At 69.8% G+C, this 56,845-nt stretch carries 57 protein-coding genes (1 of these 57 cut by a window edge); 29 read left to right on the top strand and 28 right to left on the bottom strand.

Translation table 11 applies throughout. The annotated features are described in order from the left end of the window. From trxB to VFI59_00605, 8 genes are all read right to left on the bottom strand, one after another. Positions 1 to 885: the 5' portion of a thioredoxin-disulfide reductase gene (gene trxB, locus VFI59_00640; protein HET6712209.1), read on the bottom strand. The gene continues 54 nt to the left of window position 1, outside the view; the window shows 885 of its 939 coding nt (coding positions 1–885); its start codon is at positions 883 to 885; its stop codon lies beyond the left edge, outside the window. Positions 886 to 952: 67 nt separating this feature from the next. After that, the gene (locus VFI59_00635) at positions 953 to 1,741 is read right to left on the bottom strand and encodes a zf-HC2 domain-containing protein (GenBank protein ID HET6712208.1); all 789 of its coding nucleotides are present in this window, start codon (positions 1,739 to 1,741) and stop codon (positions 953 to 955) included. Then, positions 1,738 to 2,337 carry a sigma-70 family RNA polymerase sigma factor gene (locus VFI59_00630; protein ID HET6712207.1) on the bottom strand — a complete coding sequence of 200 codons (600 nt, stop codon included), beginning with the start codon at positions 2,335 to 2,337 and terminating at the stop codon, positions 1,738 to 1,740. The genes VFI59_00635 and VFI59_00630 overlap by 4 nt, the downstream gene beginning before the upstream one ends. 10 nt (positions 2,338 to 2,347) lie before the next feature. After that, the gene (locus VFI59_00625; protein ID HET6712206.1) at positions 2,348 to 2,770 is read right to left on the bottom strand and encodes a hypothetical protein; all 423 of its coding nucleotides are present in this window, start codon (positions 2,768 to 2,770) and stop codon (positions 2,348 to 2,350) included. Then, positions 2,767 to 4,401: a murein biosynthesis integral membrane protein MurJ gene (gene murJ / locus VFI59_00620; GenBank protein ID HET6712205.1), complete on the bottom strand. Its 1,635-nt coding sequence runs from the start codon at positions 4,399 to 4,401 to the stop codon at positions 2,767 to 2,769. The genes VFI59_00625 and murJ overlap by 4 nt, the downstream gene beginning before the upstream one ends. 17 nt (positions 4,402 to 4,418) lie before the next feature. After that, positions 4,419 to 6,476 carry a DUF6049 family protein gene (locus VFI59_00615; protein HET6712204.1) on the bottom strand — a complete coding sequence of 686 codons (2,058 nt, stop codon included), beginning with the start codon at positions 6,474 to 6,476 and terminating at the stop codon, positions 4,419 to 4,421. A gap of 53 nt (positions 6,477 to 6,529) precedes the next feature. Continuing rightward, positions 6,530 to 7,297: a sulfite exporter TauE/SafE family protein gene (locus VFI59_00610; protein ID HET6712203.1), complete on the bottom strand. Its 768-nt coding sequence runs from the start codon at positions 7,295 to 7,297 to the stop codon at positions 6,530 to 6,532. 13 nt (positions 7,298 to 7,310) lie between these two features. Then, positions 7,311 to 7,895 (bottom strand): NUDIX hydrolase, encoded by a 585-nt coding sequence (locus VFI59_00605; GenBank protein HET6712202.1) that lies wholly within the window; start codon positions 7,893 to 7,895, stop codon positions 7,311 to 7,313. A gap of 100 nt (positions 7,896 to 7,995) precedes the next feature. Between VFI59_00605 and VFI59_00600 the strand changes: the two genes are divergently transcribed. Genes VFI59_00600 through VFI59_00585 form a run of 4 tightly spaced genes read left to right on the top strand, consistent with a single transcriptional unit; the run spans position 7,996 to position 12,930 of the window. Then, entirely contained in the window at positions 7,996 to 9,099 is a 1,104-nt protein-coding gene (locus VFI59_00600) for a PilT/PilU family type 4a pilus ATPase (protein HET6712201.1), read from the top strand. Between the two features lie 57 nt (positions 9,100 to 9,156). Next, entirely contained in the window at positions 9,157 to 10,893 is a 1,737-nt protein-coding gene (locus tag VFI59_00595; GenBank protein ID HET6712200.1) for a SulP family inorganic anion transporter, read from the top strand. After that, complete coding sequence (locus tag VFI59_00590; GenBank protein HET6712199.1) at positions 10,877 to 12,247, top strand: diacylglycerol kinase family protein; 1,371 nt, start codon at positions 10,877 to 10,879, stop codon at positions 12,245 to 12,247. The genes VFI59_00595 and VFI59_00590 overlap by 17 nt, the downstream gene beginning before the upstream one ends. Next, positions 12,244 to 12,930, top strand: a complete 687-nt coding sequence (locus VFI59_00585; protein HET6712198.1) for a phosphatase PAP2 family protein — start codon at positions 12,244 to 12,246, stop codon at positions 12,928 to 12,930. Before VFI59_00590 ends, VFI59_00585 begins: the two co-directional genes overlap by 4 nt. A 199-nt stretch (positions 12,931 to 13,129) precedes the next feature. Here the strand turns inward: VFI59_00585 and VFI59_00580 are convergent, their stop codons facing one another. Then, positions 13,130 to 13,516: a hypothetical protein gene (locus tag VFI59_00580; GenBank protein ID HET6712197.1), complete on the bottom strand. Its 387-nt coding sequence runs from the start codon at positions 13,514 to 13,516 to the stop codon at positions 13,130 to 13,132. Between the two features lie 202 nt (positions 13,517 to 13,718). Here VFI59_00580 and VFI59_00575 point away from each other — a divergent pair, with 202 nt between their 5' ends. After that, a complete protein-coding gene (locus tag VFI59_00575) occupies positions 13,719 to 15,104 on the top strand; it encodes a CCA tRNA nucleotidyltransferase (protein ID HET6712196.1) in 1,386 nt (461 codons plus the stop codon). Positions 15,105 to 15,116: 12 nt separating this feature from the next. On the opposite strand, the gene VFI59_00570 is transcribed toward VFI59_00575, so the two are convergent. Together VFI59_00570 and VFI59_00565 are read right to left on the bottom strand one after the other, a co-directional pair. Continuing rightward, positions 15,117 to 15,752: a helix-turn-helix domain-containing protein gene (locus VFI59_00570; GenBank protein ID HET6712195.1), complete on the bottom strand. Its 636-nt coding sequence runs from the start codon at positions 15,750 to 15,752 to the stop codon at positions 15,117 to 15,119. After that, positions 15,752 to 16,444: an SDR family oxidoreductase gene (locus tag VFI59_00565; protein ID HET6712194.1), complete on the bottom strand. Its 693-nt coding sequence runs from the start codon at positions 16,442 to 16,444 to the stop codon at positions 15,752 to 15,754. The genes VFI59_00570 and VFI59_00565 overlap by 1 nt, the downstream gene beginning before the upstream one ends. Before the next feature lie 125 nt (positions 16,445 to 16,569). Between VFI59_00565 and VFI59_00560 the strand changes: the two genes are divergently transcribed. From VFI59_00560 to VFI59_00515, 10 genes are all read left to right on the top strand, one after another. Beyond that, positions 16,570 to 17,457: an NAD(P)-dependent oxidoreductase gene (locus VFI59_00560; GenBank protein HET6712193.1), complete on the top strand. Its 888-nt coding sequence runs from the start codon at positions 16,570 to 16,572 to the stop codon at positions 17,455 to 17,457. A gap of 14 nt (positions 17,458 to 17,471) precedes the next feature. Then, positions 17,472 to 18,371 carry a cupin domain-containing protein gene (locus VFI59_00555; GenBank protein HET6712192.1) on the top strand — a complete coding sequence of 300 codons (900 nt, stop codon included), beginning with the start codon at positions 17,472 to 17,474 and terminating at the stop codon, positions 18,369 to 18,371. A gap of 13 nt (positions 18,372 to 18,384) precedes the next feature. Then, positions 18,385 to 19,638, top strand: coding sequence for a Xaa-Pro peptidase family protein (locus VFI59_00550; GenBank protein ID HET6712191.1), 1,254 nt, complete (start codon positions 18,385 to 18,387; stop codon positions 19,636 to 19,638). 109 nt (positions 19,639 to 19,747) lie between these two features. Further along, entirely contained in the window at positions 19,748 to 20,701 is a 954-nt protein-coding gene (locus VFI59_00545) for a thiamine pyrophosphate-dependent dehydrogenase E1 component subunit alpha (protein HET6712190.1), read from the top strand. Next, entirely contained in the window at positions 20,689 to 21,678 is a 990-nt protein-coding gene (locus VFI59_00540) for an alpha-ketoacid dehydrogenase subunit beta (protein ID HET6712189.1), read from the top strand. The genes VFI59_00545 and VFI59_00540 overlap by 13 nt, the downstream gene beginning before the upstream one ends. Beyond that, positions 21,675 to 22,967 (top strand): amidohydrolase family protein, encoded by a 1,293-nt coding sequence (locus tag VFI59_00535; protein HET6712188.1) that lies wholly within the window; start codon positions 21,675 to 21,677, stop codon positions 22,965 to 22,967. Before VFI59_00540 ends, VFI59_00535 begins: the two co-directional genes overlap by 4 nt. Next, on the top strand, positions 22,964 to 24,043 hold the full coding sequence (locus VFI59_00530; GenBank protein ID HET6712187.1) for an ABC transporter permease: 1,080 nt from the start codon (positions 22,964 to 22,966) through the stop codon (positions 24,041 to 24,043). The genes VFI59_00535 and VFI59_00530 overlap by 4 nt, the downstream gene beginning before the upstream one ends. 86 nt (positions 24,044 to 24,129) lie before the next feature. Then, positions 24,130 to 25,410, top strand: coding sequence for a substrate-binding domain-containing protein (locus tag VFI59_00525; GenBank protein HET6712186.1), 1,281 nt, complete (start codon positions 24,130 to 24,132; stop codon positions 25,408 to 25,410). Beyond that, positions 25,407 to 27,023 (top strand): sugar ABC transporter ATP-binding protein, encoded by a 1,617-nt coding sequence (locus VFI59_00520; protein HET6712185.1) that lies wholly within the window; start codon positions 25,407 to 25,409, stop codon positions 27,021 to 27,023. The genes VFI59_00525 and VFI59_00520 overlap by 4 nt, the downstream gene beginning before the upstream one ends. Continuing rightward, positions 27,020 to 29,521, top strand: coding sequence for an amidohydrolase family protein (locus VFI59_00515; protein HET6712184.1), 2,502 nt, complete (start codon positions 27,020 to 27,022; stop codon positions 29,519 to 29,521). Before VFI59_00520 ends, VFI59_00515 begins: the two co-directional genes overlap by 4 nt. A gap of 13 nt (positions 29,522 to 29,534) precedes the next feature. On the opposite strand, the gene VFI59_00510 is transcribed toward VFI59_00515, so the two are convergent. Together VFI59_00510 and VFI59_00505 are read right to left on the bottom strand one after the other, a co-directional pair. Continuing rightward, on the bottom strand, positions 29,535 to 30,728 hold the full coding sequence (locus tag VFI59_00510) for a low temperature requirement protein A (GenBank protein ID HET6712183.1): 1,194 nt from the start codon (positions 30,726 to 30,728) through the stop codon (positions 29,535 to 29,537). Then, positions 30,721 to 31,182 (bottom strand): hypothetical protein, encoded by a 462-nt coding sequence (locus VFI59_00505; GenBank protein ID HET6712182.1) that lies wholly within the window; start codon positions 31,180 to 31,182, stop codon positions 30,721 to 30,723. Before VFI59_00505 ends, VFI59_00510 begins: the two co-directional genes overlap by 8 nt. A gap of 45 nt (positions 31,183 to 31,227) precedes the next feature. On the opposite strand from VFI59_00505, the gene VFI59_00500 reads away from it, so the two are divergent. Next, entirely contained in the window at positions 31,228 to 31,587 is a 360-nt protein-coding gene (locus VFI59_00500; GenBank protein HET6712181.1) for a hypothetical protein, read from the top strand. Here the strand turns inward: VFI59_00500 and VFI59_00495 are convergent. Then, positions 31,577 to 31,993 (bottom strand): DUF1232 domain-containing protein, encoded by a 417-nt coding sequence (locus VFI59_00495; protein ID HET6712180.1) that lies wholly within the window; start codon positions 31,991 to 31,993, stop codon positions 31,577 to 31,579. The two genes, VFI59_00500 and VFI59_00495, sit on opposite strands and share 11 nt — an antisense overlap. Positions 31,994 to 32,025: 32 nt before the next feature. Between VFI59_00495 and VFI59_00490 the strand changes: the two genes are divergently transcribed. Then, positions 32,026 to 34,452 carry an HAD-IC family P-type ATPase gene (locus VFI59_00490; GenBank protein HET6712179.1) on the top strand — a complete coding sequence of 809 codons (2,427 nt, stop codon included), beginning with the start codon at positions 32,026 to 32,028 and terminating at the stop codon, positions 34,450 to 34,452. Here VFI59_00490 and lepB read toward each other — a convergent pair. The 6 genes from lepB to VFI59_00460 are packed head-to-tail and all read right to left on the bottom strand — an operon-like array spanning position 34,449 to position 39,473. After that, positions 34,449 to 35,111 carry a signal peptidase I gene (gene lepB / locus VFI59_00485; protein ID HET6712178.1) on the bottom strand — a complete coding sequence of 221 codons (663 nt, stop codon included), beginning with the start codon at positions 35,109 to 35,111 and terminating at the stop codon, positions 34,449 to 34,451. The two genes, VFI59_00490 and lepB, sit on opposite strands and share 4 nt — an antisense overlap. Further along, a complete protein-coding gene (locus tag VFI59_00480; protein ID HET6712177.1) occupies positions 35,108 to 36,208 on the bottom strand; it encodes an ABC transporter ATP-binding protein in 1,101 nt (366 codons plus the stop codon). Before VFI59_00480 ends, lepB begins: the two co-directional genes overlap by 4 nt. 16 nt (positions 36,209 to 36,224) lie before the next feature. Beyond that, entirely contained in the window at positions 36,225 to 37,007 is a 783-nt protein-coding gene (locus tag VFI59_00475) for an ABC transporter permease (GenBank protein HET6712176.1), read from the bottom strand. 3 nt (positions 37,008 to 37,010) lie between these two features. Beyond that, the gene (gene modA, locus VFI59_00470; GenBank protein HET6712175.1) at positions 37,011 to 37,778 is read right to left on the bottom strand and encodes a molybdate ABC transporter substrate-binding protein; all 768 of its coding nucleotides are present in this window, start codon (positions 37,776 to 37,778) and stop codon (positions 37,011 to 37,013) included. Between the two features lie 50 nt (positions 37,779 to 37,828). Next, positions 37,829 to 38,221 carry a helix-turn-helix transcriptional regulator gene (locus tag VFI59_00465; protein ID HET6712174.1) on the bottom strand — a complete coding sequence of 131 codons (393 nt, stop codon included), beginning with the start codon at positions 38,219 to 38,221 and terminating at the stop codon, positions 37,829 to 37,831. Positions 38,222 to 38,231: 10 nt separating this feature from the next. After that, positions 38,232 to 39,473, bottom strand: coding sequence for an MFS transporter (locus VFI59_00460; GenBank protein HET6712173.1), 1,242 nt, complete (start codon positions 39,471 to 39,473; stop codon positions 38,232 to 38,234). A 40-nt stretch (positions 39,474 to 39,513) separates the two neighbouring features. Between VFI59_00460 and VFI59_00455 the strand changes: the two genes are divergently transcribed. After that, complete coding sequence (locus VFI59_00455; GenBank protein ID HET6712172.1) at positions 39,514 to 39,987, top strand: N-acetyltransferase; 474 nt, start codon at positions 39,514 to 39,516, stop codon at positions 39,985 to 39,987. Between the two features lie 56 nt (positions 39,988 to 40,043). Here VFI59_00455 and VFI59_00450 read toward each other — a convergent pair whose 3' ends face one another. The 3 genes from VFI59_00450 to sodN form a co-directional block, all read right to left on the bottom strand. Then, positions 40,044 to 40,709, bottom strand: a complete 666-nt coding sequence (locus tag VFI59_00450) for a LiaF domain-containing protein (GenBank protein ID HET6712171.1) — start codon at positions 40,707 to 40,709, stop codon at positions 40,044 to 40,046. A 296-nt stretch (positions 40,710 to 41,005) separates the two neighbouring features. Beyond that, positions 41,006 to 41,986, bottom strand: a complete 981-nt coding sequence (locus VFI59_00445) for a DUF933 domain-containing protein (GenBank protein HET6712170.1) — start codon at positions 41,984 to 41,986, stop codon at positions 41,006 to 41,008. Between the two features lie 318 nt (positions 41,987 to 42,304). Beyond that, complete coding sequence (gene sodN / locus VFI59_00440) at positions 42,305 to 42,697, bottom strand: superoxide dismutase, Ni (GenBank protein ID HET6712169.1); 393 nt, start codon at positions 42,695 to 42,697, stop codon at positions 42,305 to 42,307. Here sodN and VFI59_00435 point away from each other — a divergent pair. Continuing rightward, positions 42,609 to 43,196 (top strand): S26 family signal peptidase, encoded by a 588-nt coding sequence (locus VFI59_00435; protein ID HET6712168.1) that lies wholly within the window; start codon positions 42,609 to 42,611, stop codon positions 43,194 to 43,196. The two genes, sodN and VFI59_00435, sit on opposite strands and share 89 nt — an antisense overlap. Here the strand turns inward: VFI59_00435 and VFI59_00430 are convergent. Then, a complete protein-coding gene (locus VFI59_00430) occupies positions 43,189 to 44,730 on the bottom strand; it encodes a choice-of-anchor Q domain-containing protein (GenBank protein ID HET6712167.1) in 1,542 nt (513 codons plus the stop codon). The two genes, VFI59_00435 and VFI59_00430, sit on opposite strands and share 8 nt — an antisense overlap. An 87-nt stretch (positions 44,731 to 44,817) precedes the next feature. Between VFI59_00430 and VFI59_00425 the strand changes: the two genes are divergently transcribed. Continuing rightward, positions 44,818 to 45,615: a hypothetical protein gene (locus tag VFI59_00425; GenBank protein HET6712166.1), complete on the top strand. Its 798-nt coding sequence runs from the start codon at positions 44,818 to 44,820 to the stop codon at positions 45,613 to 45,615. Here VFI59_00425 and VFI59_00420 read toward each other — a convergent pair. Then, a complete protein-coding gene (locus VFI59_00420) occupies positions 45,612 to 47,201 on the bottom strand; it encodes an ABC-F family ATP-binding cassette domain-containing protein (protein ID HET6712165.1) in 1,590 nt (529 codons plus the stop codon). The two genes, VFI59_00425 and VFI59_00420, sit on opposite strands and share 4 nt — an antisense overlap. A gap of 335 nt (positions 47,202 to 47,536) precedes the next feature. On the opposite strand from VFI59_00420, the gene VFI59_00415 reads away from it, so the two are divergent. The 3 genes from VFI59_00415 (at position 47,537) to chrA (ending at position 49,916) form a co-directional block, all read left to right on the top strand. After that, on the top strand, positions 47,537 to 47,770 hold the full coding sequence (locus VFI59_00415) for a sulfurtransferase TusA family protein (GenBank protein HET6712164.1): 234 nt from the start codon (positions 47,537 to 47,539) through the stop codon (positions 47,768 to 47,770). A 1-nt stretch (position 47,771) separates the two neighbouring features. Then, positions 47,772 to 48,353, top strand: coding sequence for a DsrE/DsrF/DrsH-like family protein (locus VFI59_00410; GenBank protein ID HET6712163.1), 582 nt, complete (start codon positions 47,772 to 47,774; stop codon positions 48,351 to 48,353). Between the two features lie 195 nt (positions 48,354 to 48,548). Further along, positions 48,549 to 49,916 (top strand): chromate efflux transporter, encoded by a 1,368-nt coding sequence (chrA, locus tag VFI59_00405; protein HET6712162.1) that lies wholly within the window; start codon positions 48,549 to 48,551, stop codon positions 49,914 to 49,916. Here the strand turns inward: chrA and VFI59_00400 are convergent. Both VFI59_00400 and VFI59_00395 read right to left on the bottom strand, forming a co-directional pair. Further along, positions 49,902 to 50,648 carry a methyltransferase domain-containing protein gene (locus VFI59_00400; protein HET6712161.1) on the bottom strand — a complete coding sequence of 249 codons (747 nt, stop codon included), beginning with the start codon at positions 50,646 to 50,648 and terminating at the stop codon, positions 49,902 to 49,904. The genes chrA and VFI59_00400 overlap by 15 nt on opposite strands. A 24-nt stretch (positions 50,649 to 50,672) precedes the next feature. Next, entirely contained in the window at positions 50,673 to 51,143 is a 471-nt protein-coding gene (locus tag VFI59_00395; GenBank protein ID HET6712160.1) for a hypothetical protein, read from the bottom strand. Positions 51,144 to 51,273: 130 nt separating this feature from the next. Here VFI59_00395 and VFI59_00390 point away from each other — a divergent pair, with 130 nt between their 5' ends. Beyond that, positions 51,274 to 51,717, top strand: a complete 444-nt coding sequence (locus VFI59_00390; GenBank protein ID HET6712159.1) for a MarR family transcriptional regulator — start codon at positions 51,274 to 51,276, stop codon at positions 51,715 to 51,717. After that, on the top strand, positions 51,714 to 53,003 hold the full coding sequence (locus VFI59_00385) for an MFS transporter (GenBank protein HET6712158.1): 1,290 nt from the start codon (positions 51,714 to 51,716) through the stop codon (positions 53,001 to 53,003). Before VFI59_00390 ends, VFI59_00385 begins: the two co-directional genes overlap by 4 nt. 437 nt (positions 53,004 to 53,440) lie before the next feature. Here VFI59_00385 and VFI59_00380 read toward each other — a convergent pair whose 3' ends face one another. Continuing rightward, positions 53,441 to 54,919, bottom strand: a complete 1,479-nt coding sequence (locus VFI59_00380; GenBank protein ID HET6712157.1) for an MFS transporter — start codon at positions 54,917 to 54,919, stop codon at positions 53,441 to 53,443. A gap of 58 nt (positions 54,920 to 54,977) precedes the next feature. Here VFI59_00380 and VFI59_00375 point away from each other — a divergent pair, with 58 nt between their 5' ends. The 4 genes from VFI59_00375 to VFI59_00360 form a co-directional block, all read left to right on the top strand. Then, positions 54,978 to 55,487 (top strand): plastocyanin/azurin family copper-binding protein, encoded by a 510-nt coding sequence (locus VFI59_00375; protein HET6712156.1) that lies wholly within the window; start codon positions 54,978 to 54,980, stop codon positions 55,485 to 55,487. Next, complete coding sequence (locus VFI59_00370) at positions 55,484 to 55,612, top strand: hypothetical protein (GenBank protein ID HET6712155.1); 129 nt, start codon at positions 55,484 to 55,486, stop codon at positions 55,610 to 55,612. Before VFI59_00375 ends, VFI59_00370 begins: the two co-directional genes overlap by 4 nt. Positions 55,613 to 55,687: 75 nt before the next feature. Beyond that, positions 55,688 to 56,461 carry an LLM class F420-dependent oxidoreductase gene (locus tag VFI59_00365; protein HET6712154.1) on the top strand — a complete coding sequence of 258 codons (774 nt, stop codon included), beginning with the start codon at positions 55,688 to 55,690 and terminating at the stop codon, positions 56,459 to 56,461. A gap of 224 nt (positions 56,462 to 56,685) precedes the next feature. Continuing rightward, positions 56,686 to 56,845 (top strand): TadE/TadG family type IV pilus assembly protein (locus VFI59_00360; GenBank protein ID HET6712153.1); only part of this gene is annotated, 160 nt, incomplete at its 3' end.

Raw genomic sequence — 56,845 nt, 5'->3', positions numbered from 1 at the left:
CTTGCAGCCCTGTCCGGCGGCCGTGACCGCCTGCTTGTAGATCGTGTCGGTGACGTCGCCCGCGGCGAAGACGCCCGGCACGCTCGTGTGCGTGCGAGGTTCCTGCACCACGACATACCCGTTCTCGTCGAGGTCCAGCTGGCCCGCGAAGAGCGAGGTGTTGGGATCGTGGCCGATCGCCATGAACACGCCGTCGGTGGGCATCTCTCGTTCCTCGCCGGTGACCGTGTCGTGCAGGCGCACGCCGGTGACGGCGCCCTCACCCAGGATCTCGCTGACGGTGGCGTTCCAGATCACCTCGATCTTGGGGTTGGCGAGCGCACGCTCCTGCATGATCTTCGAGGCGCGGAACTCGTCGCGTCGGTGCACGATCGTCACCTTCGAGGCGAACTTCGTGAGGAACGTCGCCTCCTCCATCGCGGAGTCCCCGCCGCCCACGACCATGAGCTCGCGGTCACGGAAGAAGAACCCGTCGCAGGTAGCGCACGCGCTCACGCCACGCCCGCGAAGCGTCTCCTCACCGGGCACGTCGAGCCAGCGCGCGCTGGCTCCGGTCGACACGATCACGGTCTGCGTGCGCCAGGCCTGGTCGCCCGCCTTCACCGTGAACGGACGGCTCGACAGGTCGACCTCGGTGGCGTGCACGGGCAGGATCTCGGCGCCGAAACGGGCGGCCTGCTTCTCGAACCGTTCCATCAGCTCCGGACCCATCAGGCCGTCAGGGAAGCCCGGGTAGTTCTCGACATCGGTCGTCAGCATCAGCTGGCCGCCCGCGTCGAGGCCCTTGAGCACGAGCGGTTCGAGGTTCGCCCGAGCGGCGTACAGGGCCGCCGTGTAGCCGGCCGGCCCCGAGCCGATCACGATCACGTCGCGCGTCTCACTCATCGCCAGGAATCCTCCCACAGCCATGAACGCACGAGCATCCCGGCGCATGCCCGCATCCGCGAGGCCGTCAGAGGCGGGCCGACGTGAAGGTCAGGACCGAGCAATCCGCCGCGTCGGCGACCCAGATCGAGACCGCGTTCGCCGGTGTATCGGCACCCGGGCTCTCGATCACGTAGGCGATGAACGCCGGCGTGCCCTCGAACATGACCCGCTGCACCCGAACGATCTCGCCGGGGAAGCCCGGGAAGGCTTGCTCCAGGCACGCGACGGCGCGCGCCGTGCGGGCGGGTCCGGCCGTCCGGGCCTGGCCGGACAGCGCCGCCGGTGCCGACGCCACGGCCCCTGCCGCCTCCTGACCGGCGTCGGCCGCCACGCCCCGGCCCTGCGCGTAGGCGGCAGCGAACGCGGTCGCCGCCTCCTGCAGCGCGGGCTCATCGAGATCGGCGTCGAGGATCTCGAGGCGCCCGGGGCCGCCCGCGCCGTCACCGCCCGCCTCGGCCACGGCGTCGGCGGCGACGCCACCGCTGTTCGAGCCGCTCCCGAGCCGGGGGACGACGAGTGCGACGAGGGCCACGACCGCCGCCGCCGCGACCACCGGCGCGAGCTTCGACCAGGGCGCCCGCGAGGCGGCGGAGGGAGCCGTGAGCCGTTCGATCCGCTCGGGGGAGAACCGCGCGGCGAGGTCCGGACTCGCCGGTTCCGGCATCGCCCTGAGCACGGTACGGGCTGCGTCAGCCGCATCGACCTCGGCCCGGCACCGGTCGCAGGAGCGCAGGTGTTCGTCGACGACGACACGCTCGGCGGGGTCGAGGGTGCCGTCGACGAACGGGGCGAGCTGATCGAGAGGGTGTGTCACGGTTCCTGCTCCGACGTCCGTGGCGAGGCGATCGGTTCCCGAGAGCCCGGTTCGAGGCCGAGGACGGCCGCGAGGGCGAGGCGCCCGCGGTGCACGCGGGACTTCACGGTGCCGATCGGCACGTCGAGCACCTGCGCGATCTGGTCGTACGCCATGTCCTGGACGTCGGCCAACACGAGGGCGACTCGGAATTCCTCAGGGATCGACGCCAACGCCGACGCCGCGTCGCGGGCGCCGGCGACCTCGTCGGCATGATCGACGGTCGGCGGCCCGGGCTCGTGCTGCAGGTCGTCGTCGGCAGCGACGTGCAGCATCGGCCGGCGGCGCTTCCTGCGCAGCTCGTCGTAGCAGGCGTTCACCGCCACCCGGTGCAACCAGGTCGTGAACGCAGCGTCGCCCCGGAAGCCGTCGAGCTTGCGCAGGACGCTCAGGAACGTGTCCTGGGCCACGTCGGCAGCGGCGTCGGCATCGCCCAGCACGCGCAGGCAGAGGGAGTACACGCGGTGCTCGTGGCGGCGGACGAGGTCGGTGAAGGCGTCGGTCTCGCCCGCTCGGAAGCGTCGGACGAGCTCCTCGTCGCGCTCGACCTCGGTCACGGCCCGAACGCTACACACCCGACGGGCCGTTGGCCTCCGTCACGACGACCTGGGTGTACGCGGCGGTCGCACCGAGCCGTCCGGCGACCATCGTCTCCGCGGTCGCCCGTAGCCTGATGCCGACGCGGCCGGTGGTGTCGTCGACCACGCAGCCGGTCTTCCCGAGCTTCAGGCTCGAGTCCAGTGCCTCGATCGTGGCCGCCGCGGTCTCGCACGCCTTGATCGCGCTACGCCCTTGTGAACGGTACGCCGCGGCGCCATCGCTCGCGGCCTGGGTCGCGACCTCGGACAGGTGCAGCGTCGTGCGACCGATCGACACGGCGTCGACGACGGCGACCCCGAGCACCGCGAAGAGCAGCAGCCAGATCACCGCTGCCTTGCCGACCATGCCGGTTTCGGCGGTGCGATCGATGTTGTGCAACATGCCAGTCATCCGCGGAACCTCCTGCGTACCGCGCCGATCACTTCATCGACCTCTTCAACGCCCAACATGAGGGCCGCGAGCAGATACACGCCGACGCCCGCGGCGACCGCCGATCCGACCTGTACGAGCCGCCAGATCACCATCTGCGTGTCGACCACCGCGCCCACGCCGGCCGCGACGAGCCACGCGATGGCCGCCGTGACCGCGGCCGCTGGCACCGCGCGTGCGACCGTGCTGGCGACGCGCCCGCCGTCGAGCGAGCCGAGCTTCGGGCGGAGGAGCGCGAGCCCCACGGTGGTCGCGAACACGTACGACAGCGCGTGTCCCAGCGCGAGGGCGGGCACGTCCCATCCCACCGCGCGCACGAGCGCGACATCGACGGCCACGGTGACGATCGCCGCGCCGATGTTGACGATCGCCGGCGTCCGGCTGTCCTGCGTCGCGTAGAAGGTGCGCGTGATCAGCTGGAACGCCGAGAAGATCGGCAGCCCGACCGCGAAGCCCTGCAACGTGCGGGCGATCAAGGGGACGTCGGCCTCCCGCACCCACCCGTACTCGAGCAGCAGCGAGACGATCGGCTGCGCGAGCGCGATGAACGCGAACGACGCCGGCACGATCACCACGATCGTGTCACGCAGCCCCAGCGAGAATCGGTCGCGGACGCCGTCGATGTCGTGGTCGGTCCATCGCTCGGCCATCGCGGGCAGCAGCGCGGTGAAGATCGAGACGGCGAAGATGGAGTGCGGCAGCAGGAAGATGATGAACGCCGTGGCGTAGATCTGGTAACAGGCGTCGCAGATGCCTCCCGCGAGGATGATGATCACGACGTAGGCGAGCTGGTTCGCCCCGACGTAGACGATGACCCAACCGGAGAGCCTTACGATGCGCCGGATGCCCGGATGGCCCCACCCACCGGTCAAACGCCATCGGAAGCCGGTCCCGCGCAGCGACGGCCACAGGGCCACGGTCATCGCGACGACGCCGAGGGTGGTGCCGGCGCCGAGCACTGTCTTCTCGAGCCATGTGATGTCGCCGACCGAGGGCGCGGCCCCGGCGCGGAGCATGGCGTAGGCCGCGAACGTCGCGATCGCGACGAGGTTGTTGAGGATCGGCGCGAACATCGGGGCGGCGAACCGGCGTTCGGTGTTGAGCAGCCCGGAGGCGATCGCCCCGATGCCGTAGAAGACGATCTGCGGCATGAACCAACGGAGCAGGAACACCCCCAGCTCGATCTGCGCCTCGCGGTCGGCGGCGTCGGACGCTACGAGGTACAGGCGCATGATCTGGGGCGCGAACACGATGCCGACGATCGCGACGCCGGATAGCAGCACCAACGCCAGTGTGAGGACGCGTCTCCCAAGGTCGAAGGCGGCTTCGCGCCCGTTCCGCCGCTGGTGGTCGACGAACACCGGCACGAACACCGAGGTCAGGATGCCCCCGAGGATCAGCTCGTAGACGATGTTGGGCGTAGTGTTGGCCTGCGTGTAGACGTTGCCGAGCGGGGCGATCGTGACGCCGAGGGCCGCCGTCTGCGCCGCGATGCGGACGTACCCGGTCAGGCGCGACAGGGTCGTGCCGACCGTCATGAGCGCGGTGTTCCGCACGTAGGCGCCGGTGGTATCGGGAGGGATGCCCTCCACCGGTTCGGGATCGGGGGTCAGGGCTTCGGTCGTCGGACCAACCTCCTCGACCAGAGCAGCAGCAGCAGCACCCCGGCGCCGATCGTGATCCACAACGCCACGCTGTTCACGGCCGTCGTGCGCACCGCGAGGTTCTGGTCCTCCCCGAGGTCGCGGCCCGACGGCGCCCGGGTCTTCACCCGGATCGTCTGCGGCCCTCCGGCCTTGGCGATCACGTCGAACGTGACGATCTCGTCGGGGCCCTCGATCGTCACGGTCTGCTGGGACCCGTCGGGGAACTCGAACGAGGCGGAGCGAAGCACGACCTGCACGGTGAGCGGGGTGGCGCCGGGGTCGCCCATACGCAGCGGGATGGAGCCTTCCCGCGAGGTCAGCAGGAACTCCTGCTGCACGTCGGGCAGCACGCTTCGAAAGATCGAGCCGGTGACGGCGTTGACCTGGTCGTACCAGCCGCGTCCCGCAAGGGTGTCGGAGATGTACTCACCTGCCTCGGCGTACAACAGGTTGCGGTCGAGCCGTGCCGGCTGCGGGCTCGGGCCGGCGAGCATCGAGCGATACGCGGCCACGTTTCGGCGCTGATCTCGGATCGCATCGACGTAGTCGCGTGGGAACCGTGCGATCGACGGGACGATCGCCGCGCCTTCCAGCGTCGGGTTGACGTCCGCGGCCAAGCTCGCCGCCGGTGTGCGCCGCAGGAAGGGGGCCTCGGAGAGGCGGCGGACGAGCGGCGCCCAGATCGCGGGGGGCAGTGCGGCAGGCATCTGCACGGCGACCCCGCGCACGGTCTGGCTCCCGTCGGGCTGGAGTCCGGGGACCGGTTGCTCGCGCCAGATCGTCGCCAGCTCTCCGAGCACCGCCTGGGCGGCCCGCACCGGGTCGTCGAGCAGGACCGGGTCGCCCAGCAGACCCTGCACGCCCGGGTCGGGCAGCACGAGCGCCAGGTTCGATCCGTCGGCCGTCGTCACGGCGGCAGTGGGCAGCGGCGCGAAGTCGTTGGGCTGGGGGGGCCGCTGCACCGTGTCGGCTTGCACGAGCACGGTGGTGGATCCGCGATCGGCGAGCCACTGCAGGCTGGGCTCGTCGAGTGCTCCCTCCGGCGGCCGCGCCGTGACGGCGGACGGTTCCTCACCCAGGTGCTCAGCGACGATCGCCTCACCCAGCGCCTGTTGTCGAGCGAGATCGGGCGCGAGCCCACCCGATGCGAGCGACGGGAGCAGTGGTGCGGCGAACGGGGTGGTGACGAGTTGCACGTCCGCCTCGCCGACGAGGTCGGCGAGGCGGGCCAGCAGCGTCGCGGCGTTCGTGGCCGGCGGCTGGTCGGGTCGCACGACCTCGCCCGATGCCCGTTCGTACCCGTCGGCCATCCGGGCCAGCTGGTCGATCACCGTCGGCACGACGACGAGCTCCACTGACACGCCGCCGTCGGTCGATCCGATGGCGGCGGAGAGGGTGTCGACCTGCTGCGCGAGCCCTCCTTCGGGTGCGATCGCGGCCTCGAACGCAGGATCGGCCAGCCGCCCCTGAGGGTCGAACGCGATCGGGGCATCGAACTCCGCCCACCACGTGAGCCCGATCGGCACCTCCGGCTCACGAACGAGGTGCACCAGTGGCGTGTCGAGGGCGGCGACCTGTGTGCCGCCGCTCCGAAGGTCGACCCGGGCCGGATACACGAGCGAGTCGACGTCGCTCACGCCGTCGATCTCGCTGAGATCGACGGAGACCGTGAACTCGCGGGTCTCGCCGGGCTTCAGCTCGCCCTCCTGCGCGAACGTATCGACGTAGACCAGGGTGCCGACGGGCCCGTCCACCAGCGAGGACTCGTACTCCACCCGGGATCTGATCGCCGGACCGATGATGAACCCGACCAGGAGATCACCGAACGGTTCCTCACCGAGGTTCCTGGCACGGAAGGCGATCGTGACCTCGGGCTTCTCGAGCGTGGTGAAGGGCGTTTGGGCCTTCAGGGTCAGGGCCACGGCTGGCTCCTGGGCGACGGAGGGTATCGGCGTGAGGAGCAGGAAGGCGGCGGCGAGCGCGAGCGGCAGGAGCGCGCCGAGCGCGCGGAGGATCCTCATGGCGGCTCCTCATCGTAGCCCCGCGGGGTGGGGGCCCTCGGAACCTTCCGATGTCAGCGCGCGAGTACCTCCAACGCCTCGGCCACGCCGTACGCGAGGGCCACGACCAGCAGGAAGCTTCCGACGAGGATCCGCAGCGTGTGCTCGTGGGTGCCGAGCGCCACCTTCGCGCCGAGCAACGCACCGGGCACCGCGCCGATCGACGCGACCACGACCAGCGTCCAGTCGATGTGGCCGAGCAACGCGTGCGTGATCGTGCCCGGGATCACCAGCGCCACGATCGCGAGTAGCGAGGTGCCGAGCGCACGCTTGAGCGGCATCCCGAGCCAGCCCGCGAGCAGCGGCACGATCACGAGCCCCCCGCCGATGCCGAGCAGGCCGCTCACGAATCCCGCGAACAGGCCGATGCCGATGAACATCGAAGGCGTTGCCCTGAATGACGGCCCGCGTCGGTCCCGTGGACCCCGCAGGATCGCCACCGACTGGTAGGCGAGGAGGGCCGCCGTGATCACGAGCAGCAGGTGGGTGTCGACGAACTTCGTGAGCAGGGCTCCGAAGACGGACGCGAGCACGCCCGGGCCGATCATCCAGGCGGCCGCTCGCTCGTCGAGCTCGCCGGCACGGCGATAGGTGAGGGCGCCGGTGAGCGCGGTCGGAAGGATCACCGGCAGCGGGGTCGCGAGCGCCACGATGGGTGCGGCGCCGAGCAGCACCTGCAGGCCCGGCGTCATCACGATGCCGCCGCCGACGCCGAAGAGGCCGGAGAGCACCCCCGAGACGAACCCGATCGCGATGCCGATCGCGACCTCGAAGGGGGTCACCGCGCCGCGTCCATCATCGCAGCAGGTCGGCCGCCCGGCCGAGCACCTCGCGCTCTCCTCGGTAGGCAGCACGCTTCAGCGCACGGTCGAGGGGGAACCAGCGGACCTCCTCCATCTCGTCGTCGCGATCGTCGGGGTCGCCTCCGGTGCAGCGCATCAGGAAGAAGTGCACCGTCTTGCGGATGCGGGTACCCCCCCAGACGTAGAAGTAGCGGGTGTCACCGAGCGATGCCTCGATCTCGGCGGTGTAGCCCGTCTCCTCGAGGACCTCGCGCACCGCGGCATCCTCATGGGACTCCCCCGACTCGATCCCACCCTTCGCCAAACCCCACGCGAGGTCTCCCCGGCGGGTCCGGCGCGACGCGAGCACCACCTCGATGTCCTCGCCGTCGCGTCGGTACACGACCCCACCTGCCGAGACCTCACGCTGGACCGGCGACCTGGAGCGTCGCCCGCCGGACCGCTTCCTCTTCGACGACGTGCGCTTGGAGCGTTCGGCGACCGGCTGCGCCGACGACGACGCTGCGGTCGCGGCGGGCTTGCGCCGTCGCCGCCTCTTGGGCGCTGGTTCCCCCTCGGGAGTGGGCTCGTCGGTCACGCGAGAATCCTAGTCGTAGGGCTCATGTGCGCCCGGGTGAGGGCCGATGGAACCACGTGGCCCGCGACCGTCGTGGGCCGAACGGAGGCTGCCGTCGGCGATGGATGTCAACGAGCTGCTGCGCCATACGGTGGAGCGGGGTGCGAGTGACCTGCACCTCAAGGTCGGCAACGTGCCGTTCGTGCGCGTCGACGGCCAACTGATCCCCGGCGAGTTCGATGTGCTCACGGCGACCGACACGGAGGCCGCCGCCGCATCGCTGATGTCCGATCACAAGAAGCGCGAGTTCGCCGAGACGAGCGAGGCCGACCTCGGGTACACGCTGCCGGGGGTCGGGCGCTTCCGGGTGAACGTGTTCCGGCAGCGTGGCGTCGTCGGCCTCGCGATCAGGCGGGTGCGCAGCGAGGTGCCGACGTTCGAGGAGCTGCGGCTGCCTCGCGTCATGTCCAGCCTGGCCGACTCGCCTCGAGGGCTCGTGCTCGTCACCGGCCCGACCGGCACCGGCAAGACCACGACGATCGCGTCGATGATCGGGCACATCAACCGCAGCCGCAGAGCCCACATCGTCACGATCGAAGACCCGATCGAGGTGATGCACGACGACGTGCTCTCGATCGTGCAGCAACGCGAGATCGGCATCGACACCGATTCCTACGCCAACGCGCTACGCCACGTGATCCGCCAGGACCCCGACGTGATCTTTCTCGGCGAGATCCGCGACGGCGACTCGGCGATGTCGGCGATCCAGGCCGCCGAGACCGGACACCTGGTGATCTCCACCCTGCACACGATCGACTGCATGGAGACGATCAACCGCATCCTCGACCTGTTCCCGCCGCACCAGCAGAAGGAAGTGCGCACGTCGTTCGCGGGATCGCTCCGCGGCATCGTGTCGCAGCGACTGGTGGCCAAGGCCGACGGGAAGGGCCGCGTGCCCGCCGTCGAGGTGCTGATCAACACCGGACGGGTCTTCGACCGGATCGTGGATCCGGCCACCACCGACCAGATCGTGGACGTGATCGCCGAGGGCGACTTCTACGGGATGCAAACGTTCGATCAGTCACTCGTGCAGCTCACGAAGGAGGGGCTCGTGACCGAGGACGAGGCACGTCGCGCGGCCTCGAACCCGCACGATTTCGATCTCATGATGCGCGGGGTGCTCGACCGCCTGTCGGTCGCCGACGGAGAAGGCCTGCCCTTCTAGTCCTCTTCCACCGGAAGGGGTGATGGCGCCCGCCCCAGGCCGTGGCATGCTCCGGCGATGGATCGATCGACGGGTTCCGCGATCCCCGGGTTGGGAACGCTTCGCGGCTACCGGCGCGAGTGGCTTCCGAAGGACGTCCTCGCCGGGCTCGTGCTCACGGCGTTGCTGGTGCCGCAGGGCATGGCGTACGCGGAGCTCGCCGGCCTGCCCGCGATCACCGGGCTGTACACGTCGATCCTATGCCTGATCGGCTACGCGCTGTTCGGGCCATCGCGCATCCTCGTGCTGGGGCCGGACTCTTCGCTCGGCCCGATGATCGCCGCCACGATCGCGCCGTTGCTGGTGGCGAACGGCGACCCTGCGCGCGCGGTGGCGCTCGCGTCGATGCTCGCGCTGATCGTGGGCGCCGTGATGATCCTGGCGGGCGTCGCGAAGCTCGGCTTCGTGGCGGACCTGCTCTCGAAGCCGACCCAGATCGGCTACATGAACGGCCTCGCCCTCACGATCCTCGTCGGCCAGTTGCCCAAGCTGTTCGGTTTCTCGGTCGACGCCGACGGCCTGATCGACGAGGCGGTCGGCTTCGTCCAGGGGGTTGCCGACGGTGAGACCGTCGGTGCCGCGCTCGCGATCGGGGTCGTGAGCCTGCTGATCATCATCGTGCTGCAGCGGAGCCTGCCGAAGGTGCCAGCCGTGCTGATCGCCGTCGTGCTCGCGATCGTGGCCGTCGACCTGTTCGATCTGGTCGATCGCGGTGTCTCGGTCGTCGGACCGTTGCCCGGCGACTTCCCGCCGCTCACGATCCCGGACGTCTCGCTCTCCGACGTTCCGCTGCTGATCGGAGGCGCCCTCGGGATCGCGCTCGTTGCCTTGGCGGACACGATCTCGACCGCATCAGCGTTCGCGGCCCGGCAAGGGCAACACGTCCACGGAAACCAGGAGATGATCGGGATCGGCGTCTCCAACGTGGCGGCGGGCTTCTTCCAAGGGTTCCCGGTCAGCACCAGCGGTTCGCGGACGGCGGTGGCCGAGCAGGCGGGGGCGAAGTCGCAGGTAACGGGCGTGGTCGGCGCGCTCGCGATCCTGATGCTGCTGGTGGTGGCTCCCGACCTCTTGCAGAACCTGCCGCAGCCGACCCTGGCCGCGGTCGTGATCGCCGCCTCGCTCTCGCTGGCGGACATCCCGGCGACCGTGCGCCTGTGGAAGCAGCGGCGCACGGAGTTCTCGCTCTCGATCGCCGCATTCCTCGGTGTCGCGCTGCTCGGTGTGCTCCCGGGCATCGTGGTCGCGATCGCGCTCTCCATCTACAACGTGTTCCGCCGGTCCTGGTGGCCGTACCAGACCCGGCTCGGCAAGGTCGACGACATGCCTGGGTACCACGACGTGACGCGGTACCCGCACGGTCGGCAGCTCGCGGGGCTGGTCATGTACCGGTTCGACGCCCCGCTGTTCTTCGCGAACAGCCGCACGTTCCGTGAGGAGATCACGGAGCTCGCCACGAGCACGCCCGACCTGCGGTGGATCGTGGTGGCGGCCGAGCCCGTGACCGATGTCGACACGACGGCCGCCGACATGCTCGAAGACCTGGACGAATGGCTCAACGCCCGGAACATCTCGTTGGTGTTCGCCGAGATGAAGGATCCCGTCCGGGAGAAGGTGGAGCGGTACGAGCTGACGCACACGATCGACCCGCGGCACTTCTTCCCGACGCTCGAAGCTGCGGTCGAGGCGTACCAGGCCGAGTTCGGTGAACGGTGGCGGTCTCGGGAGGAGGTCTCGGATGTCGACGACGCATGACGTGGCAGCCACGCCGACGATGCTCGAGCGTCTGGCGGCCGCGACGGCCGTGGTCGCCCTCGTCCTCGCGATGGTGATCGTGGTGGCGCTCGCGCTCGAGAACCTCGGCGTCATCCTGGTCGCGAGCATCGGTCTCGCGATCGCCGTGGTCGGAGCCTGGTACTCGCTCTCGCACCGGGGAACCGTGCGAGTGGTCGCGCTCGTGCTGGTGGTGGCGGGCCTCGGGCTCGTGGTCGCGGCGATCTTCGGGAACGACGAGTTCAAGCCGTGGCCGTGGGTCGCCGTGGCTGCTGCTGCCGCGCTCTCGGCAGGGGCGGCCGGGTACGCGTTGCGTGCATCGAAGCGTGACGCCAGCGTCGAGGAGGCGCCGGCGGTGCCTACGCCGCGGCATCCGGTCCTGCTGATGAACCCGAAGTCAGGGGGCGGCAAGGCCGAGAAGTTCGAGCTGCAGCGGGAGTGTCGCGAACGTGGCATCGAGCCCATCGTGTTGCGGCACGGTGACGACCTGCTCGCGCTGGCGGAGGCCGCGGTCGCGCGGGGCGCCGACGTGATCGGCATGGCCGGGGGCGACGGATCGCAGGCACTCGTCGGCGCGGTGGCGAGCGCTCACGGCCTCCCGTTCGTGGTGGTCCCCGCCGGCACACGCAATCACTTCGCGCTCGACCTGGGCCTCGACCGCGACGACGTCGTTGGCGCGCTCGACGCCTACTTCGACGGCGCCGAGCGCTCGATCGACCTCGCGGAGGTGAACGGGCGGGTCTTCGTGAACAACGCCTCCCTCGGCCTCTACGCGAAGATCGTGCAGTCGCCCGAGTACCGCGACTCGAAGGTGCAGACGACTGCCGAGATGCTTCCCGATCTCATGGGACCAGACGCGAAGCCGCTCGAACTGCGCTTCACCGGTCCCGACGGGGAGGAGGTGCCGACGGCAGCGGTGATCCAGGTCTCGAACGATCCGTACGAGCTGCGCCACTCCCAAGGCCGCGGGACCCGCGAACGCATCGACCGAGGGGTGCTCGGCGTAGTCGCTGTGAATCTCTCGAGCGCGTCGGACGTGCAACGGTTCCTGTCGCTGCAGGCGATCGGTCAGCTCGATCGGTTCGAGGGGTGGCGTGAATGGACCACGGATCGGTTCGAGGTGCGTTCGGGCCGTCCGATCGAGATCGGCGTCGACGGTGAGGCTCTGGTGATGGATCCTCCGTTGGTGTTCACGACGAAACCGGGGGTCCTGCGTGTGCGCATCCCTCGACACGCGTCGGGATTGTCACCGGCCGCCGCGGCGGTGCGTGTGACGGAGAAGTCGACGATCCGCGAGCTGCTCCGGGTCGCTGCCGGGAAGCCGGTGGCGGCATGAGCGGGCGGTCCGGGGAGTCCTCCGGCGGCGAGCCCTTCGACGACGACGTCGTGCCCGTGCAGCCGCCGTCTGAGCGCCTCGCGGAGCGGCTGGAGGCCGGTCCCTCGGCGCCCGCCCCAGCTCTGGTCCGCGCCCTGCGTGAGCTCGCCGCGGTCGACAAGGCGGTGTACCGGGCGGTCGCGGCGACGCCGACACCGACGCTCGACGGCCCCCTCCGCACGTTCACGAGCGCGGCCGACCATTCGAAGCTCTGGATCGGCGCGGCGGCCGTGCTCTTCGCCGTCGGGGGCCGCAAGGGACGGCGTGCGGCGCTCACCGGCGTGGCCGCGATCGCCTGCACGTCGGCGATCGTGAACCTGCCGATGAAGCTCGCCGGACATCGCCGCCGCCCAGACGCCGACGCGGCGGGCGTGCCGCTCGCACGGCGCGTCGAGATGCCGACCTCGGCATCGTTCCCGTCGGGTCATTCCGCATCGGCGGCCGCCTTCGCCTCGTCGGTCTCCCAGGTGGTGCCGGCCCTCGGCCTGCCCCTCGGTGCGGCGGCCGCGGCGGTCGGCTACTCCCGCGTGCACTCGGGCGTGCACTACCCTGGCGACGTCGTCGCGGGCGCGCTCGTCGGGTCCTCGGTGGGCGGCCTCGTCGCCTGGGCCGGTCGCGTGCTCGCCGCGCGTCGGCGATACTGAGCCCCCGCCGGTCGTCTGCGGGAGAGGGAGGAGCCGATATGTCCGTGCACCGGTCCGGCCGCGTGGGTCCGCGGGTGGCCCTGGTGTCGGTGTGATCGTGGGCTCGCCGCCGCGACCGTCGGCGCGGTGATCTCTTCCGTCCGTTCGCGTCGCTGTCGGTCCGTCAACCTACTGGGTGTCCCGTCTAGTCCAATACGGACTAGTGCGTGAGATCCGGCCGGGCCGGCGCGCGTTCCCCGGCCGCGACCTGCGCCCGGACCTCCATCGGATGTCGACGATACCCGTAAGGGATCGCGAGCAGGAAGTACACGGGGATGAACAGCGGTCCCCACGCGCAGAACTGGCGGATGTGCCAGCGCTCGTGCGCGAGGAGTCGCCCGGTCACCGGCCGCGACGACAGGATCACGAAGCCCACGGTCATCGCGGTTCGGTTCAGCCGCGGCATCAGCCAGGTGAGTCCCCGCGGCGTTCGGTCGAAGATCAGCGCTCCGTCGCGAACCGTCGGCAGCTGGAACGTGAGCAGCCCGAGCACGAGGCCGATCAGCGTGTTCGGCGAGGTCCAGATGAATCCGAGCCAGGTGGGCATCGCCCGGTCACGGTAGCGCGGGGACGTGGCGCACGCGGGAGTCCTCGGCGGGCGGGCGACGGTGGGTGTCGGCGGTTCCGCGCCGGCATTCGTCAAGGACCTCCGTAGTTCCGCCAGCGAGAAGACGGAGGTCCCTGCCGAGCCGGCGCGCAAGCAGGAGCCAACCCGGCCGGCTCGACCCCCGGGGTAAGCTCGGGCCGACATGGCCGACCAGACCGCTTCCGGCGCCGTGCTCGACGTTCCCGCCATCGCCAAGGAGCTCGGCGTGCGGTTCGCCGATGCGGGGCACGAGCTCTTCCTCGTGGGCGGCAGCGTGCGCGACCTGGTCCTCGGCCGGCCTTCGCCCGACCTCGACTTCACCACCAGCGCGCACCCCGACGAGACGACCCGCATCCTGCGGGGCTGGGCGGAGCGCCGCTACCTGGTCGGCGTGAAGTTCGGCACGGTCGGCGTCCTCAAGGACGGCGAGCGGCTCGAGATCACGACGTTCCGCCAGGAGGTCTACGCGCCCGAGCACCGCAAGCCGACGGTGACGTTCGGCGACGACGTCGAGACCGACCTGTCCCGTCGAGACTTCACGATCAACGCGATGGCGGTGCGACTCCCCGACGGCGACCTCGTCGATCCGCACGGTGGCGTGCGCCACCTCGCGGCCAAGTTCCTCGACACGCCGCTCGAGCCGCAGCTGTCGTTCGGTGACGACCCCCTCCGCATGCTCCGCGCGGCCCGGTTCGTCTCCCAGCTCGACGTGGAGCCTGCCCCTCGTCTCCTGGCGGCGATCGTCGAGATGCGGGATCGCATGGAGATCGTCTCGGCCGAGCGCATCGGTGAGGAGCTCTCGAAGCTGCTGATGGGAGCGCATCCCTCGAAGGGCCTGGCTCTGCTCGTCTCCACGAAGCTCGCCGACACGTTCCTGCCCGAGCTCGCCGCGCTCGAGCTCGAGCAGGACCCAGTGCATCAGCACAAGGACGTGCTGCGCCACACGTACGCCGTCGTCGAGAACTGCGAAGCCGACGAGGTGCTGCGGCTCGCGGCCCTGCTGCATGACATCGGCAAGCCTGCCACCCGGCAGATCACCGCCGAGGGCGTGCAGTTCCACCACCACGAGGTGGTCGGCGCCCGCATGGCCGACAAGCGCCTTCGCGAGTTGCGCTATCCGAACCACGTCGCCGACGACGTGAGGAAGCTCGTCGAGATGCACCTACGCTTCCATGGGTACGGGGAGGGGTGGAGCGACGCCGCCGTACGGCGCTACGTGCGCGACGCCGGTTCGCTGCTCGACAAGTTGAACCAGCTGACCCGCGCCGACGTGACGACGCGCAACGAGCGGCGCGCCGCGAAGTTCCAGACACTGCAGGACGACCTCGAGGAACGCATCGCTCGCCTCGCCGAGCAGGAGAACCTCGACGCGCTGCGCCCGCCGCTCGACGGGAAGCAGGTGATGGATCGCCTCGGCCTCGAGCCGGGTCCCGTCGTGGGCCAGGCGCTCGACTTCCTGATGGAGCTGCGTCTCGAGCGGGGCCCGATCCCCGAGGACGAGGCTGAGGCGTTCCTCGACGATTGGGCGCGGCAGCGCGGGTTGCGCTGACGTCCCACGTGGTCACTCGTGGCCGTGGGCCTCGTCGCCGCGTCCCACCACGAACCAGATCGCCTCGACGGGCACGTCGCCCGAGTTGAACAGACGATGCGGGGTGGTCGAGTCGAAGGCGATCGAGTCCCCCGGATGCAGCCGGTGCTCGGAGAACCCGATCTGCACGCTCAACGTGCCGTTGATCACGTATCCGTACTCCCGGCCGTTGTGGCGGATCAGGGACCGGTCGGGGGTGGACGCGCCGCCCACCTCGTAGATCGCGATCAGGAAGTCGACGCCCTCTTGCTCGGCCGCGAGTTCCTCCCAGCGCACGCCGGAGTCGAGATCGATCGCCGGCCGTTCCCCGGGGTGTACGACCGGAGAGCGGTGAGCGGGATCGATCTCGCCGGAGCCGTCGGGTTCCCGGAAGTCTCCACCCCTGATCACCCGGTCGAGCGAGACGCCGAGCTCCGTGACGATCGAGTACAGCGTGCCGACCGACGGCCGGGACTGCCCGCTCTCCAGTTGCGAGATCAGGCTCGCGGAGAGACCGACCCGGCGCGCCAGCTCACGCTGGCTGAGGCCCGCCCGAACGCGTTCCTCCCGCAGGCGGTGGCCGATCGCGTCGAGCGCCTCGGGTTCGCTGTGGGCGGCGGTCTCGCGCATCACATCAGCATCCAACCGCCGTCGACGTAGAGGTTCACCCCGTTCACCGCCCGATTCTCGAGCAGGAACACGGTGGCGTCGACCACCTCGGCCATCGTCGAGAGGCGCCCCGTGGGGGTGCGGGCCACGACCGCGTCCAACGGCTTGCCCTGCCAGAACGGGCTGTCCCCGACGATGCCGGGATGGATCGCGTTGAACCGGATCGGCGCGAGCTCGATCGCGAGCGTGCGGATCAGGCTGCTGATGCCGCCGTTGACGGTCGTCACGGTGGTCGAGCCGGGGTAGGGACGATCCTTCGCCCGGCCTCCGAACAGCACCACCGCAGAGTCGTCGGCGAGCCGATCGAGCAGCACGTGGACCGTGGCGGTATAGCCGACGAGCTTCATCGTCGTGAGGTCGATCGCCTGCGCGATGTTGTACTCGCGCACCGGGTTGTTGTCGCGGGCGATCGCCGCCAGCACGAGCCTGGAGACCGGGCCCACGTCGGCCAGCGCCGCGTCGACCGATTCGGGCTTGCTGAGATCGAAGCCCAGTCCGGTGACGTGCTCGCCGATCTCGGCGGCGAGCGCGCTCGCTCGGTCGGTGTCGCGCCCGGTGACGATGACCCGTTCGCCTCGTTCGGCGTAGTGGGCAGCGATCTCGCGGCCGAGGCCGGCCGTGCCACCCACCACCAACACCAACCCGTCGGGCATCTCGATCGGCCTCCTTGGTCGACGGCAGGCCGACACTACTAGATACCACCGAACTGTGCAGCCGGGTTGAACGACACGCCGACTGCCTAGCGCGGACCCCGCGATGTGTGTAGTGTCGCTGAACGGTGGGGGCGAACGTCGGAACAGTCGCAGTGATCGGCACCGGGCGCATGGGCGCCGCGATGGCCACGACACTCAGCCGTGCCGGCTTCGACATGCGTGTGTGGAACCGTGATCGCTCGAAGGCCGGGCCTGTGGCTGACGCCATCGGCGCGACGGTCGCATCGTCGCCGGCCGAGGCGGCGAAGGCCGAGGTGGTCGTCACGAGCCTCGCAGACGACGCCGCCCTCGAGCGGGTCTTCCTCGGACCCGACGGCGTCGTCGAGGGCATCGGCGCAGGATCCGTCGCCGTCGACACGAGCACGGTCGATCCACGGACGATCGAGCAGGTAGGGGCAGCCGTCGACGCCACCGGCGCCGGGTTCCTCGACGGTCCCGTCTCCGGGAGCGTGAGCACGGTCGAGGCCGGCGCGCTCACGATCATGGTCGGAGGCGAGCCGGAGCTGCTCGATCGGGTCCGTCCGGTGCTCGACGCGCTCGCCTCCAGGGTGATCCACGTGGGCGGTCGGGGTGCGGGCGCCGCCACGAAGCTCGCGGTGAACGACCTGGTGCATGGCCTGAACGTGGCGCTCTCCGAGGCGCTCGTACTCGCCGAACGCGCCGGCGTCGACCGCGAGATCGCCTACGAGGTCTTTGCGAGCGGCGCGGCTGCCGCTCCGTTCGTGCAGTACAAGCGGGAGGCCTACGAGCATCCCGATACCGCCCCCGTCGCGTTCAGCCTCGATCTCGTCGCGAAGGATCTGGAGCTGATCACCGGGCTCGGCGAGCGCGTGGGTGCGCCGATGCGACAGGCGCTGACCTCGCTCGAGGTCGTGCGGAGCGCGATCGCCGCCGGTTACGGCGAACGCGACCTGAGCCAGATCGCTGTCTTCCTGCGAGAGGGCGAGGGCTGATGTCGGCACATATCGTGAGGACGACGGATGAGCTCGTGTACGCCACCCCTGCGGGGTTCGAAGGACGGAGCGAGGGCTATTCCGGTGATTCGATCGTCGACGAGCCGAGCGGCGGCGTGCAGATGGGGTTCCGCGTCGCGCGGCTCGAGGCGGGTGGCAACGTCGCGGCGCACGTCCACTCGTTCGAGGAGTCGATCTACGTGATCGAGGGCTCGCTCACGATCGACACGCGGGAGGGGAGCGTCGAGCTCGTGCCCGGGGACTACGGGCTGCTCCCCCTCGGCGTCACGCACGCGTTCCGTAACACGTCCGACGCGGTTGCGAGCTTCGCGGAGATGAAGGCCCCGCTGCCGCGGGAGCGGTTCCGCTTCGACACGCGCTTCCCGTCGGGGCAACTCGCGGCCGGACCGGCGCGCAGGATCGACGTGCGTGATCCGCGCACCCGCTCGTACGGACACATCGACGCCGAGTCGATGGACCCGGCGATGCAGACGCAGGATCGGCTCGCCGTCAGCGCGAGCATGCGGACCGCCTTGCTCGTGTACAGCGGCATCACCGTGAAGATGATGGTCGACTCCGACCTCGGCGCTGACCTCTCGACGATGTTCATGGTGCAGTACGAGCCCGACGGTTTCGCGGGTCCCCACGACCATCCGCTCGAGGAGGCGTACTTGATCCTCGACGGCGAGGTCGACGGTGTCTTCGATGGCGAGACCTACCACCTCGCTCCCGGTGATGTCGCGTGGGCCGGGGTCGGGTGCGTGCACGAGTTCCGCAACGCCGGCGATGGCCGCGTCCGCTGGCTCGAGACCCAGGCCCCGCAGCCCCCGGGCCGCCACTCATACCGATTCGCTCGTGACTGGTCCTACCTCGACCAGGCGTTCGCCGACGAGGCTTCCGCTCGCACACCATGAGGAGGAGCACGCGATGGACGAGTTCCCCGTAGCGACCAGCCCGGCACCGGGGGTCATGGGAGTCGACTGGGAGATGCGGGTCGACTTCGAACGCCTTCGCCGGTACCGCCTCGACCGCGTGCACCGGATGTTGGAGGAGTTCGATCTCGGCGCGGTCCTGCTGTTCGAGACGTCCAACATCCGGTACGCGACCGCGACCCAGATCGGCTACTGGGCGTTCAACAAGGGGGAACGGTGGGCGCTCGTCACGCGCGAGGGCCGGCCCAAGATCTGGGACTTCGGCTCCGCCGCGAAGGCTCACCGCCTGCAGCTCCCGCACATGTACGACACGGAGAATTCCGTGGGGGGAAACACCGGGCTGCAGGGCGCGATCGGTCCCGAGACGGGCCTGCATGCGCGCGCGGTGCGCGAGATCAAGGCGGCCCTCGAGGAGGCCGGCGTCGCGAACGACAAGCTCGGCGTCGACCTCGCCGAGACCGCCGTGCTCCTCGCGCTGCAGGAGGGCGGGCTGCGGGTCGTCGACGGCCAACAGGCGATGATGCGCGCCCGTGAGATCAAGAGCCCCGACGAGATCGTGCTGCTGACGCAGGCGTGCGCGATGGTCGACGGCGTCTACCAGGACATCTTCGAGATGCTGAAGCCTGGCGTGCGGGAGTCCGACGTCGTTGGACTCGTCCACGCTCGCCTGTTCGAGATGGGCTCGGAGTTCGTCGAGGCGGTCAACTCGATCGCGGGGGAACGCTGCAGCCCGCATCCGCACGTGTTCAGTGACCGCATCATCCGGCCGGGCGACCAGGCGTACTTCGACATCATCCATGTCTTCAACGGGTACCGGACCTGCTACTACCGCACGTTCGTCGTCGGCCGCGCGACGCAGGCCCAGCGCGACGCCTTCAAGCGCTCGCGCGAGTGGATGGACTCCGCGGTCGACCTCGTGCGACCCGGCACCACGACCGATCAGATCGCGAAGGTCTGGCCGCGCGCCGAGGAGTTCGGCTTCACGGACGAGATGGACGCCTTCGGCCTGCAGTTCGGCCACGGCGTGGGCGTCGGCCTGCATGAACGCCCGATCATCAGCCGGCTGAACTCGCTCGAGACGCCGGTGGAGATCCAGGAGGGCATGCTCTTCGCCCTCGAAACGTACGCCCCTGCCGCCGACGGACGGTCCGCCGCGCGTATAGAGGAAGAGGTCGTCGTGACCGCCGACGGGTGCAAGGTCATCACCCTGTTCCCCTGCGAGGAGCTGATGGTCGCCAATGAGTACTGAGACCCACATCGATGACCGGTACGACTACGCCCTGCGGGAGCCTCGCCTCCCCGCGCCGATCGACCACTCGCTCGCCGAGGCGCCGATCGATCTCGACGTACGTATCGGCATGTACCGCACGCTGCACGAGCTGCGCGGGTTCGGCAAGCGGGCCCACGACCTGTTCCTGCAGAACCTCGTGAAGGGCACGACCCACCTCTCGCTGGGTCAGGAGGCGGTCGCCACCGGCTTCGGCGCGGCGCTACAGCCCGACGACTACACGTTCGCTTCGTATCGGGGCCATGCGCACTCGCTCGCGCGCGGCATGGATCCGGGCGCTGCGATGGCCGAGCTGCTCGGCCGGGAGAACGGCATCCTCGGCGGCAAGGGCGGCTCGATGCATCTCACCGACGCATCGAAAGGCATGATGGGCTCCTACGCGATCATCGGAGCGCACCTGTGCACCGCGAACGGCGCCGCCTGGTCGGCACTGATGCGCGGCACCGACCAGGTGGCGGTGGCGTTCTTCGGCGACGGCACCACGAACATCGGCGCGTTCCACGAGGCCCTCAACATGGCCAAGGTCTGGAGCCTGCCGACGGTCTTCGTCTGCGAGAACAACCTCTATATGGAGTACACGCCGATCGACGTCGTCACCGCGGTCGAACATCCCGCGGCGGGCCGGGCCGCGGCCTACGGCCTCGAGGAGATCATGATCGACGGCAACGATCCCGACGCCGTGCACCTCGCCGCCCGCGACGCGGTCGAACGGGCTCGTTCGGGCGGTGGCCCCTCGCTGATCGAGGCGATCACGTACCGGTCGGGCGGCCATTCGCGGGCCGATCCGGGGAAGTACCGCCCGCCGGAAGAGGTCGGCGCCTGGGCCGAGCGCGATCCGATCCCGCTCTACCACGCACGCCTGCTCTCGCTCGGCGTGGAGGAGGAGCGACTCGAATCGATCCAGGAAGAGGTGGCCCAGGCGATCGACGTCGCCACCGAGTTCGCGAAGGCCGGCGCCGAGCCCGACGAGGGGTCGCTCTTGACCGAGGTCTACGCCGACGGAGGGTCGCGATGGCGGAACTGACGTACCGCGAGGCCGTCGCTTACGGCATCGCCCAGGAGATGCGGCGCGACTCGAGCCTCGTGATACTGGGCGAGGACATCGCGGCCGCCGGCGGGGTCTTCAAGACCACGGTCGGGCTGCTCGACGAGTTCGGTCCCGACCGGGTCCGCGACACGCCGATCTCGGAGCAGGCGATCCTGGGCGCGGCGATGGGGGCGGCGATGACCGGCGTACCCGTGATCGCCGAGATCATGTTCAGCGACTTCCTGGCGGTCTGCTGGGATATCGTCGCGAACGAGATCGCGAAGAGCCGGTACATGACGAACGGCCAGGTGAGCTTCCCGCTCGTGATCCGGACAGCGAACGGCGGCGGCGTCCGCTTCGGCGCGCAGCACTCCCAGAGTGTGGAGAACTGGGCGATGATGATCCCGGGCCTCAAGGTCGTCGCGCCGTCGACCCCCGAGGACGTCGTCGGGCTCATGGCAGCCTCGATCAGGGATCCCGATCCGGTCGTTTTCTTCGAGCACAAGGCCCTCATGGGCACGAAGGCCGAGATCCCAGACGGCGAGATCGTCGCGGAGCTCGGCACGGCGAAGGTCCTGCGCGAGGGCACCGACGTCACGATCGCGGCGCTCGCGTCGATGGTCCCGCGCACGCTCGACGCCGCCGAACGGCTGCAGCAGGACGGCATCTCGGCAGACGTGATCGACGTGCGCACGCTCGTGCCGCTCGACACGCGCACCCTGCTCTCGTCGGTCGAGAAGACCGGCCGGTTCTTCACCGTCGAGGAGAACCCCCGGCTGTGCGGTTGGGGTGCCGAGCTCGTATCGATCGTCGCTGAGGAAGGCTTCTGGAACCTCGATGGCCCGAGTATCCGCATCACGACGCCACACATCCCGCTGCCTGCGGCGGCCTCGCTCGAGGATCTCGCGTTGCCGTCGGTCGACCGGATCTACGAGACGGTCTGCAAGTCCGTCGAGAGCGGAGGCGGTGCGTGAGCGGAAGGCTCCACCTCCGCGGTGGCTGTGTCCTCACGCTGGGTGCCAAGTCGTCCAACCTCGTCGAGGGTGACGTCGTGGTCGATGACGGCATCGTGACCGACGTCGGCCGCGGGCTGCACGCCCGCGATGCCGAGGTGGTCGATACGACCGACGCGATCGTGATGCCGGGATTCGTCGATGCCCATCGACACTCGTGGACATCGCTCTTCCGCAACCTCGGCGAGCGTGGCGGGAACACGCGGAAGCTCACGGCCGACGTGCGCCACCATTACTCGCCCGACGACGTCTACGCCGCCGCGCTCGTCGGCCTGTTGGGCGCGGCGGAAGCGGGCATCACGACGGTCGTGGACTGGTGCGACCTCCCGCTCGACGATGCGTCGGGCGACGCGCTGCTGCGCGCCCATGCGGACTCCGGGATGCGCACGGTGGTCGTGCCCGCCTCGCTCGAGCCCCCGACCCGTGAGCTCTTCACCCGTCTGCTCGAGGGGGCGGGACCCACGACCACGGTCGCCTTCGGCTCCGGGCAGATCGACCTCGATCGCATCAAGAGCGAGTGGTCGCTCGCCCGCGAGCTGGGCCTGCGCATCCATGCGCACGTTGGGGCCGACGCGCCGGGCTGTGGGTGGGTCGCCGCGCTCGCCGAGCGAGGACTCCTCCGCGATGACGTCACGCTCGTGCACCATACGGCGCTCGACGAGACCGACATCGCCGCGATCGCGGCGTCGGGAGCGTCGGTCGTGGTCACGCCGTCGAGCGAGATGGCCACCGGGCACGGCGCGCCGCCGATCCAGGAGCTCATGGACCGTGACCTCCGGCCCGGGCTGGGGATCGATCTCGAGCGCGTGGCCCCGGGCGACATGTTCGCCCAGATGCGCGAGACGATCTCGCTGCAGCACGCGACGGTCTTCGACCGCAAGCTCATGGGCAAGGGATCGCTTCCGCGCCTGATGAGCACGCGCGACGTGATCCGCTCTGCGACCCTCGAAGGCGCGCGCGCGACCGGCCTGGCCGGTGTGACGGGCTCCCTCGAGCCCGGTATGCAGGCCGACCTGATCGTGCTTCGGACCGACCGCCCGAACATCTGGCCGATCAACGACCCGATCGGCGCGGTCGTGTGGGGCATGGACACGTCGAACATCGACCGCGTGCTCGTCGGCGGACGGACGGTCCTGCGCGGCGGCGACCTCGAGGCCGACGTCGCGGCTGCGGGCACGATCGCGACCGAGGCGCGCGAGCGCGTCGCGGTGGCCGCGGGCATGGCTCTGAACACGGGGGTCGAACGATGAGCACCACCGCCGTGACCCGCCGAGCCCCTTCCTCGGCCGTTACGTCGTTCGTCGTCGCGTCGCGATACATGCCCGTGTACATCGCGATCCTGCTGCTGATCGTCGTCGCGGCGATCTGGGCGCCAGCGACCCTGCGCGCGCCGTCGTTGCGAGCGATCGCGCCGTTCGGCACGTTCCTCGCGATCGCCGCGCTCGGCCAGATGCTCGTGATCATGACGGGCGGCATCGACCTCAGTGTGCCGGGCACCGTCACCCTTGCGGCGGTACTCGTGGTCGGGGTCGGCGACGCGTCCGACGAGCGCATCTGGACGGCGATCGGCGCCGCTCTGCTCGCCGCAGCTCTCGTCGGTCTCGTGAACGGCATCCTGATCGGAGGCCTGGGGCTCAACGCGCTGATCGTCACGCTCGCCGTGGGCCAGATCGTGAGCGGCCTCGCCTTCCGCTACTACACGGGTGTCGCGATCCAGACGCCGGTGCCTTCGGGACTCTCGGAGTGGACGTCGACGCGGTTCCTCGGCGTGACGCGGACGTTCTGGGTCGGCGTTGTGCTCACCGCGGCACTGATCGTGATCTTCCGGTTCACCACGCCGGGTCGGCGGTTCCAGGTCGTCGGCGCGAACCCCGTGGCGAGTTGGATCGCCGGCTTGCGCGTGAACCTCAACCAGGTGGCCGCGTACGTGATCGCGGCGATGTTCTACGCGGCAGCCGCGATCTTGCTCGCCGCGTTCCTCAAGACGCCCAGCACCAGTCTCGGTGTGCCGTACCTGCTCGGACCGATCGCGGCGGTCGTGATCGGCGGCGCATCACTGACCGGAGGATTGGCGAGCCCGCTCTCGACATGGGCGGGCGCGTTCTTCCTCGCGGGCCTCAACCAGATGATGCGCGTGATGGGGCTGTCCACCGCCCTGCAGTTCGTCGTCTTCGGGCTCGTGATCGTCGGCGGCATGCTGGTGTCGGGCGACCGGATCATCCGCGGGGTCGAGCAGGTACTCCGTGAGCGGAGACATCCGGATGTGCCGGCGGCGCTGAGCGCCGGCACGACGGGCGAGAGAACGGATGAAGGGGGTAGCGAATGAGGGAGGGGGGACCGCTCCAACGGGCGGCACCCGAGCCGAGCTCGGGTCAAGGAGACAGCGGCCAAGGAGGGAGGGGGAGGAGGCGTATGCAACGGTTCAGGTTCGTCGGTGTCGTCCTCGCGTTCACGCTGCTGGTCGCGGCGTGCAGCGACGACGGCGGCGACGCGCAAGGCAGCACCGACACCGCTACGGCCAGCGCGGCCGGGAGCGAGCTGTCGGAGTACGGGGAGAGCGTCGACGCCGATCCGGCGCTGGTGGAGAAGGCGCTGGGACCCGTCGAGGACGTGCCCGACGTCGTCCTCGCGTCGATCGCCCGTGCCGATCAGGATCTCGACCAGGCCACGATCGACACGGCGCTCGAGTGCTGGAACAACGTCGAGTGCGACACGGGCAGCGGCGGCGAGATGATCATGGGCGTCGCCGACGGCGGCCGTGGGAACGTGTGGCGTCAGGTCACGCACATGGAGGCGATCCTCCAGGCGCTCACGTACCCGGAGATCGGCACGATCGTCTCCCGTGACGCCCAGTGGGACGAGGACCCCGCGGTCGCTGAGGCGGACATCCGCTTCCTGATCCAGCGTGGGGTGGACTTCATCATCGGGTACCCCGACCAGGGCACGAACATCGCCGGCGCGATCCTCGAGGCCGAGGCCGCCGGTATCCCCTACATCCCGTATTCCGCGGGGTGGGTCGGACTCCCGGGTGACGAAGGTGCCCTGGTGCCCGGCGAGGACTACACAGCGATCGTGGGCGAGGACCTGTGCGCCCTTGGCGAGAGCTTCGCCGACGTCCTCAACACCGAGGTCGGCAACGGCAAGATCGGGATCATGGGCGGCACGCCCGGCAACGCGCTCTCGGCGGGCTGGCAGAGGTGCATGCAGCCCGCGTTGGACAGCGGGGTCAAGCCCGTCGGTCCTCCCGCGGACACTTACTGGGTGAACGACTTCGCCCTGCAGTCCGTACTCGGGTGGTTGTCGAAGGACCCCGACATCAAGGGGTATGCCTACGAGTACGCCGACGGCATGTACACCGCGCTCGACGCGTACGAGGAGCTCGACGTCCCCGTGAAGGACATCACGGTCGTGGTCCGTACCGACGAGCAGACGCTGTTCTGCGACTGGGTGGAACGCAACGAGCCGAGCTACAAGATCTTCTTCTCGGCCGGCGGCAACTTCCAGTCGCGGGTCGCCGTGACCGCGGCGATGCTGAAGCTCCAAGGCGCGGAGATCCCCGCCGAGATCGTGGTGCCGCACGTGATGCGTGAGGTCACCGCGGACAATTGCGATCCCGACCGGGTGACGCCCACGGTGTCGGGCACCAGCCTGGTGCCCGACGAGGTGCTCGCCCAGATGTACCCGGAGGGATGAACCACCGCCCTCTCGACGAACGGTCGACGGCCCCGGAGCTCGTGCTCGAGCTCCGGGGCGTCTCCCGTCAGTTCGGCGCCGTTCGGGCGCTGAGCGGTGTCAGCGTCGACTGCCGCGCCGGCGAGGTGCATGCGATCGTCGGCGAGAACGGTTCGGGCAAATCCACCCTCCTCGGGATCGCGAGCGGCGCCGTCGATCCCGACCGCGGCACGGTCACGATCGGCGGGAAGCGGCTGCGCCGGGACTCGCCCGCACAGGCGCGGGCGCTGGGGCTCGCGATGGCCTACCAGGACACCTCGCTGATCCTCGCGCAACCCGTCAAGAACAACCTCTACCTCTCCGCGCCGCCAGAGCAGCGCCCGCGCTTCTGGCGGCGCAAGAAGTGGGCTCGCTCGGTCCTCGCGGGCTTCGATCTCGACATCGAGCTGTTCCCCGATGCTCCGGCCGGCATGCTCACCCTGGCCGACCGTCAGCTCTTCGAGGTCGCGAAGGCACTCGTGACCGACCCGAAGGTGCTGCTCCTCGACGAGCCGACCACGGCGCTCGGCCCGCACGAGGTCGAGGCGCTGCATCGGACCCTCGCCGCCTGCCGCGAGCGGGGCGTGGGCGTCGTCTACGTGAGCCACCGCCTGCCCGAGGTCCTCGAGATCGCCGACCGCATCACGGTCCTGCGTGACGGCACGAACCAGGGGACCTTCGACGCCTCGACGACGAGCGAGCACGAGCTGGTCGATCTGATCGTCGGTCGCGCCTTCGAGGCCGCCTTCCCGCCGTCTGCGCCCGAGAGCGCCGTACGCAACGACGTATTGGTGGTCGACGGGCTGCAGGGTCAATCGTTCGGTCCCGTGAGCTTCACCCTCGAGAGCGGGGAGGTGGTCGGCGTCGCGGGCGCCGAAGGGAATGGGCAACCGCAGCTCTTCGACTGCCTCGCCGGACGCCAGCCGCCGCGCGCGGGCAGGGTCGTCTGCCACGACGACGAGCTGATGCTGATCTCGACGCACGAAGCCGTGCGCGCGGGCATCATGATGCTTCCCGGCGATCGCAAGCACGAAGCCTTGATGCCGGTACTCGGCGTGCGAGTGAACGCCACGCTCCAGTCGCTGAAGCGGTTCGGCGTGTTCGGGTTCCTGCGCCGCCGCAAGGAGCGAGCGACCGTGCAGGAGCTCGTCGACCGACTCGAGATCCGCACGCCCTCGCTGGAGCAGCCGGTCGGGTTCCTCTCCGGCGGCAACCAGCAGAAGGTCGCCGTCTCCCGAACGTTCCTCCGTGAGCCTGCCGTGATCCTCGCGTACGAGCCGACCCAGGGGGTGGATGTCGGCTCCCGCTTCGACATCTACGCGGCGCTGCGCTCGCGCAGCAACGCCGGCACCGCGATCCTCGTGAAGTCGAGCGACCCGATCGAGCTGAGCGGCCTCTGCGACCGGGTGCTCGTGATGTCGCGCGGCACGATCGTCGAGGAGATCCCGGGCGACGAGCTCGACGAGCTGCGCATCGTCGAGGCGATCGTCCGCGGCCCGGGCATGTCGCGCGCGGGACGGTCCCCGCTCGGCGTCGCGATGCCGAAGTCGTCCTCCGGTGACGGTGGCGGACACGCAGGCGGTGGCGCCGGGTGAGCACGCAGGCGGGCACGAGACCACCCGGTGGTCCGAGCTCCGGCGCCACGACCGTCGACACAGCGAGGATCGCGGTCCGCAAGGTGCTTCGCGACGCCCGAGACAAGAACAAGTGGCGCAAGATCGTCCGCTTCCGGCTCTGGATGCCGGTGGTGCTCCAGCTCCTTCTGATCGCCGCGGTCGCCGGGTACACGACCTCCCGGTTCGAGGGCTTCATCAATACCTCGAACGTCACGAACATCCTGATCCTCGCCGCGCCGCTCGCGATGGTCGCGATGGGACAGACGCACGCACTGCTCGTCGGATACCTCGACCTGTCGGTGGGAGCGATGGTCACGATCGGCGTCGTGGTCGCCTCGTTCCTGATCGGGCCCGACACGACCACGTCCCAGATCCTGCTCGGGGCCGGGGCGGTGTTCCTCTGCGCTCTCGCCGTGGGGGCGGTGAACGCCGTCCTCGTCGTCGGTCTGAAGATCCCATCGATCATCGCCACGCTCGCCACGCTCAGCATCCTCAACGGCATCTCGCTCACGTTGCGCGAGACGCCCGGGGGCATCATCAACCGCGACTTCACGGAGTGGCTGCGCACCGGCCTCGGCCCGATGCCGATCATCTTCGTCGTCTGCATCGTCGTGGCAGCGGTGCTCGACTACTGGCTCCACGCGACGGGTCAGGGCCTGCAGCTGCGAGCGACGGGTTTCGACGATGTCTCCGCCAAGCGCAACGGGGTCCGCACGAAGTGGGTCCGCGTGCGTGCGCTCCTGCTGTCGGCGATCTTCGCCACCGTCGCGGCGTTCTTCGTGATGACGCGGTCCGGCATCGGGAACGCGGCGATCGGCGACAGCTACGCCCTGAACAGCATCACCGCCGCGGTGCTGGGCGGCGCGGCGCTCTCGGGTGGGCGGGCGACGTTCCTCGGCGCACTCGTCGCGTCGGTGCTCCTCGCGCTCATCATCAGCGCCCTGCCGTTCCTCGGACTGAGTGCTGAACACGGCCTGATCATCATCGGCGTCCTCGTGCTGCTGGGCATCGTGCTCTTCCAGCTCGGCGACCTGAAGGAGCTCGTGAAGCGGAACTACAAACGCGCGCGCCGTCTCGCGATCGGGAGCCGGCCTCCGAAGCAGGCGGAGATCCCCGACCTGTATCCCTCAGGCGTGGACTTCCGCGTCACGCCGACCGGGACGAAGGTCATCGCGGGTGGCACCGTGCTGAGCCTCGATCCTCACGTGGGCGAGTTCGCGACCGCCGACGTGCTGATCGAGGGAGACCGCATCGTCGAGGTTCGCCCCGGCATCGGTCCGATCGCCGACGCCGAGGTGATCGACGCGACCGGCATGATCGTGATGCCCGGGTTCGTGGATACGCATCGGCACATCTGGGAGGGCCTGCTGCGCAACATCGGGACCGACGTCCCGCTCGAGGGGCGATCCAGCTACATCTCCTACGTGTTGCACAAGCTCGCGCCCGCGTACCGTCCCGAGGACTCGTACGTTGGCGACCTGCTCTCGGCGATGGGCGCGATCGATGCCGGCGTCACGACCCTTCTGGACTGGTCGCACATCCAAGGGTCGCCGGCGCACACCGACGCCGTGGTCCAGGCGCTCAAGGACTCGGGGCTGCGCGCGGTGTTCGCCTACGGGTTCCCCTGGTGGGGGAAGTGGGAGGAGCGGCAGCCGAGCTGGTTCGTGCGTGCGGCGAACGAGCACTTCGCGACGAAGGATCAGCTGCTCTCGCTCGCCCTCGCGGCCCCCGGCCCGGAGTTCACCGACTTCGAGGTCACCCGTGACCACTGGAAGCTCGCCCGGGAGACCGGGGCCCGCATCACGACGCACGTCGGCGTGGGTTCCTACGGGCGCGACGGGAAGGTCCAGGAGTTCGGGGAAGCGGGCCTGCTCGGACCAGACACCACCTACATCCACTGCACGACCCTGAACGACACCGAGCTCCAGATGATCGTCGACAGCGGCGGCACCGTCTCCCTCGCCTCCCCGGTGGAGATGATGATGGGCCATGGCATGCCGCCGATCCAGAAGTTCCTCGACCGGGGTCTGCGCCCGAGCCTGAGCGTCGACGTCGAGACCAACGTGCCGGGCGACATGTTCAACCAGATGCGCTCGGTGCTCGCGCTGCAGCGTGCGATCGCGACGGCTGAGGGCAGCACCGCGCTCACGACCAGGGAGGTGCTGGCCTGCGCCACGATCGAGGGAGCCAAGGCGAACGGGCTCGAGTCGATCACGGGCAGTTTGACCCCGGGGAAGTTCGCCGACGTGATCATGCTGCGCACCGACCGGATCAACGTGACCCCGCTCAACGACCCCGCCACGGCGGTCGTGGCCGGCATGGACACGGGCAACGTCGACACGGTGCTGATCGCCGGCCGGGTGATGAAGCGCCACGGCGAGTTGCTCCACGTCGACTGGCCTTCGCTGAAACGCCTATCTGCAGAATCGAGGGATCACGTGATCGCGAAGTCCGGCTTCAGATCCCCGAGCATCTGAGCTCGTCGTGCCGCTACGGCGTCGGTGGCACCCGATCGTCGTCGGGCCCGTGGTCGGCGGCCAGCCCCTTGCCGCCGTGCTCGGCGACGTCGAGCACGACGGACACGACTAGCACGACGAACGTCGTTCCGACCATCAAGGCGGGCGGCCAGCCCCGGCCGACCGCCGTCAGTACGAGCAGGGCGAGGATGGCGATCGCCCGCTGAGCCATGCCTCGGTCGCGGGCGCCGTGCTCGGCGAGGTGCACGGCACCGAGCGACACGAGGAATGCCGCCACTCCGCCGCAGAGCATCAGGCGCGTCGCGAGGGCGAGGCCGTGATCGCCCGCCGCTCCGGCTTCGATCGCGAGCTCGACACCGATCGCGGCCGCGGCGATGCCCGCGAAGCCGAACAGGTGTCCGTACCCCCAGAGGAAGGAATCGAGCATCCGATCGCGCGACAGCGAGGTGGAAGAGACGGTCTCGAAATAGCTCCACCAGATCGCGGAGGCGATCGCGAAGCCCAGGAGGGCCGAAGCGATCGCTCCTCCGTCGAGGCGCACGTCGCCGAGGCTCGCGGCGACGGCGATCACGCTCTCGCCGAGCACGATGATCGTGAACAGCCCGTAGCGCTCCGGTACGTGCCTGGCATCGAACGCCTGACCCTCGAACGCGCGCACCGCGAAGACGGGCGTCGCCATGAGCACCAGCAGCGCGAGCGCCCAGACCCAGTACCTCGTCGGCGCCTCCACGAGCATCGACGAGAGCATCACCAGCCCGCCGATCGCGTCGCCCGTCAGGTACGCGCGCGCGAATCCTCGGGCTTCGCCCGCGTGCGGCAGCACCCTCGCGAACATCAACACCAGGACCGCTTGCATGCCCGCGTACGCGAACACGAAGAGTCGGTCGTTGCCCTCGTAGACCCGCGGGATGCCGGCCGCGAGCACGATCACGATCAGCATCGCGGTCAGCATCCCGAGCCGGTGCACCAGATCGTCGTTGTCCCACGCGGTCGCGAACCATGTGAACTGCATCCACGCCCACCACACGGGCACGAACAACGCCGCGAAGTGCCAGAGCCCCCGCAGGGTCGGATCGGCGTGCAGCCCTTGGGCGAGGGCCGCTACCGCTGCCACGAAGCAGAGATCGAAGAAGAGCTCGAGCCAGGTGGCCGTGCGCTCCTCCTCGTCGAACTCCCGCATCGGCGCGGGACGGATCAGCTCAGGCATCTCGGTCGATGGGCAGGGTCGCGAGGTCGGCGAGCACGACTTCCCGGTCTTCGGCGTCGTCGATCGCGTCACAGATCGTCCGTGCCTCGGCAGCGTGCCAGAGGGCATCGTCGAGCTCACCCTGGAGGGTGTGCGCTCGTGCGATCGCCTCATGCCCCTCGGCCCGCACCCAATCGGCGAGTCGCTCCGTCTCGGCGCGCGACAGGCACCAGCGGGCGTGGTACATGGCCGGCTCGGCCCGACCGAGGACCGCATAGACGCGAGAGCAGAGCCAGTCGCCGACGGCCATGTTCTCGGCGGTGCCGGCCGCTTCCCAGTGCAGTCGCGACCCGTGGGCAGCGTGGATCATGCGCTCGTCCTGCTCACGTGTACGGTCGTCGGTCTCGAGCAGCGACCAGGTTTCGTTGAACAGGTCGACCGCCCACTCCCGTTCGTCAGCGTGTCCTTCGGGCATCGGCGCGAGCGTAGCTCGGCGTCGTCTAACGGAACAGGTGTCGGTGTGCAGATACTGACGACGTTCCGAGTCCGTGAGCGACCTCGTGACTTCCTGCCGTGCGATCTGGAGGAGGTCTTCGATGTCGAGGATGTGTCACCTTCCTTCCGACGGGCCTGGGTGATCAACCTGCGTGGGAGCGACGATCCCGCCAACGGGAACGGAGCCGCCGGTCCCTCCGACGCGGCGGGCTATCCCGCACATCACCGTGCCAGCGGGGTCGCCGGAGGCGTGCCGATCGGGATGTCGTTCATGGCCCGCGCCTGGCAGGAGTCGACGCTGCTCCGCTTCGCCTCCGCGCTCGAGCAGATCGCGAACGTCCGGCGGCCCCCGCGATTCGTCGAGCTTCCGTTCGTCAACCGTTGAGCGGCGGCATCTCGGATCGGCGGAGACCCGCCAGGCGCAGGGTCGTCCGCAGCAACCGGGGATCGCCCTGCCAGTGTTCCTGCACGACGTCGGGCCCGGCCCGCTTGATCAAGTGCCGCAACACCAGGCCGACCACGATCACGTCGTCGAGCGGACCGAGCAGCGGGATGAACTCGGGCACGAGGTCGATCGGCGAGAGCAGCCACACGAGCGCGGCGCCTACCAGCACCTTCGACCCGAACGGCACCCGATCGTCCCTCATGAGCCCGCGGCACAGTCGCACGAGGTCGGGGATCGCGCGTGCGAGCTGCTTCGCGGCGACCTTCCGCCCGAAGACCCAGAGCGCCGCGATCGCGACCACCCAGAGGAGGGCCACGACGGCGATCGCGATCAACAGGTTCCGCACCTTGGCAGCCTAGCCCGCTACGCTCGGCGGACATGGCCGCGACCACGACCGCCGAGGCGCCACACGTCGACCCCGAACGTGGGCTCTCGTCCGCAGAGGTCGCGGAGCGCGTCGCGCGCGGGGAAGTCAACGACGTGCCCGCCGCTCCCACGCGCACGGTCGCCCAGATCGTGCGGGCCAACGTCTTCACACGGTTCAACGCGATCCTCGGCGCGATGCTTGCGATCATCCTCGTGGTTGGGCCGCTGCAGGATGCCCTGTTCGGCATCGTGCTGATCGCGAACGCCGGCATCGGCATCGTGCAGGAGCTGCGCGCCAAGCGCACCCTCGATCGGCTCACGCTGCTCACCGCGCCGAAGGCCCGCGTGGTCCGCGACGGCGACCTGCACGAGGTCGCGGTCGGCGACGTGGTGCTCGACGACGTGCTCGACCTCGGCGCCGGTTCGGAGATCGTCGTCGACGGGGAGGTGCTCGCGAGCCGGGGTCTCGAGGTCGATGAGTCGCTGCTCACCGGTGAATCGGACGCCGTGGAGAAGTCGCCGGCCGACGAGGTGCTGAGCGGGTCCTTCGTCGCCGCGGGTGCGGGGCGGTACCGCGCCACCAAGGTCGGAGCCGAGGCCTACGCGGTGCAGCTGGCCGAGGACGCCCGCCGGTTCACCCTCACCCGGTCGGAGCTTCGTTCCGGCATCGACACGATCCTCACGTACGTGACATGGGCGATCGTGCCGACCGCCGCGCTGCTGTTCTTCAGTCAGATCCGGGCTCGAGGCGACTGGCGCGAGGCGATGTCGGGGGCGGTCGCCGGCACGGTCGCGATGGTGCCGGAAGGCCTCGTGCTCTTGACGTCGCTCGCGTTCGCCGTCGCCGTCGTGCGGCTCGCCCAGCGCAAGGTGCTCGTCCAGGAGCTCCCCGCCGTCGAGGGTCTCGCTCGCATCGACGTGCTCTGCATCGACAAGACCGGCACGCTCACTGAGGGGAAGCTCGCGGTACAAGAGGTCGAGCCGCTCGACGGCGACGAGACCGGCATCGAGACGGTGCTCGCTGCTCTGGCCGCTGCGGATCCCTCGCCCAACGCCACGACGAACGCGATCGCGGAGCGCTTCCCCGAGCCCTCGGGATGGCGGGCCACCGATGGAGTGCCGTTCTCGTCGTCGCGGAAGTGGAGCGCCTCGGCGTTCGAGGGGCAGGGTGCATGGTTCCTCGGCGCCCCCGACGTGATGCTGACGGCGGTCGACGGAGCCGACGAGCTGCGTGACCGCGTGCGGGTCATCGCCGACCAGGGTCACCGAGTGCTGCTCGTGGCCCACGCACAAGCGCTGACCGACGAGCGGCTTCCGGCCGACCTCGAGCCTGCGGGACTCGTCGTGCTCGGCGACCGACCGCGTCCCGACGCGGCCGACACGCTCCGCTACTTCCGGGAACAGGACGTGACCGTGAAGGTGATCTCCGGAGACGACCCCCGAACGGTCGGGGCGATCGCCGGCCAGCTCGGGCTCGAGGGCGCTGACGAGCCGATCGACGCCCGCGAGCTCCCCGAAGGCCAGGGCGATCTGGCCGAGGTGCTCGAGTCGCACTCGGTATTCGGCCGGGTCACGCCGCAGCAGAAGCGCTCGATGGTGCAGGCCCTGCAGTCCCGAGGGCATACGGTCGCGATGACCGGCGACGGCGTGAACGATGCCCTCGCGCTGAAGGACGCCGACATCGGCGTCGCGATGGGCTCGGGTAGCGACGCCACCCGGGCCGTGGCACAACTGGTGCTCCTCGACTCGACGTTCGACTCGCTGCCGCCGGTGGTCGCCGAGGGCCGTCGGGTGCTCGGGAACATCGAACGCACGAGCGGGCTCTACCTGAACAAGACCGTGTACGCGATGCTGATCTCCCTCGCGACTGGGGTGCTCGGGTTCGTCTTCCCGTTCCTGCCGCGGCACCTGACGCTGATCGGGGCCGTGACGATCGGCATCCCGTCGTTCTTCCTGGCGCTCGCGCCCAACACCGACCGGTTCCGCCCCGGGTTCGTGCGCCGGGTGCTGCGGTTCGCGATCCCGACCGGCACGCTCGCGTCGATCGCGACCCTGCTCGCCTACGGGCTCGCGCGCGAGGAGCCGGGCGTCACGCTGATGGAGGCGCAGACGACCGCGGTCATGGTGCTGACGTGGATCGGATTGCTGGTGCTGACGATCCTCTCGGCGCCGCTGACCAGGGCGAGGCTGGCCCTGATCTGGACGATGGCGGGGATGTTCATCGTCGCGCTCACGTGGGGGCCGACCGAGACGTTCTTCGCGCTCGATCCCCCGCCGCTGATGGTATGGCTCGCGGGGTTCGGTATCGCGGCGATCGTCTGGTCGTTCGCCCGCCTGTTCGTGCCGGGGGAGGCGCCCGTCGGTCCCCGGGCTCGCGACGTGCTGATCGCCGGCGGCACCACCGACGACTCGCGTGACAAGTCGTCTCGGCTGGACTAGATGAGGCTCAGGTCGCCCGGCGGCCAGATGATGACCTCGGCCTTGCCGATCACGTTGTCGATCGGGACCATGCCCAGCGAGAAGCGAGAGTCGAGCGAGTTTCCACGGTTGTCGCCCATCACGAAGAGCTTCCCCTCGGGCACCGTGTCCTTCTTGAAGTCGTCGGTGGGTTGGGTGAGGTACGGCTCGTCGATCGGCTCACCGTTGACGTAGACCTGGCCGTCCTTGCCCCACACCGTGTCACCGGGCGTGCCGATCACTCGCTTGATGAAGTCCTCGCTGTCGGGGCGCTGCACCCCGAGGCCCTCGAACATCCAGTGGAAGAACCCACCAACGAGCCCGCGATCGGGCACGCCGCTCGGATCGGGATCCTCGAAGACGATGATGTCGCCTCGGTCGGGCTCGCTGAAGTAGTAGGGGACCTTCAGCACCAGCACGCGGTCGCCCGGCACGAGCGTCGGCTCCATCGACCCCGAGGGGATGTAGAACGCCTGCACGAGGAACGTCTTGATCAGTAACGCCAGCACGAACGCCATCACGATGAGCCCCGGCAACTCGCCCAGGAACTGCGTGACGGGGTTGCGGTGCTTCTTCGGGGCGTGCTTCTGCGCGCCGTTCGGCTCGGGAGCCTCGAGTGACTCGCGTTCCGTCGTCTTCACCGACCAAGGGTACCGGTTGGGGGCTCCGCGGCATCGGCATCCTCGAACTGCAACGACACCTCAACGGCCTTGAAGCTCGCCCAGATCTCGTCACCGGTGCGCAGCCCCATGCGGGCGACCGACCCGCTGGTCACCTCGGCCGTCAGCGGAGGCCGAGTGTCGAGGCGCAGACGAGCCCGGTCCCCGTCGTCGGCGATCTCCTCGATCGTTCCCCGGAAGACGTTGCGGGCCGAGCCCTCCGGCTCACGCGCATGCAGGGAGACGTCGATCGGCTTCAGGCTGGCGATCGCCGGTGTGCCGGTGACCACCGCTTCCTCCGGCGAGACCGTGATCGCCCCGTCGCGCGTGCGCAGCGTCGCCGCGCCGTCGCCGAGGGGCTCCAGGGCGCCCACGAACAGGTTCACTCCGACGAGGTCGGCGGCGTAGTGCGATGAGGGAGCGGCCCGGATCTCGTCGGGCGTGCCCGTCTGCGTGATGCGCCCGGCCTCGAGCAACGCCACACGGTCGGCGAGGGTGAGCGCGTCGAGCGGTTCGTGCGCGATCAGCACCGTCGCGCCGCCGAAGGCTCGGGCGATCTCGCGGACGAGCGCCCGCAGGCCGGGCCGGGCCGAGACGTCGACGTTCGCGAACGGCTCGTCGAGCAGCAGCAGCCGCGGCTCGGGAACGAGTGCCCGAGCCAGGGCCACACGCTGTCGCTCGCCGCCGGAGAGCGAATCCGGCAGGGTCGCAGGTGCGACCGAGGGGGCCAGATCTTCGAGGAGTGCGGCCGCCCGCCGCCGCGCCTCCACCTTCGGGATCTTCCTCGCGCGGAGCGGGAACGCCACGTTCTCGAGCGCCGAGAGCTTCGGGAAGAGCAGATCGTCCTGGAAGCACACGCCGATCGGGCGTTGCTCCGGGGGCAGCCGGTCGACCCGCTCGCCGTCGACCACGATCGCCCCCTCGGCGAGCTCGAGCGTGCCGATCAGCGCATCGACCACGGTCGACTTGCCGGCCCCGTTCGGACCCAGCAGGGCCAGGGTCTCGCCGTCGGCGACGTCGAGGGCGACCGCGACCTCGAAGCCAGCCCGTCGCGCGGTGATGTCGGCATGCAATGTCACGCGGGCATCCCCATGGTCAGCGTGCCTGGGTGATGCGATCGCGCATCGCCACGAGCACGCCGATCGACAGCGCAACCAGGATGAGGGACAGGAAGATCGCTCCGCCTGGGTCGGTCAGGCGCGCTTCGTAGACGGCGAGCGGCAGCGTCTGGGTCCGCCCGGCGAGGTTGCCGGCGAACGTGATCGTGGCGCCGAACTCGCCCAGGGCGCGCGCCCACGCGAGCACCGCTCCAGCTGCGAGCTGCGGTCCGAGCATCGGCAGCACGACGCGCCGGATCGTGTATCGAGGCCTCGCCCCGAGCGCCGCCGCCGCGTGCTCGTACCGCCGGTCGATCGAGCGCAGGCCTGCCTCGGTCGCGAGCACGACGAGGGGCATCGAGACGAACGTGGTCGCCAGGATCGCTCCCCACGTCGTGAACGTGAGCTGCAGATCGAACGTCGAGTAGAGCCAGCGGCCCACGACCCCGCCCCTGCCCAGGGCCGCGAGGAGGCTGATGCCCCCGACGACCGGCGGCAGCACGACCGGCAACACGACGATCGCACGCAGCAGAGAGCGACCCGGCATCCGGGAACGAGCCAGGACCCAGGCGAGCGGCACCCCGAGCAGGAGGGAGAGCCCGGTCGCCGTGAGCGAGACGACGATCGACAGGCGCAGGGCCTCGCCGGCACCCGCGCCCTGCAGCGAGGTCGCGACGTCGTCCCAGGGTGCGCGAAGCAACAGCGCGACCAGGGGGAGCGTCACGAAGACCATGCCGACACCGGCGAAGATCCAGAGAGGAAGCGGCGTGCGCGTTCGCATCGATCAGGTGACGGGCATGAACCCGTACTCCTCGAGGGCTGCCTGCCCGTCGGGACCGGTCACGTAGACCACGAACGCCGAGGCGAGCTCGGTATCCGCGGCACCCGTGACGACCGCGATCGGGTAGGTCGCGATCACGTTCAGGTCGTCGGGGATCTCGACCGCGACGACTTCGTTTCCCGCGGCTACCGAGATGTCGGACCAGTACACGATGCCGGCCTCGCCCTCGCCGGACGCGATCTTCGCCACGACGCTCGCATTGTCCTCCTCGTTCGAGACGATGTTGGCTTCGGCCGCACCCCCGATGCCGGCGTCGGCGAGGGCCTCGCGTGCGTAGTCGCCGACCGGGACGCCCTCGGCGGCGAGCACGAGCTGAACGCCGTCGCTCCCGAGATCATCGATCGATGTGATCCCGGCAGGGTTCTCGGGCGGTGTGATGATCACGAGCCGGTTCCGCACGAAGTCCGTGCGATCGCTCACGCCGGGGTCATAGTCGACGGCGTCCATCCACGTGCCGCTGGCGCTGGCGAACACATCGGCCGTGCCCTCGCTCCGGATCTGAGCGGCGAGCGCATCGGAGGCGGCGAGGTTGAACACGACCGTCGTGCCTTCGTGCTCGGCCTCGAAGGCCGGTCCGATCTTCTCGGTGAACGCGTCCGTGAGCGACGAGGCCGCGAACACGGTCAGCTCGGTCGCCTCGTCGGTAGTACCGGTACGACCGCAGCCGGCGAGCAGCGGCAGGATGATAGCCAGCGAGAGTACGCGTCGCATCCGCGCACGATACCAGGTTCTGAACGACTGATAAGTAGTGAAAGCTGGCGTTACTCGTTCAGAAGATTGACCATGACGCTGGTCGCCTTCACCGTGGCGACCGCCTCCATGCCAGGCTCGAGTCCGAGCTGATCCGCGGCTTCCCGGGTGATGAAGGCGAGCACCCGGTGAGGCCCGGCCTGGATCTCCACGGTTGCCGCGAGCCGGTCGCGCTTCACTTCGGTGATCACGCCCGGGAAGCGGTTCCGGGCGCTCGCCGCGGCGATCGGTTCCTCGTGTCGGCGGTCGGCGAGCAGCCGCGCGACCTCCGATGTCGGCACCGTGCGCTGGCCTCCGGCCGTGCGCTCCATGCGGAGCTTGCCGTCGCGCTCCCACCGGCGCAGGGTCTCGACTCGGACCCCGAGCGCCCTGGCGGCCTCACCGATGCGATAGGCGTCGCTCATCGCCCGCAGGCTACCCCTCGACCGGCGCGGGCGTGCGAGTGCCGTCACGCGGCATCGTGAGGAACGCGATCGCGGCGGTGAGCATCCACGCGGCGAGCCAGAGGAACGCGACCGTGGGAGACGAAACGGTCCAGAGGATACCGGCGATCGCGCTCGCGGCGAGGTTCCCGGTGCTCTGCAGCGCGGCGAGCAATCCGAAGGCGCTGCCGCGGATCGACTCGGGCGCGTGCGCAGCCACCGCGGCATGCTCGGCGGTCTCGGCGGCTCCGATGCCGACGCCGGCAAGGACGAATCCCGCGGCGAGCATGGAGATGCTCGCGCCGGAGCCTGCGAACACCAGGTAGGCGGCGAGGAACGCGCCGGTGCCTCCCAGCAGCACGAGCCGCGTGCCTCGCCGGTCGCCGAGGTGCCCGGCGGGCAGGCTCGTGAGCGTCGCGGCGACGTTGTACGCCACGTAGAGCAGCACGGCGATGCTGGCTGCGCGGTCCTGCCCCCTGCCGGGTTCCAGCAGCTCGGTGGCTCGCAGGATCAGCAGGGTCGCCGCGCAGTTCCCGAACTCGAACGCACCCATGCCGGCGAACAGCCGTCCGAGTCCGCCTCGCAGCACCGGGCGCACCTGCAACCGGATCGGGCGCCGTTCCTGCGCGGTAGGCCTTCGAACGCGCCGTACAACCATGAGCATCGCGAGCGCTGCGAGCAACCCGGGGACGATCGAGACCACGATCGCCGAGCGCACGCCCATGACCGCGATCAACGGGATCGCCATGAGTGGGCCGACGATCGCGCCGAGGTTGTCGGCCATGCGCTCGAACCCGTAGGCACGACCGTACGCCTCGGCCGGCACAACGTCGGCGAGGATGGCGTTGCGGCTGGGGCCGCGGACGCCGCGCGCGGCCCAGGCGCCGGTCCGGAGCACGGCGACCTGCCACGGGGCGGTGGCCAGGCCGACGCCGCTCGAGAGGACCGCGGTCATCGCGTAGCCGCCGACCGCGACCTTCGCCCGGCGTTCCGGGTCGTCGGCGAGCGCCCCTCCGACGAGTTTCGCCACCCCGGCCGCTCCATCGGCGATGCCCTCGATCAGCCCCAATGCCGACGCAGGCGCCCCGAGCGTCACGGTGAGGAAGCTCGGCAGCAGCGACGTCGGGATCTCGTGCCCCACGTCGGAGAGGAAGCTCGCCAGCCCGATCGAGCGGACGCCCGGGTTGAACCAGGTCGAGGTGGCGGCGGTATCGGATCGCCGGTCGGTGTTCATGCGGCGAGTATGCAACCGACCGACCTGCCACACTCGGGACATGGCCGAGTCCTTCGTACCCGATGACTTCGAGGCGCCCTCCGGACTGTGGCACCCCGGGATGCGCCTGGAACCCCTCGGTCCCGAGCACAACGAGCGGGACTATGAGGCCTGGTCCTCGAGCATCGATCGCATCCGAGCCACCCCCGGGTTCCAAGAGAGCGACGCGGACGAAGACGGCGATGCACCATGGCCGCGCCCGATGTCGCTCGAGGAGAACCTGGGCGATCTGCAGCGCCACGCGGCCGACTTCGCGGCCAGGCGAGGCTTCACGTACTCCGTGCTCGACCCCGACACCGACGAGGTGATCGGCTGTGTCTACATCTACCCGTCGAAGGACGAGGATCACGACGCACGCGTCGAGTCGTGGGTCCGCGCATCCCGTGCAGAACTGGATACGGCGCTCTGGAACGCGGTCTCGGACTGGCTCGACTCCGATTGGCCGTTCTCGCGCGTCGACTACAGAGGTGGCTGAGCTTCGGCCTCCGCCCGCCGCCCGCCGCCCGGCCAGCCACGGTCACGACGAGAGCCTCATTGATCGATCGAGTTCTTGACGTCGACCCCCCCGAAGATCGCGGTCGCGTGCACGTTCAGCACCGGAGCGTCGGCAGGGAGCTCGGGCTCGCCTTTCGTCTTGTCCTCGAAGCCACCGAAGATCGGCGTTCCTTCGATCGCGACCCGCCATCCCTCTGGCACGACGACGTCGACGCCGCCGAACAGCGCGAGGGCATCGACCGACGCGTCGCGGTCGACGTGTGCCTGACGCAGGTCGAGCGTCGCGCCGCCGAAGACGGCTGACACGTCGGCGTGGTCGAAGTGCTCCGACCGATCCTTGATCTTCGTCGCTCCGAACATCACGAGCGAGTTCTCACCGTCTGCGGTCCGTTCCCGTCCCCGGCTCCACAGGCCCGAGAGCACGACGAGCCCGATCGCGACCAGGATCGCCGGCCCGAACAGGTCCTCGTCGGCCCAGCCCTGCTGACCCGCCAGGAGCAGGAGTCCGATCATGACGACGATCGACGGACCGAGCGAGATCCGGCGCTCGGCGACCATCCCGATCGCTCCCAGTCCGATCACCGCGATCGGCCACCAGTCGTCAATCAACTGGGTCGACTCGAGCGCCCCGGTCGCGTCGAGGATGCCGAGCACGCCGAGCGTCAGGAACACGACTCCGATCCAGATCCGAATGGGCTTCATGTGCGTCACCTCCCGGCTCGTTCCATCTCCAGTGTGCGCTCGATGGGGTGCAGGTCACGCGGGCCGTTCCGCCCGCTCTCGGGAGGTCTGCCGATCTGCAGGGTCGAGGATCTCGATCGGCTGGCGGGTGGGGGGTGCTCGATCGGGGTCCGCCCGGACCACGGGCCCCGCGGTTCCTGCTGTCCGAAGGGTTGCCCCGGTGCCACGCTTGAATGCGGAGGAGTGGAACGGGTCGGCATCACGAGCGAGCTGTCCGGCGTGGCGTGCGAGGGGTCAGGCATCGGGATGTTTGATCCTCAGACCGCGAAGCGCACGTGCAAAATGTCGCCTTCCTGCACCTCGTAGTCCTTGCCCTCGACGCGGATCCTGCCCGCAGCCTTCGCCGATTCCATGGAACCGGCGGCCACGAGCTCGCCGTAGCCGATCACCTCGGCCCGGATGAACCCACGCTCGAGGTCGGTGTGGATCACGCCCGACGCCTCGGGAGCCTTCGCGCCGCGCCGGACCTCCCACGCGCGGGTCTCGTCCTCACCGGTCGTGAGGAACGTGATGAGGTCGAGCGCTCGGTAGCAGGCCTCGATCACGGTCTCGAGCCCCGGTTGTGACACGCCGAACTCCTCGAGCAGCGCGCGGGCCTCGTCGGCGTCCATCTCGGCGGTCTCGGCCTCGATCGAGGCGTACACGCCGACCGCTCCGGCGACGGCGAGCTCCGGCGGCACCTCGAGACCCTCCTCGAGGTTCGCGACGACGACCTCGGGCTTCAGGGTCAGGGGCGCGATGCCCCGAAGGTGCACGGCGTCCTCGTCGGACACGCCGGCGTCGCGCAGCGGCGTCTCGGCCTCCAAAGCCTCCTTCGCTCGCTGCAACGCGTCGACCTCGAGACCGGGCTTCTGGCGCGCCTTCTTGACCGCCTTCTCGAGCGCGCTCTCGATCACGCCGAGGTCGGCGAGCAGCAGCGCCGCACGGACCGTCTCCAGCTCGTCGAGCGGCGCGGCGTCGGCCCCGAAGCAGCGGAGCACGACCGCGAGCGCGTCGACCTCGCGCAGCTTGGCGATGCCCTGGGCGCTCGACACACCGCCGGGGATGTCCACGAACCGCACCTGCGCCGCAACGGTCCTGGCCGATCGCTCCATCTCGGTGAGCACCTGCAGGCGAGCGTCGGGCACCGAGACGACGGCGACGTTGGCCTGTCCGCCGTGCGATCCGGCTCGGGTGAGGGCGGTGAACAGCGTGGACTTCCCACTGTACGCCACCCCGACCAGGCCCACGTCCCTCATCGGTCGGCGAGCCTAACAGGGGGCGTTCGCGGGTCCGTTCGGCCGGGGGCGCGGTTCGGCCCATCGGACCCTACGAACCGCCCTTGGTCCCATGCGCCGCAACGGGCCCGGGAGCCGATGGTACGAACGAGACCGGGCGGGGCGGGGTGCCGCCAGACCCACCTCGCTCCGCCAGGTCCGCTCCCGGGCTGCCCGCGGCCCGGGAGCTGGACGGGTGTGGTTCGACCAGGTCCGGCACCGAGTGTGCGCCGAGGGGGCGCATCGTCCGGTGGGCCGGGGATCCGACGGCCCCGGCCCACCGGCTCTCACCGTTCAGCGCTAGCTCTTGGTCTCCCAGAAGACCTTGCCGATCTCGTCGACCGCGTCGAGCAGCTGCTGGCCCTGCGCCGGGTCCTGCGACTTCTTCGAGTCGCCGGCGAGCTTCGTGGCCTGCCAGAACTTCTCGTGCAGCTCCGGGAACTTCTCGAGATGCTCGGGCTTGAAGTAGTCGGTCCACAGCACCCACAGGTGGTGCTTGACCAGGTCGGCGCGCTCCTCCTTGATCGAGACCGCACGCTCCTTGAAGACGTCGTCGTCGCTGCCTTGGTACTTCTCCTGGCACGCCTTGACCGACTCGGCCTCGATGCGGGCCTGCGCCGGGTCGTACACACCGCACGGCAGGTCGCAGTGTGCGTGGACGCGGCGGTGCGGCTTGAGGAATGCTTCCAACATGGATGGCCCTCCTTCTTCCGACGATGGAACCGGCGGTTCCGACGGAACGGTCTCCGGTTCCCGTTCGATCGAAACCTACCATCGCGGTCGGAAACGGGTGGCCGGGCTCGGCGCGACAGCCGTAGCGGCGGCGGGGGTGGCGTGGGCCTGTCTCCGCTGGAAGCCCTCACGGGTCGAGATCGAGGGTGGATCGATGGCGCCGACGCTCGCCCCTGGCGACTGGGCGATGGTCGCGAGCCCGTCGCGGTACGAGCGCGACGACGTCGTCGTGGTGGAGCATCCCGGCCGGCCCGGCTACGAGATGGTCAAGCGCATCGTGGGCATGCCCGGCGATCGCGTCGGCGACCGGACGCTCGCCGACGACGAGTACTGGGTCGTCGGCGACTACGAGCCGGCGTCGACGGACTCGCGCCAGTTCGGACCGGTGCGCGCCGACGAGCTGAAGGCGAAGGTGTTGCTCGTGTATTGGCCGCCCGACCGGCGGCGCCGGGTCAGGTAGCGGTCCGCCGGGCCGCCCCGGTCACGAGGATCTCGCAGCCTCTGGGGTCGCGGTCGCGCCGCTCGGCCTGGCACTGGTCGTCGCCGGGGCCCCCGACGAGCCGGTCGCGGCCGGCTCCGCCCCAGATCCAGTCGCCGCCGGATTCACCCTTCACGCGGTCGTTCCCCGTCTCGCCGTCGAACCGGTCTTCGCCCGGCCCCGCGATCAGCAGGTCGTTGCCAGGACCGCCGCACGCACGGTCCTTCCCGATCGAACCCTGGAACTCGTCGTCGCCACCCATGCCGAGGAAGACGTCGGGCCTGCGGCCACCGCTGAGCTCGTCCTCGTCGGGTGTGCCCACGATGTTCACGGACTTGCCGAGGCATCGCACGAGCTCGTAGGCCCCGGCATCGCACCGCCGGTCGCGCGGGGCGCCCCGCTGGTCGCGGCGCGAGCACTCGATCCCGCTCCCGATCGCCGGGCTCGACGGGCGGAGCGCCATCGTCGGGGTCGGCCCGCCGTTGGGCCCGAGCCGTCGCAGTTGCGGATCGTCGCCGGTGCGATCGGTCGGCGCCCGGAGGCCGCAGCTCGTCGCGAAGCCCGCGTTCCCACCGAGCGAGCCGAGGTCCCCCGAGCAGTCACGTCCGTCGGCCGCCGTGTTGTCCGAGACGATCGACGAGCGGACGGTCGCGTCGCCAGCCGCCGCCGACGGGCGCCGGATCCCGCCGCCGCGTGCGCCCTCGTTCTCCGCGATCGTCATGGAGGACAACTCGGCTGGTCCGTCGAGGTACAGCCCACCGCCGGATCCCGTCGCGGTGTTCCCCGCGATCGTCGAGGCCGCCATCTTCGTGAGCGACCCCGTTGCCGAGATCCCGCCTCCGTCGGTCGCGGTGTTGCCCGTCACCGACACCCCTTCGACCGAGAGGGCCCCCTCGCTGTGGATCGCTCCGCCGGTGCCGGCGGCGGCGTTCCCGATGAAGAGCGAATCAGTCGTCCTCAGCGATGTGCCGAGGCCGGTCCAGACCGCCCCGCCGTGCCCGCCTTGCGAGCCGGAGACCGTCACGCGGTTCAGCACGCCGGTTCCGCCCACCAGCTTGACCGCGGCTCCGTCGGTCGACGGATCGTGCGCCCCGAAGATCGTGAGCCCCTCCAGCACGTATCGCTTGCCAACGGTCGCCGTCCCGAGCGTGAAGGCTCGCTGCCCGAGCGACGACGCGTCGATGAAGACCCCGGTCTCGCCTCCACCCTCGATCGTGATCGCCGAGCGCAGATCGATGTCCCCTCGACCGACGCCGCCGCTCCCGGTCAACGTCAACGCGTAGAACCCGGGAGGCACCCGCACGGTGTCGCGTGGGGCGGCCGCTGCGATCGCATCCCGAAGTGAGCAGTGCTCGTCGCACACGCCGTCGAACCCGTCGAAGGTCGTATTCACTCGGAAGGTCTCGTCGTCCTCGTGCGCCGCCGAAGGCAGCGCCCCCGACGCGATGCACGCGACGCTCACCGCGACGACGAGCGCGAGGGGACCGAGACCTCCGACGGAGGTGCGCAGGTTCACGGCGCCGATGGTATCGAGCGGCCGTCCTCAAGACCGCGGACCTCCCCTACGATGCATGGGTAGCGCCCGCTTCGCGAGGAGCCTCCCTTGACCACGACGCTTCCCCCGGTGCCGCCTCGCCCCGACCTCCTGCCGGAGGCCTGGCCACCCTTCGAGCCGCTGCCGCCCCGCCGACGCTTCCCGGCCTGGATCGTCGGATCCGCGCTGATCACGATCGTGATGATGCTCGGCGGGCTGGCCACGTCGTTCGTGATCCGCTACGACCCGTCCGAACACACCGACGAGTACCGGTTCATCGCGCGCGACCTCGACGGAGATCCCGTCCGATGGAATCCGTGTGAGCCCGTACACTACGTGGTCAACGTCGCCGAGGCCCCCGTCGGGTCGCTCGACGACGTGCAGGAATCAGTGCGTCGGATCTCCGCGGCGACCGGCATCACGTTCTTCTACGACGGGCTGACCGACGAGGTGTTGGTACGCCGCCGCGACATGGTGCAGGCCGATCGCTACGGCGATCGATGGGCGCCGGTGCTCGTCACCTGGGTCGACCCCGACACGTCGTCGGTGTCGTTCGACAGCGACGGCGAGGTCGCGGCTGGTGTCGCGGCGCCGTTCACCCCGCGCGGAGCCGACGTGATCGTGAGCGGATGGATCGCGATCAACGCCGACGACCCGAACCCTCCCGGCTTCGGCTTCCCGGACGCTCAGGGACCGGTCGTGTTGCACGAGTGGGGGCACGTGATGGGCCTCGATCACGTCGACGAGCGCGGTCAGCTGATGCATCCGGCCGGGGGAGGGGTCGCCGGCCTCGGTCCGGGCGACCTCGAGGGTCTGAGTCGACTCGGTCGCTCGGAAGGCTGCCTGACCACCCCCGCGGTGCCCTAGCCGGTCTCACGGCCGAGTTCGATCGCTCTGGTGACGCCGATCGTCTGCAGCAATCGCCGGTCGTGCGTCGCGATCACGAACGTACCGTCGAAGTCGGACAGCGCGTGCTCGAGCTGTTCGATCGCGTCGAGGTCCAGGTGGTTCGTGGGTTCGTCGAGCAGCAGGAGGTTCGTGCGTCGGGCCGCGAGGACCGCGAGCATCGCTCGGGTCCGCTCCCCGGGCGAGAGCTCCTCGGACGGCCTCGTGACGTCGTCGGCCTCCAGCTCGAACTTCGCGAGCAGCGATCGCGCCTCGGCGCCCGTCAAGCCCGATGCGCGAGCGACCATCGCGAGCAAGTCCTCGCCTCGCAGGAACGGCGCGCGGTCCTGATCGAGCACGCCGGGCACGACACTGGGACCGATCGTCTGTCGCCCGGCCGTGAGCGGCAGCTCACCGGCGATCGTCCTCAGCAAGGTCGTCTTCCCGCTGCCGTTGGGCCCGATGAGCGCCACCCGGTCGCCGCGGGCGATATCGAGGTCCAGGGGGCCGAAGTGGAACGATCCACGGTCGACGACGGCGCCGGTCAGGCGGACAACCACATCGCCGCCCCGTGTCACGGGGGCGAGGTCGATGTGCAAGGTCCATCGGTTCCTCGGCGCGTCGGGCACCTCGATGCGCTCGAGTTGGCGTTCGAGCCTGACGGCACCCGATGCGTGGCCCTGGGCGCGTGTGATCTTCGCGAAGCGGACGAACTTGTCCGGCTCGTCGGAGCGTCTGGCGCGCCCCTCGGCGCTGACGGCTTCCCGTCGTAACTCATGGGCACGCCGCTGAAGCCGAGCGCGTTCCGCCACCGCGGCGTCGTGGGCGATGCGCTGCTGTCTGCGTCGTTGCTCGCGTTCGGCCACGTACTCGCTAAACGTGCCGGTGAACCCGCTGGCCCGGCGCGTGAAGGCATCCAACTCCAGGAAGCCGTGCAGGCAGGTATCGAGGAAAGCTCGATCGTGTGAGACCACGACGATGCCACCGGGGAACGCCTGTACGAACGCTTCGAGCCGCGAGAGCGCCTCGGCGTCGAGGTCGTTCGTCGGCTCGTCGAGCAGGAGCACGTCGACGCGAGCGAGTTCGATCGCCGCCAGCGCCGCACGGGTGCGTTGTCCTCCCGACAGGGTGTCCATCGGGGTCTGGAGATCGGGCAGTCCGAGCTCGGCTGCCATCGCCGAAGCTCGGCTATCGAAGTCGTGTCCCCCGAGCCGGTCGAACCGTTCGAGCGCCTCCGTGTACGCTTCGATGCTCGTGAGGTCGTCCGACATCGCCGCCGAGGCGGCCTCGAGAGTGGCGGCTAAGGTGTCGATGCCCGTGCGCCTCGCGAGGAAGGTGTCCACGGTCTCCCCCGCGGCCCCGCCCGGCTCCTGATCGAGCAGCCCCACGGTGAGGGATGCAGGAGAGCGTTCGACCTGCCCCTCGTCCGGCACCTCGACGCCCGCGAGGATCCGCAGCAACGTGGACTTGCCCACCCCGTTCGGCCCGAGTAGTCCGATCCGCGAGCGAGGTCCGACCCGCAGAGTGACGTCATCGAGCACGACGATGCCGCCAAGCGATTTGGACACGGAACGGGCTGAGAGTTGAGACGAGGAACTGGACACGAGACGACTCCGGTGGACGGGCGCGCCGAATCCCCGGCACGCGACGAGCGGTCCTAGTCGGATCAGCGCCTCATGTGTGGCCAGCCTACCGCGATACGGGCTCCGGTCATTCGTTTGCCCGGGAACACCGGGGTGGTCTAAACTGTTGCACCTGCAAATGATCTGCACGCGCGAAGCCGGCATCGTGGGGGCCATGATCCCCGATCGCATCTGCTGTTCCTGCTGACCAGGGACGGCGCTTCGCGCCGCGCGCTCCACCGCTCCGCTCCTCGTCCCACCACCGCACCGGAGGTGCACCCGTGTTCACGACCGTTTCCACCATCGTCGATGCCAGGGGCCAGTCGTGCCCCGGGCCGCTCGTCACCCTCGCCAAGGCGCTGAAGGAAGCGTCCTCGGGCGACCTGCTTGAGTTGCTCGCGACCGATCCTGGCTCTCGCTCCGACATCCCGAGCTGGGCCGAGATCAGCGGCAACGAATTGCTCGAGTCGAACGAGGCCGACGGCGAATACCGCTACCTCGTGCGGAAGGTCTGACGTGGCCACGACCGAGGACCGGGTGCTCGAGGGAGCCGAGCCGACCTACGCCGAGCTCCTGGCTCGCATCGAGGCGCTGGAAGAGGCGTCATCGGGCGCCGTCAAGAAGACGAACAAGCTGACGATCATCGCCTGGGGCGGGGACCTCGACCGCATCTGGCCGACCACGATCCTCGCCACCACGGCCGCCGCCAGCGGCATGGAGTCGACGGTGTTCTTTACCTTCTGGGGCCTGTTCGCGATCGTGAAGCCCGGGGTGCGCCTCACAGGCGACAACTGGATGCAGAAGATGATGAGCGCGATGAACCCCGGATCGGCGCAGAAGGCGAAGCTGTCGCACTACAACTTCGCCGGTGCCGGACCGGCGATGTTCAAGAAGCTCGCCGGCGATCGCCGGGTCGCAGCGCCCGAGGAGTTGATCGAGACCGCGCAGGACCTCGGCGTGCGGCTGATCCCGTGCCAGATGACGATGGACTTGCTCGGGCTGAAGCGGTCCGACCTGATCGACGGGCTCGAGGAGCCGATCGGCGCGGCGACCGCGCTCGCGAACATGCGTGACGCCGCTGTCTCGCTGTTCATCTAGAGGGCCGTCAGCGGGGTCGGCCCCGGTCGGGCTTCGGCCGGACCGAGGGACGGGGTGGCGTTCGCTCGACGCAGCTTGGCAAGGACCTCCGTAGTTCTGCCTGCGTGGGAACACGGAGATCCCTGCCAAGTCGCCGGCCAAAGCCAATGGAAGGCTCGGCCTCTCACCCGAGGCCCATAGACTCGCCCCGTGACCATGGCCGACCCCCACGAGCACGGCGTCTCGTTCAGGGAGGCTGCCCGCTTCTGGACCAAGCTCGGGTTCATCAACTTCGGTGGGCCGGCAGGCCAGATCTCCTTGATGCACGAGGAGGTCGTCGATCGCCGGAAGTGGGTGTCGAACGGCCGGTTCCTCCACGCCCTGAATTTCTGCATGCTGCTGCCCGGCCCCGAGGCCCAGCAGCTCGCCATCTACATCGGCTGGCTCCTGCATCGCGTGAAGGGCGGGCTCGTCGCCGGCGTGATGTTCGTGCTGCCGAGCGTGTTCGTGATGTTCGGCCTGAGCTGGCTCTACGCCGTGCACGGCGACGTCACGTGGGTGAGCGCGATCTTCGCCGGGCTCGCGCCGGCGGTGATCGCGATCGTGGCCGCCGCGACGATCCGCATCGGCAGGAGGGCGCTCGCGAACGGCCTCATGCTGGCCGTGGCGATCGGAGCCTTCGTCGCGATCCTCGTGGTCCACGTGCCGTTTCCGCTGATCGTGCTCGGAGCCCTGCTGATCGGCTTCGCGGGCGGCCCGGTCCGTCCCGACCTCTTCGACGTCGGCGTCGCCCACCAGCTCGAGGAGCAGGAACGTATCGCGATCCGTGACGATGCCCCGCGGGCTGCCCACACGGTGCCCTCGAGGGCGGGGGCTGTGCGCACCCTGATGCTCGGCCTCCTCGTCTGGCTCGTGCCGATCGCGCTGGTCGCCGCCTGGCGTGGACCCGGCGACACCCTCACCGAGATGGGGTGGTTCTTCACCCGGGCCTCGCTCGTCACGTTCGGTGGTGCCTACGCGGTGCTCGCCTACGTGAACGTCGCGGCGGTGCAGACCTACGGATGGCTGCTGCCCGGTCAGATGGTCGTCGGCTTGGGCCTCGCGGAGAGCACCCCGGGCCCGCTGATCATGGTGCTCGAGTTCGTCGGGTTCGTGGGCGCGTATCAGAACCCTGGGGAGCTGGATCCGCTCGTCGCCGGCACCCTCGGCGCGCTCGTGGCGGTGTGGGCAACGTTCGCGCCCTGCTTCCTATGGATCTTCCTCGGCGCGCCGTACGTCGAGGGGCTTCGCGAGAACCGTCGTCTCGCCGCCGCGTTCGAGACGGTGACGGCCGCGGTGGTCGGCGTGATCGCCAACCTCGCCGTGACGTTCGCGATCGCGACTCTGTTCGAGGACGTGGGCACGGCCAGGCTGCTCGGCCGGTTCGACGTTCCCTCGCCGGTGTGGTCGAGCATCGACGTCTTCGCGACGGCCGTCGCCGCGGTCGCGTTCGTGGGTCTGTGGCGCTTCCGTTGGAAGGTGCTGCCCGTGATCGCCGTCAGCGCGCTCGCCGGATTCGTCTGGTATGGACTACTCGGGAACTGACCGACCCCGTCGAGCCCGGATGTTCAGCCGGACGTAATCGATCACGGGCGCGGGCATCCGCGTCGCCACCTCGTGCACGAAGCGGCGACGTTCGTCCTCCGCCATGCCCTCCACGTGATCGCCCAGGCAGATCGCCTCGAGGTAGGGCTCGAGGTCCTCCCCGGGCACCGGCGAGGGTTCCTCGTGCAGCCAGGTCTGTACGTCCACGAAGCCGGCGGCCTCGAGGCGCGTCCGGGTCTCGTCTGGGCCTGCGAAGTGCTTGTGGCCGACGAACCCCTCGCCCATGTCGCGCAGCGCCGCCTCGACCGAAGCGATGTTGCCTTCACCCCCGCATTGAGCGGCGAGCTGCGCTCCCGCGCGCATCACGTCTGCGAGGTTACGGAACAGGGAGTCGTGGTCGAGCACCCAGTGGAACGTCGACGTCGACAGCACCGCGTCGACCGGTTCCTCGATCGGCAGCGGGCGCTGCAGGTCGGCAACGACGTAGGCCACGCGATCCTCGCCCAGTCGCTCACGTGCCCGGTCGATCATCGAGGCGGAGCCGTCGAGGGCGACCACCTCGCCACTCGGGAGCCGCTCGAGCAGCGCCGCGGTGACCTGCCCGGTGCCGCACCCGGCGTCGAGCACGCGTTCGTCGCCCTCGAGAGCGAGCCATCCGAGCACGGTCTCGCCCCACCGCGTCATCGGGATCGGCAGCCGGTCGTACGCGGCGGCGTTCCAGTCGCGGGTCACGGCAGCAAGGGTACCGACGGTGTGCTACTCGTCTCGGTGGGCGGTCTCGAGGTCGAGAACCTCGACGTCGGGTCGGGCGGGAACCTCGGCCATCACGACGTCGACGTCGGCCTCGCCGGCCTTGGGCACGCGCACCCGGTCGAGGCGGGCTGCCGACACGCGTTCCTCGCGCAGCGACTTGTACCACCCGGGCTCCACGGCCAGGGCCCGGCAGTCCGGGCACTCCTCAACCGTGCCGGGCTCGTGGTCGGCATGGTTCATGACCTCGACCCTACCCCCGGAACCACGCCGAGCCGGGAGGTCCACGACGTGGACCGCGCCACCGGCGACGGGCGTCGGCGAAGGCTCTGGATCGTCGTTGCCGGTGAGGAAGAGGAAGCCGCCGACGAGCGCCAGCGCGAGGAGCAGCACGATCGCGATCACGATCGCGATCCGCCACCGCCGGGCGACGCCGGGTGTCTCGCGCTTCCCGTGTCCGTTATGCCTCGGATCCATCGCGCGTCTCTCCGATGCCTGCGTTGGGTCGGGCTCGCCGAACCGCCACGATAGTCTCGCTCGGGCGCGGACCCACGGATCGGCAGCACGGGTGTGACGGTAGTTAGCGACGTGAACTATCGTGGAGGTCATGCCCGCCGCACCCCCCGCCATCGACCTCCCAGGCCTCGCCTCCCACCTGCGACTGTCGGTGTTCCGCGCCTCACGAACCCTGCGGCGTGAGAGCCAGGCCGGCATCTCGCCCACCCTGCTGGCCGCACTCTCCACGATCGAGCGCCACGGCCCGATGACCGCCGGCGCCCTGGCCGCGCACGAGCAGGTTCGCAAGCCCACGGTGACGCGCATCCTGGGCGCCCTCGTCGATGAGGGTCTCGTCGAACGCACCCCCGACCCGGCGGACCGCCGCATCGCATGGGTGCAGCTCACGCCCACGGGCCGTTCCTTGATGCGCACGGTCCGCCGCCGCACCGATCGATACCTCGCCCAGCGGCTGCGCAAGCTCGATGCCGAGGATCTCGCCACGCTGGAGCGTGCGGCTGAGATCCTCGACCGCATCACCGAGGCGGGGTCGTGAGCCCCAAGGTGACCGCGGCGATCGGCCGCACGTTCTCGTCGGTGCGCACGTCGCGCAACTTCCGCCTGTACCTGTTCGGCCAGACGGTCTCGGCGATCGGCACGTGGATGAACTTCACCGCGAGCGCCTGGCTCGTGTTGCAGCTCACCGACAGCGGCACGGCGCTCGGTGCGAACGTCGCTCTCTACTTCCTGCCCGTGCTGCTGCTCGGTGCCTACGGCGGCGTGCTCGCCGACCGCTTCGACAAGCGGCACATCCTGATGCTCACGCAGGCCGCTTACGGCGTCGTCGCACTCGCGCTCTGGGCGCTCGTCGCGTCCGACGTCGCCGTGCTCTGGATGGTCTATGCGCTCTCGCTGGCGTCGGGGGTCGTCACGGCGATCGACAACCCGTCACGGCAGAGCTTCTACATCGAGATGGTCGGCGAGGAACACGTCCGCAACGCGGTGAGCCTGAACTCCGCGGCGTTCACCGGCTCGCGCATCTTCGGCCCCGCGATCGCCGGGGTGCTGATCGCGACGGTCGGCATCGCGACGTGCTTCCTGATCGACGGGTTGTCGTACGCGGCCGTGCTGATCGCGCTGGCGGCGATGCGCCCCGCCGAGCTGCATCCGCAGAAGCGCTCGACGCGGGAGCGAGGTCACCTCGTCGCAGGTCTGAGGTACGTGTGGGCGACCGACGAGCTTCGACGCCCGCTGCTCGCGATGGCAGTGGTGTTCACGGTCTCGTTCAACTTCGCGGTGTTCGTTCCGCTGCTCGCTGAGCGTACGTTCGGCGGCGACGCGGGCACGTTCGGCGCGCTCTCGGCCCTCGCCGGCGTCGGATCCTTCCTCGGGGCGATCGTGATGGCGAGCCGCGTCTCCGAGCCGCGCATGCGCGACCTCGCCATGTGGGCCGTCGCCGCCGGCGTCTCGCTCGTGGTGCCCGGGCTCGCGCCGACGCTCTGGCTCGCCGGCGCGGCGATGATCCCCATGGGCTTCACGATCATGGCGTTCATGATCACCGGCAACACGATGCTGCAGCTCAACGCCCGGCCTGAGGCGAGAGGACGGGTGATGGCGCTGTACGGCATCGTCTTCCTCGGCTCGACCCCGATCGGCGCTCCGATCGCCGGCGTGATCGGCGAGCACCTGGGCGCCCGGGTCGGGTTCGCGATCAGCGGGCTCGTGGCCGTCGCGCTCGGGCTCACCCTGCTCGCCGCGCGACGCCGCGCGATCGGGGACGGTCAGACGCAGGCGAACGAGGGGCTCGATACCGGCGCGGGGTCGGCCATCCCCGCGCGATAGGACTCGTCGTGGAAGATGTGTATCGGGCCGGAGGCGGCGCGGGAGTCACCTCGAGGGAGGCGCGTTCCCGGCCGACTCCGACCCCGTAAGCCCGCGAGGGGGATCCCGGGCTACGCTGTGAGGGACGCGGCTCCGCCGAACCAGACGATCTCGCCGCCCCGCGAGAAGGCGAGGAGCGAGGCGTACCACCCCGGCTCGTACGCGATCTGGGTGCAGTGGGAGCATCCACTGACGGTTCCGACCGAGTGCTCAGTGTGATCGCCCATCCGCCCGCCTGCCGTCCGTTCCAGGGTCCGTCGGTCCCTCTTCTCGGGGCACATGGTGCGCCCGGATCACTTCGGGGTCTATACCTATGACACGGGGAAACTACCTACCGTGCCCTAGGTAAGCAGGGCTACGTATGCTGACGTAAGGGAACCGTGGCATCGCCCAGGCGCTTACTCGTCGACGAGCTCACGGTCGATGCGCCAGTCACCGTCGGGTTCGTCGCGGCTCACGTCGATCACGGTCCCGTCCGCCAGGGACAGCCGGAACCGACGCACACGCACCCCCTCGTGCTCGTCGAGCGCGGTACGCAGGACCTCGACCGGCTCCTCGACGCCGCCCCAGACCACGGCTCGTGGCCACTCCTCGGCCCTCGCTCCCTCGACGAACCGCAGGCGGATCTCCGGAGCTCGGGCGAGCCATCGCGGCAGTACCGGCACCCACAGCAGGAACGCGATGCCCACGAGCGCCGCGGAGCCCTGTTCGCCCACGGCCGGGAGCAGGGGGACCGCGAGCAACGCGGCCGTCAGGCGCGCGATGTTGTAGACGACGTCATAGGCGGCGAACACGCGACCGCGCAGGCCGTCGGGCACCGCCTCCTGCACCATCGTGTCAACGGGGACCTTCTTCCACGCGAACGTGAGCCCCACCACGAAGCTCGCGACCAACAAGGTCCAGGGCCGGACGACCAGGCTGACGCCGAGGATCGCCACACCACCCACGGCGAAGGCCCCCGCGATGATGCGTTCGCGGGGGAACCGGCGGTCGAGCGCGCCGACGGTCGCCAGGCCTGCGAACACGCCCACGCCGCCCGCCCCGATCAGCCAGGAGAACGAGCCGACGCCCTGCTCGAACCGTTCCCGGAAGACGACCAGGGCGAGCACGAGGATCAGCCCCTGCCCGATCTGGTCGAGCCCGATCGAGGTGATCGGCCCGACGGCTCGGGGCGTGTGCACGATGTGGCGCAGCCCGTCCACGAACTCCACCCCCACCCGCCGCACCTGGTGGCGTAGTAACTCGGGAGCCTCGGGCAGCAGCAGCGGGCGCAGGTCGCTTCGGATGCTCCGCGCGAGCGTCGAGGCGACCACCCACATCGCGGCGGCGAGGAAGACGATCGCCACCGTGCCGAACGCGTCGGCGACGAGCCCGCCGGCGAAGACGCCGACGAGCAGGGCGACCGTGCCGCCGACCGTGGCGATCGAGTTCGCCGCGAGCAGGTCCTCGGTCGGCACGAGGCGGGGCACGACCGCTTGGGCGGTCGCGAGGAAGAACCGGTTCACCGACGTCACGAAGAGCGCCCCGCCGTAGTAGAGGGCGGACTGGCGGCTGGGGTTCGCAAGCACGAGGAACACGGGCGCGGCTCGCAGCAACGGCGCCACGACCATGATGCGCCGGCGCGACCAGCGGTCGATGAAGACGCCGACGAACGGGCCGATGACCGAGAAGGGCACGATCACGATCGCGGACGCGAGCGCGAAGCTCGCCGCGGTGGTGGCGCGTTCGGGAGAGAAGACGAGCGAAGCCACGAGCGCCGCCTGGATCAGCCCGTCGGCGGACTGACTGACGAGCCGCATCGCGAACAGCCGACGGAAGTCCTCGTGGCGCAGAGCGTCTCGCGGGCTGCCGAGGCCGGCTGTCGGGGAAGCGCTCATCCCGAGCATCGTAGGGCGAGGCTCCAGTCGTGCCCCCGCTGGCGCCGATACTCGATGGATGCGCCGGGGGATCGGGCTGGCGGTGGTGATCGTGTCGGCCTGTGCCGCCGTGCTGCCGATCGGGACCGCCGCTGCCGCGAGACCAGAGGCCCGCGGCGCCGCGTCTGGCGCCGAGGTGTCGATCGAGGCGCACGACTTCTACTTCGATCCCGCCGCCCCGACGATCGGGCGCGGGGACACCGTGACCTTCGACTTCGCGGGTGACGTCACCCATACCGCGACCGACAGCTCGGGCCTCGAGCTGTTCGATTCGGGCAACGTCCCTCCGGGCAGCGGCCCGAGCCTGTCGTTCACCTACGAGGCGGCCGGCGTCTACCACTTCGTCTGCACGCCCCACGCGGGCATGGCCGGGCGCGTCTCCGCGCCGATGCGGGCGACCCGTCGACCGGTCGCAAGCACGACTTCTTCACGCTCGTGTGGGCGTCCTCGGCTGCAACCGGCGACCACGTCTACGACGTGCAGGTCAAGCGGCCGGGGTCGGCGTGGAGCACGTGGCGCAGCGGGGTGACGATCCGCAAGGAGTCGTTCGAACCGTGGAAGACCGGCCGGTACCGTTTCCGGGCCCGCATGCGCGACGCCGCGACGGACGGGTCCTCGAGGTGGTCTCCGGTCTCGTCGATCTCGGTCGGCTGAGGTTCCCGCCCGACTGCGGTAGCGTCGACCCGACGGGACCCGACTCAGGTCCCGAGAGGTGACGAGGGGGACAGCGTGGCCCGGTTCAAGGTAGGTGCCCAGTTCCATCCGCAGCTGACCTCGATCGAGAACCTCCGATGGGGCTGGCGCGAGGCCGACGCGTTGGGCGTGGACTCGATCTGGACGTGGGACCACTTCTTCCCGCTCTACGACGGGCCCGACGGCCACCACTTCGAGGGGTGGACGTTGCTCGCGGCGATGGCCTGCGACACCGAGCGCGCCGAGTTCGGCATGCTCGTCACCTGCAACTCCTATCGCAACCCCGATCTGCTCGCGGACGTCGCCCGCACGGTCGACCACCTGAGCGGCGGTCGCCTGATCCTCGGCATCGGCGCGGGGTGGTTCCGGCGCGACTACGACGAGTACGGCTACGAGTTCGGCACGGCGCCCGACCGCCTGCGCGCGCTCGCGGCCGCGCTGCCACGCATCGAGTCGCGGCTCGGGAAGCTCGATCCGCCGCCGGTCCGTCGCCCGATGCCGATCCTGATCGGCGGCGGTGGGGAGAGGGTCACCCTGCGCCTCGTCGCCGAGCACGCGAACGCGTGGAACAGCTTCGGACCACCCGAGACCTACGCCCGGAAGAACGCCGTCCTCGACTCGTGGTGCGAGCAGGTCGGTCGTGACCCGGCCGAGGTCGAGCGCACGGTGCTGATCGAGGCCCACGAGATCGACCAGACCGAGGCGTTCCTCGAGGCCGGCGCGCAGCACCTGATCGTCCAACTGGGGACGAAGCAGTCGACACCGTTCGATCTCGCACCGGTGCAGCGGTTGCTCGACATGCGCGGATAGCAGCCGCCGACCGGGTCATCCGTCTCGATCCTCAGCCGTTCGGCCTAGGCGTCCGCGGACCGGTGTTTCGCGACCATCGGCCTTCGCGTGTGGGTCGCCTGGCGGTAGCGAGGCCTACCGCGTGTCGGCCACCCTTCCCATACGCATCGAGGGACACGTTCCCCGTCGGAGCGCTACAGGGCATCTCCGGGAGCGACCTCGATCGAACCGGAAGGACTAGGGCGATGAAGGACCAACGAGCAGGGGGCACGCGCAAGCGGCTCCTCCGTCGAGAGGACGGCGCATCCGCGGTGGAGTTCGCGCTGATCGCGCCGCTGCTGTTCATGATCGTCTTCGGGATCCTCTACTTCGGCGTCGCCTTCATGAAGATGCAGAACCTGCGCA

It is taken from the genome of Actinomycetota bacterium, assembly GCA_035697485.1.
Lineage (GTDB): Bacteria > Actinomycetota > UBA4738 > UBA4738 > HRBIN12 > JAOUEA01.
This window is presented reverse-complemented; position numbering and strand designations above follow the sequence as displayed.

Bases quoted from the DNA above. Each gene is read 5' to 3' on its own strand.
- VFI59_00625 (HET6712206.1), bottom strand. From the start codon at position 2,770: ATGACTGGCATGTTGCACAACATCGATCGCACCGCCGAAACCGGCATG.
- VFI59_00615 (HET6712204.1), bottom strand. From the start codon at position 6,476: ATGAGGATCCTCCGCGCGCTCGGCGCGCTCCTGCCGCTCGCGCTCGCC.
- VFI59_00600 (HET6712201.1), top strand. From the start codon at position 7,996: ATGGATGTCAACGAGCTGCTGCGCCATACGGTGGAGCGGGGTGCGAGT.
- VFI59_00595 (HET6712200.1), top strand. From the start codon at position 9,157: ATGGATCGATCGACGGGTTCCGCGATCCCCGGGTTGGGAACGCTTCGC.
- VFI59_00590 (HET6712199.1), top strand. From the start codon at position 10,877: ATGTCGACGACGCATGACGTGGCAGCCACGCCGACGATGCTCGAGCGT.
- VFI59_00585 (HET6712198.1), top strand. From the start codon at position 12,244: ATGAGCGGGCGGTCCGGGGAGTCCTCCGGCGGCGAGCCCTTCGACGAC.
- VFI59_00580 (HET6712197.1), bottom strand. From the start codon at position 13,516: ATGCCCACCTGGCTCGGATTCATCTGGACCTCGCCGAACACGCTGATC.
- VFI59_00575 (HET6712196.1), top strand. From the start codon at position 13,719: ATGGCCGACCAGACCGCTTCCGGCGCCGTGCTCGACGTTCCCGCCATC.
- VFI59_00570 (HET6712195.1), bottom strand. From the start codon at position 15,752: ATGCGCGAGACCGCCGCCCACAGCGAACCCGAGGCGCTCGACGCGATC.
- VFI59_00565 (HET6712194.1), bottom strand. From the start codon at position 16,444: ATGCCCGACGGGTTGGTGTTGGTGGTGGGTGGCACGGCCGGCCTCGGC.
- VFI59_00550 (HET6712191.1), top strand. From the start codon at position 18,385: ATGGACGAGTTCCCCGTAGCGACCAGCCCGGCACCGGGGGTCATGGGA.
- VFI59_00545 (HET6712190.1), top strand. From the start codon at position 19,748: ATGTACCGCACGCTGCACGAGCTGCGCGGGTTCGGCAAGCGGGCCCAC.
- VFI59_00540 (HET6712189.1), top strand. From the start codon at position 20,689: ATGGCGGAACTGACGTACCGCGAGGCCGTCGCTTACGGCATCGCCCAG.
- VFI59_00530 (HET6712187.1), top strand. From the start codon at position 22,964: ATGAGCACCACCGCCGTGACCCGCCGAGCCCCTTCCTCGGCCGTTACG.
- VFI59_00525 (HET6712186.1), top strand. From the start codon at position 24,130: ATGCAACGGTTCAGGTTCGTCGGTGTCGTCCTCGCGTTCACGCTGCTG.
- VFI59_00520 (HET6712185.1), top strand. From the start codon at position 25,407: ATGAACCACCGCCCTCTCGACGAACGGTCGACGGCCCCGGAGCTCGTG.
- VFI59_00510 (HET6712183.1), bottom strand. From the start codon at position 30,728: ATGCCTGAGCTGATCCGTCCCGCGCCGATGCGGGAGTTCGACGAGGAG.
- VFI59_00505 (HET6712182.1), bottom strand. From the start codon at position 31,182: ATGCCCGAAGGACACGCTGACGAACGGGAGTGGGCGGTCGACCTGTTC.
- VFI59_00490 (HET6712179.1), top strand. From the start codon at position 32,026: ATGGCCGCGACCACGACCGCCGAGGCGCCACACGTCGACCCCGAACGT.
- VFI59_00475 (HET6712176.1), bottom strand. From the start codon at position 37,007: ATGCGAACGCGCACGCCGCTTCCTCTCTGGATCTTCGCCGGTGTCGGC.
- modA (HET6712175.1), bottom strand. From the start codon at position 37,778: ATGCGACGCGTACTCTCGCTGGCTATCATCCTGCCGCTGCTCGCCGGC.
- VFI59_00465 (HET6712174.1), bottom strand. From the start codon at position 38,221: ATGAGCGACGCCTATCGCATCGGTGAGGCCGCCAGGGCGCTCGGGGTC.
- VFI59_00460 (HET6712173.1), bottom strand. From the start codon at position 39,473: ATGAACACCGACCGGCGATCCGATACCGCCGCCACCTCGACCTGGTTC.
- VFI59_00455 (HET6712172.1), top strand. From the start codon at position 39,514: ATGGCCGAGTCCTTCGTACCCGATGACTTCGAGGCGCCCTCCGGACTG.
- VFI59_00450 (HET6712171.1), bottom strand. From the start codon at position 40,709: ATGAAGCCCATTCGGATCTGGATCGGAGTCGTGTTCCTGACGCTCGGC.
- VFI59_00445 (HET6712170.1), bottom strand. From the start codon at position 41,986: ATGAGGGACGTGGGCCTGGTCGGGGTGGCGTACAGTGGGAAGTCCACG.
- VFI59_00435 (HET6712168.1), top strand. From the start codon at position 42,609: ATGCGGGCCTGCGCCGGGTCGTACACACCGCACGGCAGGTCGCAGTGT.
- sodN (HET6712169.1), bottom strand. From the start codon at position 42,697: ATGTTGGAAGCATTCCTCAAGCCGCACCGCCGCGTCCACGCACACTGC.
- chrA (HET6712162.1), top strand. From the start codon at position 48,549: ATGGCCGACCCCCACGAGCACGGCGTCTCGTTCAGGGAGGCTGCCCGC.
- VFI59_00395 (HET6712160.1), bottom strand. From the start codon at position 51,143: ATGGATCCGAGGCATAACGGACACGGGAAGCGCGAGACACCCGGCGTC.
- VFI59_00390 (HET6712159.1), top strand. From the start codon at position 51,274: ATGCCCGCCGCACCCCCCGCCATCGACCTCCCAGGCCTCGCCTCCCAC.
- VFI59_00380 (HET6712157.1), bottom strand. From the start codon at position 54,919: ATGAGCGCTTCCCCGACAGCCGGCCTCGGCAGCCCGCGAGACGCTCTG.
- VFI59_00375 (HET6712156.1), top strand. From the start codon at position 54,978: ATGCGCCGGGGGATCGGGCTGGCGGTGGTGATCGTGTCGGCCTGTGCC.